Below are 56,316 nucleotides of genomic sequence, written 5' to 3' on the forward strand. Positions count from 1 at the left end.
CAATCCGGGTGAGGGCTCTTGCTATCTCGATAGACCGTCACCCCTCACCCGATTTGCTGCGCAAATCGACCTCTCCCAAGGGAGAGGTGAACTTTCGACGCCGTTCCAGCTCAACCTAATCTCATCAGGCTTTAGGCCGCGAGATCCGCGACGACGGCGTCGAGCACCGGGAATCCCGACTTGGTCACACGCAGCCGTCCGTCGGCATCGACGGCGATTGCGCCTTCCTCCCGCAGCATCGCGATCCGGTGCGGATCGAGCTTTCGGCCGGAGAGTTGCGCATAGCGCTTGGGATCGATGCCCTCGGCGAGCCGCAGCCCCATCAGCAGAAATTCGTCGGCGCGCTCTTCGCTGTTGAGACTGTCATCGGTGACGACGCCGTGGCCGCGCTCCTCGACGTTCAGCAGCCAGGCCTCGGGACGTCGCTCGGTCGCGGTCGCATGCCTGATACCATCGATGTCGAGCCGGCCATGCGCGCCGGGGCCGATGCCGGCATATTCCTCGCCGCGCCAATAGACGAGATTGTGCTTGCACTCCGCCCCAGTGCGGGCGTGGTTGGAGATCTCATACGCCGGCAATCCCTCGCGCGCGCAGACCTCCTGCGTCACGTCGTAGAGCGCGCGCGCGGTCGCTTCATCCGGGGTCTGCAATTTGCCGGCGGCATGCAGCCCGAAGAACGGCGTGCCTTCCTCGATCGTGAGCTGATAGAGCGACAGATGCTCGGCCGCTTCCGAGATCGCCTGCTTCAATTCATCGGCCCACATCCGCGGCGTCTGGTCGGGGCGGGCATAGATCAGATCGAACGAGTAACGGTCGAACGCGGAGCGTGCGATCGCAACCGCGTCGAGCGCCTCGCGCGCGGTGTGCAGACGGCCCAATGCCTTCAGCGACGCATCATCCAGCGCCTGCACCCCGAGCGAGACGCGGTTGACGCCGGCTGTGCGATAGCCGCGAAAGCGCGTCGCCTCGACGCTGGTCGGGTTGGCCTCGAGCGTGACCTCGACATCACGCGAGACCTGCCAGTGCTTGCCGATCGCATCGAGCACGGCGCCGACGGTCTGCGGCTGCATCAGCGACGGCGTGCCGCCGCCGAGGAAGATCGAGGAGACCTCGCGTCCCGGGACGCGCGCCGCCGTGGTCTCGATCTCGCGGGCGAACGCGCGCACAAAGCGGGCCTCATCGACCGGCGCATGCCGCACGTGGCTGTTGAAGTCGCAATACGGGCATTTCGACAGGCAGAACGGCCAGTGCACGTAGACGCCGAAAGCTTCTCGTTCAGCGTGGCTCAAGGCAGGTCTCCGCGAGCTTCACGAAGGCGCGGGCGCGATGCGACAGGCCGAGCCCGAGCGGCGGCAGGCCGTGCTTCTCGATGCTGCTCATCTCGCCAAAGGTCCGCGTGTACCCATCGGGCAGGAAAGCCGGATCATAGCCGAAGCCGGCGGTGCCGCGCGGCGGCCAAACCAGGGTTCCATCGACCCGGGCCTCAACCTCTTCGAGGTGATCGTCGGGCCAGGCCACACACAGCGCGGAGACGAAATGCGCCTTGCGCCGCTCCGGCGCGGTGGCGCCGCGCTCCTGCAGCAGCCGCTCGATCCGCGTCATCGCCGCCATGAAGTCCTTGCCTTCGCCGGCCCAGCGCGCCGAATAGATCCCCGGCGCGCCGTCGAGCGCGTCGACTACGAGGCCGGAATCGTCGGCGAAAGCCGGCAGTCCGGTCGCCTTTGCCGCGGCGATCGCCTTGATCGCCGCATTGGTGCGAAAGCTGTCGCCGGTCTCCTCGGGTTCGGCCAGATCGAGCTCGCCGGCCGACACCGCCTCCACGCCATGCGGCGCCAGCAGTTCCCGCATCTCGGCAAGCTTGCCGGGATTATGGGTGGCGATGACGAGCCTTCCGGTGATTCGGCGATGCATGACCAATCAGACTACGCGACCGCGATCTTTTGCAAGTCGACCAGACGCGCGACACCTTTGCGCGCCAGCGCCATCAGGGCCAAAAATTCGTCCTGCGAGAACGGCGTCTTCTCGGCGGTGCCCTGCACCTCGATGATGCGGCCGTCGCCGGTCATGACGAAATTGGCGTCGGTGTCGGCCTCGGAATCCTCGGCATAGTCGAGATCGAGCACCGGCGTGCCCTGATAGATGCCGCAGGAGATCGCCGCCACATTATCGCGCAACACGTTGGTCTTCAGCATGTTGCGGGTCTTCATCCAGTTGATGCAGTCGGCCAGCGCCACCCAGGCACCGGTGATCGAGGCGGTGCGGGTGCCGCCATCGGCCTGGATCACGTCGCAATCGACCGTGATCTGGCGCTCGCCGAGCGCTTCGAGATCGACGGCGGCGCGCAGCGAGCGGCCGATCAGCCGCTGGATCTCGACCGTGCGGCCGCCCTGCTTGCCGGCGGAGGCCTCGCGGCGGGTGCGTTCCAGGGTGGCGCGCGGCAGCATGCCGTATTCGGCGGTGACCCAGCCGCGGCCCTGGCCCTTCAGCCACGGCGGCAGGCGCTCTTCCAGCGTCGCGGTCACCAGCACATGGGTGTCGCCGAACTTCACCATGCAGGAACCCTCGGCGTATTTGACCACGCCGCGTTCCAGCGACACGGGGCGCAGTTCATCGGGCGCACGGCGGCTTGGCCGCATGAAATCCTCCAAAAATCCGACAGATATGGCTGGGCGTGCTTGTAGGAGGGGCAGGGGGCAGCGGCAAGGGCTTTGGCAAGGGTTTTGGCGAGGGTTTTCGGCCCCGGATTGGTCCGGTACCAGAGGATCGAATGCATGCTTGTCACCGGCCCTCCGGATCGACAAATTAGGCAGTAATTGTGAGGGACTGGAGTGTGACTCACCACGATCCGATCGGCCTGATTGCCCCGCATGCCGGGCTCGCCCAGCTCAACGAGCGCTCACGCGACATCTTTCGTCAAATCGTCGAAAGCTATCTCGCGACCGGCGAGCCAGTCGGCTCGCGCAACATCTCGCGCCTGATCGCATTACCGCTGTCGCCGGCCTCGGTCCGCAATGTGATGTCGGATCTCGAGCAGCTCGGCCTGATCTACGCGCCGCACACCTCGGCCGGCCGGCTGCCGACCGAGCTCGGCCTGCGTTTCTTCGTCGACGCCCTGATGCAGGTCGGCGACCTCACCGAGGCCGAGCGCCAGTCGATCCAGACCCAGCTTGCCGCCGTCGGCCGTGCGCAATCCGTCGAGGCGGCACTTGGCGAAGCGTTGACGCGGCTGTCGGGGCTGACCCGTGCCGCGGCTGTGGTGCTGACGCAGAAATCGAATGCGCGGCTGAAGCACATCGAATTCGTGCGGCTGGAGCCGGAGAAGGCGCTGGTCGTGCTGGTCGGCGAAGACGGCCAGGTTGAAAACCGGGTGCTGGCGCTGCCGCCCGGCGTTCCGTCCTCGGCCCTGACCGAGGCAACCAATTTCCTCAATGCGCGGATCCGCGGCCGGACGCTGGCCGAAGCGCGGCTCGAGCTCGAGACGGCATTGACGCAAAATCGCGCCGAGCTCGACCAGCTCACGCAGAAGGTCGTCGCGGCCGGCATCGCGAGCTGGTCCGGCGGCGAGAACGAGGACCGCCAGCTGATCGTGCGCGGTCATGCCAACCTACTCGAGGATCTGCATGCGCTCGACGATCTCGAGCGGATCAAGTCGCTGTTCGACGATCTCGAGACCAAGCGCGGCGTGATCGACCTGCTCGGCCGCGCCGAGCGCGGCGAGGGCGTGCGGATCTTCATCGGCTCGGAAAACAAGCTGTTTTCGCTGTCGGGTTCCTCGACCATCATCGCGCCCTACGGCGACGCCCAGGGCCGGATCGTCGGCGTGCTCGGCGTGATCGGGCCGACCCGGCTGAATTATGCACGGGTGATCCCGACCGTCGATTATGCAGCGCGTATCGTCAGCAAGATGCTGGGCGGCTGACCGGAGCGGATTTCGCCTTCATTTGACGAGTTTTCTTCACCCGAACCGGAGATCCCTGTTCCCGAAGCCGGTATGTTGCGCTTGATTTTCGCCGCCTAAAGCACGATATCCCGGCAAGCAATCCCCAAGATTTGAACCGACGCGAGTTTTCGAGAAGGCAAGCCATGACCGATCCGAACCGGGCCAATGACAACACCGAGAATTCGGCGCCGACGGGTGAGCCCGTGGTCTCGAAGCCCTACATCATGCCTGACGATCCCGAGGTGGGATCGGTCGAGGCGCTGACCAAGGAGCTCGCGGAGGCGAAGGACCGCACGCTGCGCACGCTGGCCGAGATGGAGAACCTCCGCCAGCGCACCCGCCGCGAGGTTGCCGACGCCAAGACCTACGGCATCACCGGCTTCGCCCGCGACGTGCTCGATATCGCCGACAATCTGCAGCGCGCACTCGACGCCGTGCCGGCCGAGACCAAGGAAGCCGCCGATCCCGGCCTGAAGGCGCTGATCGAAGGTGTCGAGCTGACCGAGCGGTCGCTGCTCAACGCGCTGGAGAAGAACGGCGTCAAGAAGTTCGATCCGATTGGCGAGAAGTTCGACCCGAACTTCCAGCAGGCGATGTTCGAGGTGCCTGACGCCTCGGTGCCGTCGGGCACGGTGGTGCAGGTGGTGCAGGCCGGCTACATGATCGGCGAGCGCATCCTGCGTCCGGCGCTGGTCGGTGTCTCCAAGGGCGGCGCCAAGGCTGCGCCGAGCGCCGACATCACGGTCTGATCCGTCCAATCCGCGAACCTAAGCGCGCTGTCGTGGTTTTCACGGCAGCGGCTTCTCATGCGCCTTCGGCCAATAGGTGCCGAAACTCCAGAGATTTCCTTCCGGGTCCCGGCAGGCGAAATCACGGCTGCCGTATTCGGTGTCGCGCAGTTCCATTTCGATTTTGGCACCCGCAGCCCTCGCCTTCGCATGCAGGGCGTCGGGATCGTCGACGGCGATATAGATCGAATCGGTGCGGCGGCCGCTGAGGCCTCCGACCAGTCTGCCATAGGCATCGTCGCGAGCCTGACCCAGCATCAGCAGCGAGGAACCGTAGGCCAGCTCGGCATGGTGGATCACGCCGCCGTTGCGATAGACGACGTGCTCGGTGAATCCGATCACCGTTTTGAGCCAGGCCATCATCGCCGCGGTGTCCTTGCAGCGCAGGGTTGGGTAGATACGGGGCGGTTCGATCTCGTGCGTCATTGTCGTGGCCTCCTTGGCTGATGGCGCCACTCTGCACGAGACAATCCGGCTTCGGCTTGAATGTTTGTTACCAGTCCTCGGCACGAACCAGCCGGCCGTCGGTCAGCGCCTGGCGACGTGCCCAGGCGGTCGGCGGTTCCCCTGCGAACGCGACGAACTCGCGGGCGAGATGGGCCTGGTCGGCATAGCCGCTTTCCGCTGCGATCCCCGCCCAGCCGAGCCTGGATCCGCTTTGCGCAAGCCGGCTCGCCCGATGAAACCGCATCATGCGCGCCAGCGATTTGGGCGCGAGGCCGAGCTCGGATCGAAACCGGTCGACCAGATGCTTGCGGCTCCAGCCGATCTCGCCGGCGAGTGCCGTGATGCTGATGGCACCGGCCGAGCGCGCCAGTCTTCGATAGGCGAACGTGACTTCGCCAGACGGCGTGTGGCCGGCGCGGCGAAGCACGAAGTCCTCGATCAGGTCGAAGCGGCGCTGCCAGCAGGCCTCGGCGCCGAGGCGCTCGCGCAGCCAATGGCCATCGCGGCCGAGCACGTCCTCGAGTTCGATCATGCGCCCGGTCAGCTCGGTCACGGCGCCGCCGAAGAAGCTGTAGGCGCCAAGCGGGGTGAAATCCACTTGCACGCAGGCGGCGTGGCCATCGGACTCGATGTAGACCGGTCCCGCGTAGAGGCCGGCAGCAAAGCTGTGCTGGCGGTCGATCGCTTGCGGCTCCCGCCCGAGCGCGATCAGGAACGGGGTGCCGAAGCTGATGATCAGCGGAACGATCAGCGGCGCGGTCTGCCGCTGCGCGAACCGGCCGGACGCGGTCTCGCGATAGCCGGTCATCGCGGCAATCAGCCCCGCAGTGCGCAGCGACGGGCCGCGCTGCACGAACTCAAATGCGACGGGTGCCGCGAACTCTGCCATGCAGTCCTCGCAGGAGGCGGAGGCTTACCCGATATCCGAGGACTGGATGCGCTTGACGCCGGCCTTGTCCATGTCGGCCCAGGCCTTGGCGAGGGATCCTTGGGTGTCGATGCCGCGGCACGCGTCTTCCACCACATAGGTCTCGAAGCCGGCCTTGCGCGCATCGAGCGCGGTCCACGCCACGCAGAAATCGGTGGCGAGCCCGGCCACGAAAACCCGCTCGACATTGCGCGCCTTCAGGTAGGCGGCAAGCCCGGTGGTGGTCTTGCCGTCGGCTTCGGTGAAGGCGGAGTAGCTGTCGACGTCCTTGTGAAAACCCTTGCGGATGATCAGCTCGGCCTGCGGGATCGCGAGGTCCTTCGACAGCCCTGCGCCGTCAGTGCCCTGCACACAGTGATCGGGCCACAGCACCTGCTTGCCGTAGGCGAGGTCGATGACCTCGAACGGCTTCTTGCCTGCATGGACCGAGGCAAAGGAGATGTGACCTGGCGAGTGCCAGTCCTGCGTCATCACCACATTGGCGAAGCTCTTGGCGATCTTGTTGATGACAGGCACGACCTGCTCGCCATCCTTCACCGCGAGGCTGCCGCCGGGCAGGAAACAGTTCTGGACGTCGATCACGAGCAGCGCGGAGCCGTCGTCGGGCTTGATGGTGGCGGCCCAGAGACTTCTTGGAACCAGGGTCGCAAGCGCCAGCGTACCAAGGCCTGCAACGATCCGTCGTCGATCCAACATCGCGCCCCTCCTCGCTTTGCGTGATACAGCGCGAGGAGGCTAGTTCCGTTCGGCGAACGACGAAAGTGGGATTTTTCCGACCGGGCTGCGAACGGCTGGTCAGCCGCGCGGCTGGATGCCGTCCCGCACCGCGCGGAAGCGCGGGAAGGCCTTCTCCCAATCGGTGCGCGGCGAGCTGCCGATGACCCGCACCGACGTCTGCGCGCCGAACCGCAGCCACTGCACGATGGTCACCGGGGTATTGTCCTTGCCGCTGACGGCGTCGATCCGGGTCTCGAAGCCGGGCTGGCCGTCGATCCGGATCGGTTCGGACATGGTGATCCGCCCGTCGCGCACGCCGGGGATCGTGGTCGCGATCTGCTGGGCAAAGCGGCCACGGTCGTCGGGCGTGGCGGGGGCCGAGCCGATGACGCCAAGCAGCATGAAGGGCTTGGTCTCGAGGACCTTGTCGTCGCCGTCGGCCATCAGCAGCGCTGCGCCCGGCGCCAGCATGCGGATGTTCTTGAAGCTGCCGAGCTCGGTGACCTTGAACGGCATCATGGCGAGCTGCTCGTCGACCGGCACCTCGTTGCGAATCTGGGCCGAGGCGAACATCTGCCGGACCGCGTCGTCGGTGTAGATCTTGCTCGCGTTCTCCGGCACCTGCACCGCGACATAGCCGGAGAAGGTCGGCCCCGGCAGGATCATGGAATAGCGCCGCACATTGCTGGCGCCGTCGCGCGCGCTCTCTACGGTGTAGTAGGCGAGGCCGGCCGGCGTCTCGAGGCTCTCGGGCTTGATGTTTCCGGTGCCGGCCGGGTTGGCCTTGAAGGCGGTCACGACCTCGTTGTAGGCGTCCGCGGGCAGGTCGGCGATCAGGACCTTGACGCCCTGATCCTCGGTCTCGAAGCCGATGAACGATTTGGCGCGGACGAGGCCCACCAGCGGTTTCATCCCGACATGCGCGCCCGGCGGAAACACCACGTCGGCGGCAAAGCCACGACAGGTGGCGGCAATCAGCAAGGCAACCGCAACGAGAACTCGAAAAGGCGTCATGGGGGATCTACCGGTTTTGCTTGGTGGCCGCGCAACGGGGCCGGTGCAGGGCTGGATGGCCTCTTTCAGTCGGACCGCTTTTAGCGGTTTTGATGACCCTGCAACAGGCCGCCAACTCTCCGCTCCGGGCCCGCAGGCTCGATTCCGTGGGCTTTTCGCCCCGATTGGCTGGCACTTTCCAGTTTCCCGACGTTTCCAACGAACGGCCGCCAGCGGCCAAACAGCGCGCCCACGACCCGTGCGCCGCTCTCGCATACGACGTTTGTGAGCGTTCACTCAACAGCGCTGACGCCGTGCTGTGAACGTTCGCGGTCGGCGGCCGGCCCCATCATTGCCGATTTGTTAACCCGGATCGGGCTTGAACCGGCGCCGCAGTCGGGCTGACACAATCTTTCAAACGTCAGTCTTTTCAGGCTTCAACGTTGCGTCCAGTCCTTGCGGGCAGGACCCTCTGTCCTATATCAGGCTCACCGTCGCAATATCGCGAGTATGTGAACGTCTGGGGGTTCGGTACGGAGCGCCGTCAGGGCCCAACCAACCTGCCGTAGCAAAGAGGATATCAAAATCATGGGTAAGGTCATTGGGATCGACCTCGGCACCACGAATTCGTGCGTCGCCGTAATGGATGGCAAAAACGCCAAGGTGATCGAGAATGCCGAGGGCATGCGGACGACGCCGTCGATCGTTGCCTTCACCGACGACGGCGAGCGCCTCGTCGGACAGCCGGCGAAGCGCCAGGCGGTGACCAATCCCGAGCGTACGTTCTTTGCGGTGAAGCGCCTCATCGGCCGCCGCTATGACGACCCGATGGTCGAGAAGGACAAGAAGCTCGTTCCCTACAAGATCGTCAAAGCATCGAACGGCGACGCCTGGGTCGAAGCCGACGGCAAGACCTATTCGCCCTCGCAGGTCTCGGCCTTCATCCTGCAGAAGATGAAGGAGACCGCTGAGGCGCATCTCGGCCAGAAGGTCGATCAGGCCGTCATCACCGTTCCCGCCTATTTCAACGACGCGCAGCGTCAGGCCACCAAGGACGCCGGCAAGATCGCCGGCCTCGAAGTGCTGCGCATCATCAACGAGCCGACGGCTGCCGCGCTTGCCTACGGTCTCGACAAGTCGAAGTCCGGCACGATCGCCGTGTACGACCTCGGCGGCGGCACCTTCGACGTCTCGATCCTCGAGATCGGCGACGGCGTGTTCGAGGTGAAGTCGACCAACGGCGACACGTTCCTCGGTGGTGAAGACTTCGACATGCGCCTGGTCGGCTATCTCGCCGACGAGTTCCAGAAGGAGCAGGGCATCAACCTGCGCAACGACAAGCTCGCTTTGCAGCGCCTGAAGGAAGCCGCTGAAAAGGCCAAGATCGAGCTGTCGTCGACCACGCAGACCGAAATCAACCTGCCGTTCATCACGGCTGACCAGACCGGTCCGAAGCATCTGACGATGAAGCTGACCCGCGCCAAGTTCGAGGCGCTGGTGGCCGATCTCGTCGAGAAGACCATCGAGCCGTGCCGCAAGGCGCTGAAGGATGCCGGCCTGACTGCCGGCGAGATCGGCGAAGTGGTGCTGGTCGGCGGCATGACCCGCATGCCGAAGATCCAGGAAGTCGTGAAGCAGTTCTTCGGCAAGGAGCCGCACAAGGGCGTCAACCCCGACGAAGTCGTCGCGATCGGCGCTGCGATCCAGGCCGGCGTGCTGCAGGGCGACGTCAAGGACGTGCTGCTGCTCGACGTGACCCCGCTGTCGCTGGGCATCGAGACGCTGGGCGGCGTGTTCACCCGCATCATCGACCGCAACACCACGATCCCGACCAAGAAGAGCCAGGTGTTCTCGACCGCCGAAGACAATCAGGGCGCGGTCACCATCCGGGTCTTCCAGGGCGAGCGTGAAATGGCGGCCGACAACAAGATGCTCGGCCAGTTCGACCTGATGGGCATTCCGCCGGCTCCGCGCGGCATGCCGCAGATCGAGGTGACCTTCGACATCGACGCCAACGGCATCGTCAACGTCTCGGCCAAGGACAAGGCGACCGGCAAGGAACAGCAGATCCGGATCCAGGCATCCGGCGGTCTGTCCGAGGCCGACATCGACAAGATGGTCAAGGACGCCGAGGTCAACGCGGCCGAGGACAAGAAGCGCCGCGAGGCCGTCGACGCCAAGAACCATGCCGATGGCCTGGTTCATTCGACCGAGAAGGCGCTGGCCGAACACGGTTCGAAGATCGCCGACACCGAGCGCCGTGCGATCGAAGACGCCGTCAGTGACCTCAAGGAAGCGCTGAAGGGCGACGACGCCGAGGCGATCAAGGCCAAGACCAATACGCTGGCGCAGGCTTCGATGAAGCTCGGCGAGGCCATGTACAAGCAGCAGGCCGAGGCCGATGCGGCTAAGGACGCTGCGAAGGATGACGTTGTCGACGCGGAGTTCACCGAGGTCGACGACGACAAGAACAGCAAGAAGTCTGCTTAAGCGGATTTGCGATCATGACCCTCACACCAATGAGCACGCCAGGCGTCTCGGAGGAGTGGGGGTCATTTTTCTTTAAGGCGATCGCTGCATCTTCCAGACAGGCGCAATCCTTGACGCGATCCTTAGCGCAGTCTTTGGCGCAACCGTTGGTGATCGCGATGAACTTCGGACGGAATTGAAGGATGTCCACCAAGCGCTGCTATTACGAGACTCTCGAGGTCGATCGGAACGCGGACGAGACCAAGCTGAAATCGGCTTTCCGCAAGCTCGCGATGAAATGGCATCCGGACAAGAATCCGGGCGACGCCACCAGCGAAGTCCGGTTCAAGGAAATCAACGAAGCCTATGAGGTGCTGAAGGACGGCGACAAGCGCGCCGCCTATGACCGCTTCGGCCATGCCGCCTTCGAGCAGGGCATGGGGGGCGGTGGTCCCGGCTTCGGCGCAGGCTTCGCCTCCTCCTTCTCCGATATCTTCGAGGATCTGTTCGGCATGGCCGGACAGCGCCGCGGCGGTGGCGGCCGCGAGCGCGGCGCCGACCTGCGCTACAACATGGAGATCACGCTCGAGGAGGCCTTCCAGGGCAAGACCGCGCAGATCGAGATCCCGGTCTCGGTCACCTGCGAATCCTGCTCCGGCACCGGCGCCAAGGCCGGCACCAAGCCGAAGACCTGCTCGCATTGCGGCGGCGCCGGCCGGATCCGGCAGGCCCAGGGCTTCTTCACGCTGGAGCGGACCTGCCCCGGCTGTCAGGGTCGCGGTCAGATGATCGAGGACGCCTGCACCTCCTGCGCCGGTTCCGGCCGGGTGACGCGCGAGCGCACGCTGTCGGTCAACATTCCTCCGGGGGTCGAAGACGGCACCCGTATCCGGCTCGCCGGCGAAGGCGAGGCCGGCGTCCGCGGCGGACCGCCCGGCGACCTCTACATCTTCCTGTCGCTGACCACGCACCAGTTCTTCCAGCGCGACGGCGCCGACCTGCACTGCCGCGTGCCGATCTCGATGGTGACCGCAGCCCTCGGCGGCGAGTTCGAGGTGCCGACCATCGACAAGGGCAAGACCAAGGTGAAGGTGCCGGCCGGCACCCAGTCCAGCCGCCGATTCCGCATCGCATCAAAGGGTATGCCGGTGCTGCGCTCGCGCCAGACCGGCGACATGTATGTCCAGGTCGTGGTCGAAACGCCGCAGAATCTGACCAAGAAGCAGCAAGAATTGCTGATGGAGTTCGAAAAACTCTCGTCCGGCGCAACCCAGCCGGAGGCGGCGGGTTTCTTCTCTAAGGTCAAGGACTTCTTCGGAAACCGCTCCGTCTAGCCGCAGTCGTTACGCTTGACCGTAACGACTTCGATCTATACGTGTTTATGAACGTTTTCTGACAACCGCTCGATTGTGCGCGGTCCCGCCTGGTAGCGACATGCCTCTGCAATCGTCCGTGCGTGCGTCGAAGAAGCCCCTCCGTCTCGACGACGAGGTTCGTTTCCTCCGTTCATGGATGGAGAAGCCGCTGCATATGGGCGCGGTGATGCCGTCCGGTCGGCTGCTTGCGCGCACCATGGCGCAATATGTCGATCCCGAAGCCGAAGGGCCGGTCATCGAGCTTGGGCCCGGCACCGGGGCGATCACCAACGCGCTGATCGAGCACGGCGTCGATCAGAAGCGTCTCGTCCTGGTTGAGTACAATCCCGGCTTCTGCGCGTTGCTGCGCGAACGCTATCCGCAGGCCAAGGTGGTCCAGGGCGACGCCTACAGGCTTCGCGACACGCTGTGGGACGTCATGAAGTCTCCGGCCTCGGCCGTGGTCTCCGGCCTGCCGCTCGTCACCAAGCCGATGCTGACCCGCCTGAAGCTGATCCGCGACGCCTTCCTCGCGCTCGCGCCCGGCGCGCCCTTCGTCCAGTTCACCTATTCGGTGGCGCCCCCGATTCCGAAGTCGCTGCCGGGCGTGTCCACAGAGGCCTCCGAGCGGATCTGGATGAACCTTCCGCCCGCGCGGGTCTGGGTGTATCGCAAGGGCTGACCGCTCGGCGCAATCGTGCCGGGCACGCGCCCTAACCGCGATTGCAGAATGTCCGCGCTGAAAATCCTCGTGATCCCGGGATCGCTTCGATCAGGCTCGCTCAATGCGAAGCTGGCAGCCGTGCTGGCGCACGAGCTCGCGCTGCTGGGGGCCGACGTCACCCGCATTTCGCTCGGCGATTTTCCGCTGCCGATCTACGACGGCGACCTGCAGGCCAAATCGGGCGTGCCGCAGCACGCCGTCAATCTGAAGCGGATGATCGGCGCCCATCACGGCGTGCTGGTCGTGACGCCGGAATACAATTCCTCGGTGCCGGCGCTGGTGAAGAACACGATCGACTGGGTGAGCCGCGTGCAGGACCCGCACGAGGCCCGTGGCCAGGTGTTCCGCGAGCGCGTGTTCGCGATTTCAGCCGCATCCGGCAACCGGCTTGGCGGCACGCGCGCGCTGGCGGCGCTGCGCCTGATCCTGTCGGCGTGCCACGCCACCGTGATCCCGAACCAGCTCGCGCTGTCATTCGCCGAGCAAGCCTATGACGACATGGATCACCTGAAGCACCAGGCCGACATCGACACGATGCGCGCGCTGGTGCGGCAGCTGATCGACCATTCCCAACGCATGATGTGAGGTGACATGCAGCCAGCCAGGATCGCTCCAAGGATCGCCCCGAGAGACCGGTTGATCGTGGCGCTCGATGTGCCGTCGGTCGCTGTGGCCGAGGCGATGATCGACAGGCTCGGCGACAGCGTCACCTTCTACAAGATCGGCTATCAGCTCGGTTACGCCGGCGGTCTCACGCTGGCGAAGCAGCTTGCAGGGAGCGGCAAGAAGGTTTTCGTCGATCTCAAGCTGCATGACATCGGTAACACCGTTGCGCGCGGCGTCGAAAGCGTCGCCGCTCTCGGCGCGACCTTCCTCACCGTGCATGCCTATCCGCAGACCATGAAGGCAGCGGTCGAGGCCCGCGCCGGCTCCGGCCTGAAGATTCTCGCGGTGACGGTGCTGACATCCTATGACGATGCCGACCTGCACGCTGCGGGCTATCGCCTCAACGTCTCCGACCTCGTCGAGGCGCGCGCCAGGCAGGCGCAGGCGCTCGGTGTCGACGGCCTCGTCAGCTCGCCCGAGGAAGCCGCCGCCCTGCGCAAGATCGTCGGCGATCAGATGAACCTGGTGACCCCCGGCATCCGTCCCGCGGGCTCGGCGACCGGCGACCAGAAGCGCATCATGACGCCGGCCCGCGCCATTGCGGCCGGTGCCGACTATCTGGTGGTTGGACGTCCGGTGATGGAAGCCGCCGATCCGAAGGCCGCCGCCGAAGCCATTCACACCGAGATCGCCCAGGTGCTCGCCTGAACCAACAACAAGGGAGAACACAGATGGCGAAGGGATACTGGATCGGACGCGTCGACGTTCACAACGACGAGGGCTACAAGCCCTACGCGGTCGCCAACCTTGCGATCTTCAAGAAATTCGGCGGCCGCTACGTGGTCCGCGGCGGCCAGCTCAATTGCGTCGAGGGCCAGAGCCGCTCCCGCAACGTCGTGATCGAATTCCCCGACTACGCAACCGCGATGGCCTGCTACAATTCCCCGGAATACCAGGCCAACATCAAGGTGCGGCAGCCGCATTCGATCGCCGACCTCATCATCATCGAGGGCTATGACGGCCCGCAGCCCTGACCGGCGGCCGGCCGGTTCGGTTGCCGGAACTGCCATGGCTCGCTATATCGCGTGGAGAGGTGAGCCATGGCTGACATGCGTTTGATCGTTGCGGGTGCCGGCGGCCGGATGGGCCGTACGCTGACGCGGGTGATTTCCGAAACCCCGGGGGCGGTGCTGGTCGGCGCGCTGGAGGCGCCGGGCTCGGAACTGCTCGGCAAGGACGCCGGCGTGCTCGCCGGCCTTCCCGCCAATGACGTCAAACTGTCGGCCGATCTGTGGTCGATGTCGGCGGGCGCCGACGGCATCCTGGATTTCACCGTACCGGCCGCGACCATCGCCAATGTCGCGATCGCGGCCGAGCGCGGCCTCGTTCACGTCATCGGCACCACCGGCCTGTCGCCGTCCGACGACGCGGTGATCCGCAGCGTCACCGACCGCGCCATCGTGGTGAAGTCGGGCAATATGAGCCTCGGCGTCAATCTGCTCGCGGCGCTGGTCAAGCGCGTCGCGCAATCGCTCGACCAGAGCTTCGACATCGAAATTCTCGAGCTGCATCACAAGCAGAAGATCGATGCGCCGTCGGGCACCGCCTTGATGCTCGGCGAAGCCGCCGCCGCGGGGCGCAAGATCGCGCTCGATCAGCATTCGGCGCGCGGCCGCGATGGCCTCACCGGCGCGCGGCGTGCCGGCGACATCGGCTTTGCCTCGCTGCGCGGCGGCACCGCGGCCGGCGATCACAGCGTGATCTTTGCCGGCCCCTCGGAGCGCATCACGCTGTCGCATCATGCCGAGGACCGCGCGCTGTTCGCGCAGGGCGCGCTGAAGGCGGCGCTGTGGGCGCATGGCAAGAAGCCCGGCATGTATTCGATGACCGACGTTCTCGGGTTGAGTGACTGAGTCCGCTCGACGAGATCAAATCCAGCTCAAGCGAAAACGGAATCTGAAATGAGTGATCGACTTCTTGTGCTCGTTCGTCACGGTCAGAGCGAATGGAATCTGAAGAATCTGTTCACCGGGTGGAAGGACCCTGACCTCACCGAGCAGGGCATCCGTGAGGCCAAGGACGCCGGCCGCAAGCTGAAGGCGCAGGACCTGTCGTTCGACGTTGCCTTCACCTCCGATCTCACGCGCGCGCAGCACACGCTGAAGCTGATGCTGGAAGAGATCGGCCAGACCGGACTGCCGACCACGAAGGATCTCGCGCTCAACGAACGCGACTACGGCGATCTCTCCGGCCTCAACAAGGACGACGCCCGCAAGAAGTGGGGCGAGGATCAGGTGCTGATCTGGCGCCGCTCCTACGACGTTCCGCCGCCCGGCGGCGAAAGCCTGAAGGATACGCTGGCGCGTACGCTGCCCTATTACGTGCAGGAGATCCTGCCCGGCGTGCTGCGCGGCCAGCGCACGCTGATCGCCGCCCACGGCAATTCGCTGCGCGCGCTGATCATGGTGCTGGAGAAGCTTTCGCCGGAGCAGATCCTCAAGCGCGAACTCGCCACCGGCGCGCCGGTGGTCTATCGGCTCAACGCCGATTCCACCGTTGCGTCGAAGGTCGATCTCGCGGGCTAGAAGCGATCGAGATTGTCGTCCCGTCATCCTGAGGTGCGCGAAGCGCGTCTCGAAGGATGCACGGCCACCGGCCGGGCCGTCGACCCTTCGAGGCTCGCTTGCGCGAGCACCTCAGGGTGACGGTGAGGGACTGGAAGTCTGTCTATTGGCAATCAGACCGTAGGATGGGTAGAGCGCAGCGAAACCCATCATCTTCATTTCCGCTGCGTGATTGATGGGTTTCGCTGCGCTCTACCCATCCTACAATCGGATTAGTGCAAGCCCACTTGCCCGGCTTCCCAGCCCAGCATCGCCTGCTTGCGGGTGATGCCCCAGTGATAGCCGGTCAGCGCGCCGCTCTTGCCGAGGGCGCGATGGCAGGGCACCACGAACGACACAGGGTTGCGGCCGACCGCGGCGCCGACGGCGCGTGAGGCCTTCGGGCTGTTGATGTTGCAGGCGATGTCGGAATAGCTCACCGCGCGGCCCATCGGGATCTTGAGCAGCGTTTCCCACACCCGCACCTCGAAGTCGGTGCCGATCAAGACGACGCGCAGCGGCTGGTCTGCCCGCCACAACCTTGTATCGAACACGCGCTGCGCCAATGCGGTGGTGCCGTCGGTGTCCTCGACATAGGTTGCGTTCGGCCAGCGCCGCTTCATGTCGGCGAATGCGGTCTGTTCGTCACCGGGATCGGCGAAGGCAAGCCCCGCGAGCCCGCGGTCGGTTGCGATCACGATCGCGGTGCCGAACGGCGAAGCGTGGAAGCCGTAGCGCAGCGTCATGCCGCCGCCGCCGGTCTTCCATTCGCCCGGCGACATCGCCTCGTGCGCGACGAACAAATCGTGCAGCCGTCCCGGCCCCGAGAGGCCGGAGTCGAGCGCCGCATCGAGCACGCTGGCGGAATCGCGCAACAGGTTCTTGGCGTGGTCCAGCGTCAGCGCCTGCATGAAGGCCTTCGGCGTCAGCCCGGCCCAGCGGCGGAACAGGTGGTGCAGTTCATCCGGCGTGACGGCGGCGGCATCGGCCATCGATTCGATGGTCGGCTGCGTGCGCCAATGCTCCGAGATGAACGCGATGGCGCGCCGCACCGAGTCATAGTCGCGCAACGCGGCGTTCTGGAGGCCCGGCTTGGCCAGGCGCTGGTCATGTATGGCGAGTGTCATCATGGTGTCTGATTTAGGAGCCATGGCGCATCCAAACCACCCGATTTCCGACAACCGCGCTTAGGTGATGGGGTTGTAAGTGGGGCCGCGCTTGGCAGTGTTCAACGCGGCGGTCAAGGCTTTGGAAAAACTGGCCTTTTCGTCCGGGCTCAGGAAACTGCCGACGCTGACCCGGCGGCCACGGGACACCAAATAAAGCCGCTCGATGCCGAACTCCTCATGCGAGATCTGCTCGAACCGCACCCACAGCGGATTGAGCACCCATTCGGCCACGTGGCCGCGGTGGCTGATCCGGCGCACCCGCAGTTCCGACGGCGTGACGGTGATCTCCTCGCTCGCTTTGGCGGTTCGGAAATTGACCTTGAACGCCCAGTAGATCACCAGCACGTCGAGCCCGAAGAAGCCGAAGATCGGCCAGGCGCCCAGCCACCAGAACACCGCGCCGGCGATGAAGCTGATCACGGTGACGAGCGACATCAGCACGATGAAGCCGGTGCGGTTCAGCGAGCGATGCGGCGTCAGCAGCGCCGAGAACAGCTTTGGCTCGGCCTCGGTGCCGGTCGCCTCGGTATCTCTCGCTGGATCAAAATCGTTGCCTGCGGTCATGACGTGTCAGTATATCCCGTTCATGGCCAAAATCATCCGCTCTCAACGCGCCAGCGCGCCAAGCGTTCGGTCCGCGCCGAAGAAGAAGGCCGCGAAAGCGGCAAAGCCGCTGTCCAAACGCGCGGCCAAGAAGCCTGCTAAGCAGGCGCCGGCAAAGGCCGCCAAGAAGGTCGCAAAGCCGAAGCCGTGGACGGCGGAGGAGATCTACGAGGTCTTCGACCGGTTCCGCAAAGCCAATCCCGAGCCGAAGGGCGAGCTCGAGCACCTCAACCCGTACACACTGCTGGTTGCTGTGGTGCTGTCGGCGCAGGCGACCGACGCCGGCGTCAACAAGGCGACGCGGCCGCTGTTTGAGGTCGCCGACACGCCGGAGAAGATGGTTGAGCTCGGCGAAGACAAGGTGCGCGAGTACATCAAGACCATCGGGCTCTATCGCAACAAGGCCAGGAATGTCATCGCGCTCTCGGAGAAGCTGATCGCCGAATTCGGCAGCCAGGTGCCGCGCACTCGCACTGAGATCGAATCGCTGCCCGGCGCCGGCCGCAAGACGGCGAACGTCGTGCTCAACATGGCGTTCGGCGAACACACGATGGCGGTCGACACCCATGTGTTTCGCGTCGGCAATCGCACCGGGCTCGCGCCCGGCAAGACGCCGCTCGAGGTCGAGCTCGGATTGGAGAAGGTGATCCCGACGGAGTTCATGCTGCACGCCCATCACTGGCTGATCCTGCATGGCCGCTATACCTGCCTCGCCCGCGGCCCGCGTTGCGAAGTATGTCTGATCAATGATCTTTGCCGGTGGCCGGAAAAGACCGTCTGAGCCATGGTCGTCGTGGCGTGGTAATAGGCTCGCCCGGCGTTCCGGTGCGTGATCGAGGAGTGTAGCGTGACAGAGCAAGTTCAAGACGGTTCCTCACGCGTCACCCAGCCGGCTCTTGCTCCTGCGACAGCGCCAGGAGCACCGAAATCTGCGACCAAGGGTTTCTGGCGCCGCTTCACGATTCCGCTGTTTGCCGTGCTCGTTGCCCTCGCCTTCGTCGTTGTGGCGACCTCGCGTTGGAATGCGTGGATCGGCAACGCCACGATCCAGACCACCGATGATGCCTATGTGCGCGCCGAGCTCACCCAGCTCAGTAGCCGCGTCTCCGGCGAAGTGCTGACGGTCGCCGTCTCCGATTTCCAGCGCGTCAAGGCCGGCGATCTGCTGGTGCAGATCGATCCGGCCGATTACCAGGCGCAGGTCGCGCAGGCCGAGGCGGGCGTGGTCGGCGCGCAGGCCGCGCTCGACAACCTCAACAACCAGGTCGAGCTGCAATATGCGACCATCGCGCAGGCCGAAGCGTCGCGGCTGTCCGCGGAGTCGCAGGAGACTTTGGCGCGGCAGGAGGAAGAGCGTCAGCACTCGTTGTCGCAAACCGATGCCGGCACGTTGCAGCGCCTCGAACAAGCCACTGCGGCTTACGCCAAGTCGCAGGCCGACGTGCAGGCCAGCCGCGCGGTGATCGCCGCGCAGCGCCATCAGCTCGAGGTCCTGCAAGGCACCAAGAAGCAGCGCGCCGCCGATCTCGACGCCGCCAAGGCGCTGCTGGCATCGGCCAAGCTCAAGCTCGGCTACACCAGGATCGCCGCGCCGTTCGACGGCGTCACCGGCGAGCGCCAGGTGCAGCCGGGCGACTACGTCAACATCGGCACCAACCTGGTCAATGTCGTGCCGCTGCCGAACGTCTATGTGATCGCCAACTACAAGGAGACCCAGCTGACCAACGTCAGACCGGGCCAGCCGGTCGAGGTCACCGTGGATACATTCTCCGGCGAGAGGCTGCGCGGCGTCGTCGAGCGCATCGCGCCGGCGAGCGGATCGCAGTTCGCGTTGCTGCCGCCCGACAACGCCACCGGCAATTTCACCAAGGTGGTGCAGCGCATCCCGGTGCGGATCCAGTTCGACAAGGGCCAGCCGCTGCTCGAGCGCCTGCTGCCGGGCATGTCGGTGGTGACGCGGATCAACACCGGCGAGGCGGTCGCCAATGCCGGAAAATAATGACGACCATCACAGCGGTCCGGTCTCGCGCGGCGACGTCGCGCGCTATCCATTTTTCGCGGTCGTCGCGGTGTTGCTCGGCGCGTTCCTGGCGAATTTCGACAGCCGCCTGACCACGGTCGGGCTGCCCGATCTGCGCGGCGCGTTCTCGCTCACCTTCGACGAGGGCGCGTGGCTCTCGACCGCTGCGATCGGCTCGCAGATCTTCGTCGCGCCGGCGGTGGCTTGGCTTGCCACCGTGTTCGGCCTGCGGCGCGTGCTCGGCATTCCGAGCCTGGTCTACGCCGTGGTCTCGTTGACCATCCCGTTCGTGCGCGACTACACGGCGCTGATTGCGCTCAGCATCGCGCACGGCATGCTGCTCGGCACCTTCGTGCCGGCGACCTTGATGATCATCCTGCGCAATCTGCCGATCCGCTGGTGGATTCCAGGAATCGCGATGTATTCGATCCGGGTCGGCTTCGCGCTGGACTCGTCGAGCTCGCTGGTCGGCTTCTATGTCGAGCATCTCGGCTGGCAGTGGCTGTATTGGCAGGGCGTGGTGATCGCACCGCTGATGGGCCTGATGGTCTATCTCGGCACCCCGAACGAGCCGGTCAATCGCGACCTGCTGCACCACGCCGATTGGGGCGGCATGCTGCTGCTCGGCGCCGGTGTCGCGATGGTCTATGCCGGGCTCGACCAGGGCAACCGGCTGGACTGGCTGTCGTCAGGCACCGTGATGGCGCTGCTGATCGGAGGTGGCGCGCTGATCATCGCCTTCATGATCAACGAGATGGTCGCGCCCCGGCCATGGGCGCATTTCAACGTGCTGTTCTCGCGCAATATTGGGCTCTCGCTGATCGTCATCCTGCTGTACACGCTGACCAGCCTGTCGAATTCGTCGCTGGTGCCGAATTTCCTCGGCACCATCGCTGCGCTGCGGCCGGAGCAGTCCGGCGTGCTGCTGTTCACCTACGGCGCGCTCCCGATGTTCGTGCTGGTGCCGATCTCGATCCTGCTACTCCGCCATTTCGATCCGCGCATCGTCGTGGTGCTCGGCTTCGCGGCCTTCGCGGCCGCCAATCTCTGGGGCACGCAGCTGAGCCACATCTGGGCGCGCGAGGATTTCACAGGCATCGTCCTGCTGACGTCGGTCGGGCAGGCGTTCACGCTGCTGCCGATCATCATCATGGCGCTGTCCAATTCCGATCCGTCGCGGGCGACGGCGTTCGCTGCCTACATCCAGATCATGCGGCTCGGCGGCGCCGAGATCGGCGTGGCCCTGATGGGGACCTGGCTGCGCGTTCGCGAGCAGATCCATTCGAACTATCTCGGACAGCACGTCCAGAACGGCGACATCGACGTCGTGAATCTGCTGAAACGGTTGGCCGGTGAATTTTCCGGCCACGGCATCGGGACGGCGATGGGGCGGGCCGTCGGCACGCTGGCGGCGCTGGTGCAGCGCGAGGCCAACACGCTCGCTTACATTGACGGTTTCTGGCTGTGCTTCTGGCTTGCGATCGCAGCGCTGTTCCTCGTGGCCCTGATCACGCGCGCGCCCCAGGGTCCGCTGTCGCCGGTGCCGCTTGTCTTCGTGAAGAAGATGCTGCGCGGGTCGGGCACCGCCGCTTCCTGATTTGCGAAAGGCGTGGCGGGACACCGCGGACGGGCCGCCGCCTGGGTCAATTAATAGTGACTGCTGCGGTCCAGCTATCTCGTGGGCGCCTGAAATATTTTGCACGTCGCGTGGTTCCACAACCGGGGGAACTGGAGCCACGATGATCGAGACCAAGCAGACGGCCGCGCTTGTTTCCATGGCGACGGCGGTTCCACCGCATCTATTCCATCAGGGGCAAGTCCTGCAGGCCGCGCGCAGCCTTCTTGCCGACCGCTATCCCGAATTCGAGACGCTCTCCAGCCTGTTCGCCAACACCGGCATCCAGCATCGCCATGGCGTGAAGCCGATCGAATGGTATCTCGAACGGCGCGGTTGGCCGGAGCGCACACAGGCGTTCCTGGAAGGCGCCGAGGCGCTGTTCGTCGATGCCGCCGGCAAGGCGATCGCGCGCGCCGACTTGACCGGCAGCGACATCGATACCGTGGTCACGGTGTGCTCGACCGGCATCGCCACGCCGACGCTGGAGGCACGCGTCGCCGGCAAGCTCGGTTTGCGGCCGGATGTGTCGCGTGTGCCGGTGTTTGGCCTCGGCTGCGCCGGCGGCGTGTCGGGCCTATCGATCGCGGCGCGGCTGGCGCAAGCGCGGCCGGGCACGAACGTGCTGCTGGTTGCGCTCGAGCTCTGCACGCTCGCGGTCCGCCACGATGAGCTCACCAAGGCAAATATCGTTGCGGCCAGCCTGTTCGGCGATGGCGCCGCGGCGATCGTGCTGCGCGCCGGCGACGGCGGTGCGACGCGGATCGAGGCGGCCGGCGAAAAGCTTTGGCCGGATACGCTCGGCATCATGGGCTGGACGGTCGATCCGGAAGGATTCGGCGTTGTCTTTCAGCGCACAATTCCGGACTTCGTCCGCGACCATATTGGACCGGCCGTCGCCGAAATTCTCGCGCGGATGCAGCTGACGACCGATGAGATCGACCGCTTCCTCTGCCATCCCGGCGGCTCCAAGGTCATCGCCGCGCTGGAGCGGGCGCTCGCGCTCGACCAGGGCACGCTCGATCACGAACGCGATGTCATTGCGGCGTGCGGCAACATGTCGGCTCCGACGGTGCTGTTCGTCCTCGAACGCGCTTGCGCCAAGGGCTTGCCGCCGCGCGCGCTGCTCACCGCGCTCGGGCCCGGCTTCACGCTGAGCTGCGTTGCGCTGAGGCACGCGGCGTGAGTTTCGCCTCGGTCATCCTTGCGCTGGTCACGCTGCAACGCCTCGGCGAGCTCGCGCTGTCCCGCCGCAACACCGAGCGGCTGCTGGCGCGAGGCGCGATCGAGGTCGGCGCCGGTCACTACCCGCTGATCGTGCTGCTTCACGCGGGCTGGCTGACCGCGCTGTGGATCTGGGGCCGCAACCAGGACGTCAACCTGGCTGCATTGGCGGCTTTCGTGGCACTGCAAGGCTTGCGACTGTGGATCCTCGCCGCGCTCGGACCGCGATGGACCACGCGGATCATCGTGTTGCCGGGTGCACCGCTGATCGCATCCGGGCCGTACCGGTACATTCCGCATCCAAACTATGCCGTGGTCGTCGCTGAAATCGCGCTGCTTCCGCTCGCACTGCACCTGCCGGTGTTGGCATTGATCTTTACCGTGCTCAATTGTGCGGTGCTTGCCGTCCGAATTCGCGCCGAGAGCCGTGCGCTGTCGGTTTCCGACTGGCCACGCATCAGCACGCCATGAGCGAGCGGGCAGATCACGCAGCCGACCGCCCGTCGGCTGCGACCTGGGCAGGGTTCCTGCTGATGTGCCTCGGCATGTTCATGGCAATCCTCGACATCCAGGTCGTCGCGACCTCGCTGCCGACGATCCAGCGCGCGCTAGCGATCTCGCCTTCGGCGATGAGCTGGATCCAGACCGCCTATCTGATCGCCGAGGTGATCGCGATCCCGCTGACCGGACTGTTCACCCATGCACTATCGCTGCGATGGCTGTTCGTCATCGCCGTCAGCCTGTTCACCATCGCGTCGGTCGGCTGCGCCTTCAGCGGCGGCTTTGCCGTGCTGCTGACTTTCCGTGTGCTGCAGGGTTTCTCCGGCGGCGTTCTGATCCCTGCGGTATTCTCTGCCGTGTTCACGCTGTTTCCGGCGCGCCTGCATCCGGTCGCCACCACGATCGGGGGTGCCGTCGCCGTGCTCGCACCGACCGTTGGACCTGTTGTCGGCGGCTGGATCACGCAAACCTGGTCGTGGCCGTGGCTGTTCCTGATCAACCTGGTTCCGGGAACGATTGCGGCGCTGGTCACGCCGCTGCTGCTTCCGAAGGAGGGGATCCATCTTCGCGCGTTCTCCAGGCTGGACAAATCGTCGCTGACCCTGCTCGCAGCGGTCCTCGCAAGCCTGATGATCGGGCTGAAGGAAGCGCCGCAGCGCGGCTGGGCCTCGATGCTCTGCCTCAGCCTGCTGATCGGAAGCATTGCCGGGACGGCGCTGCTGATCCGGCGCACGCTCCGCGCGGCGGATCCGATCGCGCAATTGACCTTGTTCCGGCGGCGTTCGTTCGCGATCGGTTGCGCGCTGAGCTTCTGCCTCGGCATCGGTCTCTACGGATCGACCTATCTGATGCCGGTCTTCCTCGGCTTCGTCCGCCGCCATGACGCCTTCGAGATCGGCACCATCATGCTGGTCACGGGAGCTGCGCAGCTCGTCGCCGCGCCGCTGGCGGCCTTCCTCGAAAGTCGCGTCGGCGCGCTGGTGTTGACCGGCACGGGCTTCGCCTTGTTTGCGCTCGGTCTCGGATTGAGCGCTTTCCAGCCACGTACGGTCGATTTCGGCGAGATGCTCTGGCCGCAGGTCGTGCGCGGCGTCGCCATCATGTTTTGCCTGCTGCCGCCGACGCGGTTTGCGCTGGGCAGCCTGCCGGAGGCCGAGATTGCCGACGCCAGCGGCCTGTTCAACCTGATGCGGAATCTGGGTGGCGCGATCGGCATCGCCCTGATCGACACCATCCTCTACGGGCGCAGCCCGATCTATGGCGAGGATTTTCGTGCACGCCTGCTGGCAGGCGATGTCAACGCGGCGCAGGCGATCGGCCTCGATCCGATGTTGCTGATCAACCGTCCGCCGGGGCCGCCTGACGATGCCACGGTGGCGTTCATCCGGCCGCTGGTCGAACGGGCGTCGCTCGCGCTCACCGTCAACGAGGCATGGGCGATGCTGGCCTGCGCGGCAATCGCCGGTCTGATGCTGGTGACGTTCACGCGCGACCGGGCGCCGGCGTCCGTCCAGGTGCCGCGGGAATGCGAGCTAGAGCGTGATCCGGAAAAGTGGACACCGGTTTTCCGAAAAGATCATGCTCAAGAAAGACATCTAGATTGAGGAGACGTTGCTTCGCCGCGCCGGCTCGATCAGCTCGCGCCGCGGGCCCGACAGCCGCTTGTACATGTGGACCATGAAGGCCATGCCGAACAGCGGCGTCGCCAGATTGACGATCGGAATCGAGACGAAGGCGGCGATGAACAGGCCCGCGGTGAACACGGTCGCCGCATTCTCCTTGCGCATCGCTTTGGCATCATCAGGCGAGCGGAACCGCATCGCCGCGAGCTCGAAATACTCGCGGCCGAGCAGCCAGGCGGTCGCGATGAAGAAGATGATGAAGCCTGCGCCCGCGAACAGCACGAACGGCAGCGCGACCAGGTAAACCAAGATCGTCAGTAGTGCCGTCTTGACGCCCTCGATCGTCGCCAGCGTCACCGGCAGCGCCACGCCGGGATGATCGGCCGGATAATGCTCGCGCTCGACATGGTCGGCGACATCGTCGACGAACAGGCTCGCTACCAGCGAGGTGATCGCGGGCATCAGGAAGATGCCGCCGAGCACGACGCCAAGGCCCGCCGAGATCGAGATGATCCAGGACAGCACGTGCAGCGTGGAATGGAAATTGGGGCCGAGCATGCCTTCGGCCCAGACCTCGCCCGTGTCGGCAAACCAGCTCAGCAACCGTTGCAGTCCGATCGCCAGCACGGTGATCAAAACCAGCGCAAGCCCGATCGAGCGCCACAGGATCGTGCGCATCGGCGGCGACAGGATTTGCGTAAGCGCCTTGATGGCGGCGTCGAACATGACCGGATTACCTCTGCAAATGATCCGCGAGAGGTAGCCACCCAATACGGCTTCGGCAAGTGCCGCTTGTGTCGCGGCTGGAAACCGCACCGAAATGCTTTAGGCGTCGAGCGGCTTGCCGCGGACCAGGGGTCCCCAGACACCGATGGTCACGATCACGATGACCATCGCCGCGGTGATCAGGCCGAACACGCCGCCGACGCCGGCCTCCTTCAACATGAACGCCACGATGAAGCCCGAGAAGGTCGCGCTGAGCCGGCTCATCGAATAGACGAGGCCCGCCGCGCGCGCCCGGATCGCGGTCGGAAACACCTCGGTCTGGTAGGCGTGATAGGCGTAGGACAGCGTCATGTTGGCGCCGGTCACCAGCACGCCGCTCAAGATCAAAAGCGCCGGCGCGGTGAGCTGCGCGAAGGCGAGGCCGAACACCGAGATCGCGGCGGCGGCGCCGCAGATGATCCATTTGCGCTCGAAGCGATCAGCGAAGGTTGCGGCCAGCAGCGGCGCGAGCGGATAAGCGAACGCGATGATGAAGGAATATTGCAGGCTTTTGGTGACGTTGATGCCCTTCTCGACCAGCAGCGCCGGAACCCAGTTGGAGAAGCCGTAGACGCCGAACGCCTGGCACAGGTTGAAGATCATGAACAGCACCACGAGCGAGGCATAGGGCGGCCGGAACAGGTCGGCATAGCCGGTCTCGACCGGCGCACGTGCCGGCGCCACCGCGGGCGCAGGGCGCGGCGTGGCCTCGCCCGAAGCAGCCTCGAGCGTCCGCATGATCGTCTCGGCCTCGGCGGCGCGGCCATTGCGGGCCAGCCAGAGCGGGCTTTCCGGCACGTAGAGCCGTAGCACCCAGATGATCATGCTGGCGGCGGCGCCGATCAGCACCACCCAGCGCCAGCCATCGATGCCGTGGGGCGAGAGTGGCACCAGCCACCACGCAAGGGCTGCGACGATCGGCACTGCCGACAGCATCACCGCCTGGTTGATCGCAAACGCCCGGCCGCGCATCCAGCTCGGCACCAGCTCGGTGATGTAGGCGTCGATGGTGATCACCTCGATGCCGATCCCGATTCCGGCGATGAAGCGCCACAGCAGCACGCCGCCAGGCGTGGTCTGGCACGCCATGATCACAGACGCCGCGCTGTAGAACAGCAGCGAATAGGTGAAGACGGCCTTGCGCCCGTAACGATCGGCGAGGAACCCGAGGAAGAAGGTGCCGATGAATAGGCCGGCGAAGGTCGCCGCGACGAAGGCGCCGATGCCGGAGAAGCCGAAGAAGGCCTGCGTCGTCGTGGTCATCAGCCCGCTACGCGCGAGGCCCGGCGCGATATAGCCGGTGAAGAACAGATCGTAGATTTCGAAGCAGCCGCCGAGCGAGAGCAGGATCACCAGCCGCCAGACATAGCCCGAGGTGGGCAGCGCCTCGAGCCGTCGCGAAATCTGGTCGGCTCCGCTTGTCGTGTTGGCGAGATCGGCAACCGAGCTGAGTTCGACGGCGCTCATCATGGTCCTCCCCGGATGGTGCAGTGGCCGCCTTTCTTGCGAAGGCGTGCGGTTCGTGCATGTTTGGCAGCCGGGAGCCAGAAATCCAGACGAACATATCGAAGCAATCGTTCGATATTTTCGATCTCAGATGAGGAGCGTCGCCTCCCAGGCGCCGCGGCCGACCTGGTCCGCGATCAGGGCGCGGATCAGGCGGCACATTTCCTCCATGACGTAAGTCATCGGGCGGTTGCGCAGGCGGCAGAGATAGAGCGTGCGGGTCAGTTTCGGTTCGACGACTTCGCGCGCGACCAGCAGCCGTGCCTTCAACGGCTCGCTGACGAAGTGGGTCGTCGCGATCGTGCAGCCGAGGCCCGCGGTCAGCGCCCCGATCATGCCGCTGGTCGAGTTGAGGTGCATGATGGCGTTGGCCTCGAGCCGCTTGAGCAGCACCGGGTCATCGAGCAACGCACGCGCCGACAGTCCGTATCGCAACAGGATCAGCGGCAGCCGCGTCACCTCCTCGAAGGCGATCGGCGCCTTCTTGCCGATCATCTTCTCGGTGCCGACGCAGAACATCTGCTCCTCCAGCACCGGCTCGGCGATCAGGTCCTTTTCCGAGGGCGGATTGTAGACCAGCGCGAGGTCGACATCGGAGCCCATTAAGTGCAGCAGCGTCGCGCCGGACAGGCTCTCGGTCAGCGACAGCTTCAGGTTCGGATATTTCGTCAGCACCGTCCGCATCAGCGGCACGCCGATCGCCTTCATCCCGGAATTGGCCATTCCGATCGAGATGTCGCCGGCGATCACGCTGCCGCCTTCCTTGATCTCGCGCTCGGCCGCCGCCATCGCGCGCAGGATGATGCGGGCATGCTCGTAGAGCCGCTCGCCGGCCGCGGTCGGTTCCATGCCGCGCGGCTTGCGCTCGAACAGCGGCGTGGCGAATTCGGCTTCGAGATTCGCGATGTGGTGGCTCAGCGCGGACTGCGCGACATTGGCTTGGTCCGCCGCCCGCGACAGGTTGCGCTGCTCGTAAACCGCGATGAAATAGCGAAGCTGGCGCGAATCCATGGGGGTTCAGCGTTCTAGAACGGCGAATGCACTATTCGACAGATTATATTTTTCAGATAGCGTGCGGAAGCCTAACCTGCGCCAATTACAAAGCGTTTTTCGAGCGAAGTGGGTACCGGTTCGCGTGAAGAAAACGCGTCTGAATCAAGAGCGCAACGAGCACGGAGAAACCGATGACCGGGAGCGGACTGCCGCTGGAGGGCGTAAGGGTCGTCGAGATGACCCACATGGTGATGGGCCCGACCTGCGGGATGATCCTGGCGCAACTTGGCGCCGAGGTGATCAAGGTCGAACCTCCCACAGGCGACAAGACCCGTTCGCTCGGCGGCATGGGTGTCTCGTTCTTCCCGCTGTTCAACCGCGGCAAGCGCAGCGTCGTGCTCGATCTCGCGAGGCCCGAGGACCGCGAGACGATGCACCTTCTGCTCGCCAGCGCCGACGTGTTCCTGGAGAATTTTCGCGACGGCCAGCTCGACAAGCAGGGTCTCGGGCCCGAGGAGCTGCGCGCGAAATATCCGCATCTGATCATCGCCGGCCACAAGGGCTTTCTCTCTGGCCCCTACGATCATCGCCCGGCACTCGACGAGGTCGTGCAGATGATGTCGGGGCTCGCCGCGATGACCGGCACGCGCGACAAGCCGCAGCGCGTCGGCTCGTCCGCCAACGACATCATGGGTGGCATGTTCGGAGTGATCTCGATCCTCGCCGCGCTCTATCAGAAACGCGGTGGCAATCAGAACGGCGCCGACATCCGCATCGGGCTGTTCGAGAACTGCCTGTTCCTGGTCGCCCAGCATATGGTCGAGTACGAGATGACCGGGCGCAAGCCGCGCTCGATGCCGGAGCGTGAGCACGCCTGGCCGATCTACGACATCTTCGATGCCGCCGGCGGCGATCGCATCTTCATCGGCGTCGTCACCGAAGGCACTGGCAGAGTTTTTGCCGCGAATTTGGTCTGACGGAGTTCGCCGACGATCCGACGCTGCGCTCGACCACGGATCGCATCATGGCGCGCGACCGGATCATTCCGCGCGTCGCCGAGGTGATCAAGGGCTGGAATGTGGCGGACCTCTCGGCGAGGCTCGACGCGCTCAACATCTGCTTCTCGCCGATCAACCGTCCGGAGGATCTGCTGCAGGATCCGCACGTGCTGCGGCCGGGCGGGCTCGTTCACAACGTCAATGCCGACGGCAAGCCGTTCCGCGTTCCCGCGCTGCCGCTCGAATGGAACGGCCACAATATCGGCGAGGGCCTGAAGGTGCCGGTGCTTGGCGCCGATACCGACGCGGTTCGCGCCGAGCTCGCACAACAGACAATTTCATCAACCGGAAACGCTGCGTGAGGCTGACATGACCCGCGTCCACGATATCTATCCCAACGACAGAGTGAGCCTCCGCGAAGTCGGTCTGCGCGACGGCCTGCAGCTGGTGAAGACATTCCCGTCGACCGCGGCGAAGCAGCGCTGGGTGCGCGATGAATATGCCGCCGGCGTCCGGCATTTCGAGGTCGGCTCGTTCCTGCCGGCGAAGACCTTCCCGCAATTCGTCGACGTCCGTGACGTCATCGCCACCATCGCCGCGCTCCCCGGCGCGCATGGCGTTGCGCTGGCGCTGAACGAGCGCGGCGTCAACGAGGCGCTGGCTTCCGACGTCGCCGAGATTGCCTCGGTGGTGTCGGCGACCGAGGAGCACAGCCAGGCCAATGCCAACCGCTCGCGCGAATCCGCGATCGAGAACATCAAGCGGCTCTGCGAGCTGCGCGACGCCAGCGCGCACAAGCCGCTGGTCAATGCCGCGATCTCGATGGGGCTGGGCTGTTCGATCGTCGGCGCGGTCGATCCGAAGGAGGTGCTGCGCCTCACCGAGAAGCTCTACGAGGTCGGCGTCGACATGGTCGCGATCGCGGATACCGTCGGCTATGCCGGACCGAAACAGGTCGGCGAGCTGACGCGCGGCGCGGTGAAGATCGCAGGCTCCAAGCCGGTCTGCGTGCATCTGCACGACACCCGCGGCATGGGCATCGCCAATGCCTCCGCCGCGCTCGATGAAGGCGCCCGCGTGCTCGACGGTTCGCTCGGTGGCCTCGGCGGCTGCCCGTTCGCGCCGGGCGCGACCGGCAATGTCGTGTTCGAGGACCTCGTCTTCCTCTGCGAGAGCAAGGGATTTCCGACCGGCATCGATCTCGATCGCCTAGTCGAGGTGCGCGCGATCCTGAAGTCCGAGATGCCCAACGAGCAGCTCTATGGCGGCCTCGCCCGCGCCGGCCTGCCGCGCGGCGCCAAGGCGAAGGCGGCGTAACGTGGCATCGGCAACGTTCTGATCAGTCGCGCATGCGGTGGCTCGAGCTGAAATCCTCGACATCGGGCCGCACCGGGGCCGTTTCGCGGTAGGGCGGCACGATCAGCATCACGACCCGCCGTGTCCGGCCGGGCCTGCCCAGCAGCGTCGCCTGGGCGTCAAACTCGGAGCGAAAGACGTCCGTCGCGCGCAACGTCGTGCGCGCCATCCAGTTCAGGCAATCCCGCTGGTCGGCGAAGCATAATCCCGCCCAGCCGCGATCGAGCGTGGTCTTGCGCGGCAGGCCCCAGGTGTACTGATAGGCAAACGGCCGGGCATAGGACGGATGATCCGGACTATAGAAGGCGGCAGCGAAGGCGAGCGCATCGTCGCCGCTGACGGCCGCCAGCGGCGTCCCGGCTGCGTCGTGCCATCGTGCGGTGAGCTCGGTCGCAACTGCATGATAGAAGCCGCGGCCTTCCTCATAGCCGTAGGCGTAGCGATAGAGTGCGTGGATCGGAGCGCCGGCGGCAACCGCGAGAATGGCGATACCCGCCACCATGACGGTCAGGTTGACCGCATAGAAGCGCTCGATCGGGTAGCTCGTTCCGCACACGATCAGCACGATGAACAGGAAGAGGCCCTGCACCGCCCAGAGCGAGGGCAGGTCGGTGCCGATCGCGAGCGACACGATCACCGGAAACAGGATGGTGCCGATGGCGACCAGCCGCAGCAGGCGGAGCCCCGGGTTCATTGCGCGGAAATCCGCAGGCAGCCGCGCCAGCCGCCGGCCGGCAATGAACACCCAGGTCACCGCCGCGACCGAGAGGGCAGCGATCAAGCCCATGATGAAGTAGGAGACTTCCCACAGCGCGGCGACATGATCGGCACCGGCATGTGCGAGCGCGTAGTCGAACGTCGTTGCCCCCGTCGTGGCGAGCCAATGCAGATGCGGGCCGAGCACGAGCATGCCGGTCAGCGCCGAGATCCAGGGGGAGGCCGACTGCAGATAGCGGCGGCGATCGGGATGCAGCACGGCCGCGAAAACGAAGCTTGCGACCAGGAAGATCGAATAATATTTGCCGAGCATCGCGAGTGCGCAGGCCGCGCCTGCCGCGATCGCCCAGCCGAGTTGCCGCGGCGCTTCGAACGCCCGCAGGAAGCAATAGGTCGCCAGCGGCCAGGATGCCAGCAGCACTGCGTTCGCGTTGAACCGCTGGGCGTGGAATTGATAGGCCGGCAGCAGCATCGCCAGCAGCAGGACGATCGCGCGCTTCTCGCCGCGGACAAAGCGGCGCGAGATCAGGTCGACTGCCCACAGCGCCACGGCCGCGTTGACCATCGCCATCAGCTGCAGCGACCAATCGCTCAGCGGAAACACCGCGGTCCATCCCCGGGTGATCCAGCCCATCAGCGGCGGATGCTTGGGGTATCCCCATGCGAGGTGGCGGCCGAGCGTCCAGGTCTCGAGCACGTCGGGATGCAGGCCGGCGCCGAGATAGGCGACGATGAGATACGCGGTCCAGATCGCGACGAAGAGGACGAGAAGCAGCGGGATCGACCACCCGGTCTCGATTCCCTCGAGCCAGCTGTTGAATGGACGGCGCCAGCGTGCCGGGTCCTTCTCCGACGCGGCGGCCATCGCCGAGAAATCGATCAACCAAAACACCGTAAAACTACCGAATGAAAGCAAGCTTGAAGCGTGCGCACCCTAGTGATGCAGCAGCCAGAACTCAACGACGAAGCCGGACGACGAGACCGATTCCAGATCATGGTTGACGAGGCCGTCCGCGGTGCGCGCGATATCCGGCGTCCGACATCGGCGGCCGTTATCCCGGCGTGGGCTCCGTGCTGATCACTTCCGCAGCCGGAAGCGCCGTCTCTTCGTCAATCGCTTCAGGAACAAGCGGCGGCGACTTGCGCTCTGGAAACACACTGAATTCGCCGGCTACCTCCTGGAGCGGCTTCTGCTTGTCGGCCCAGTGCAGGGCCGTGTAGTCGAAACCGTGCACGATGGTGGGTTTGACGACTTCGAAATAGGGCGAGATGTCGAAGTCGCGCGGCATGTAGAGCGAGGAATCGCGGATATGCAGGATCTCGCGGCGTGCCTTGCGGCTGGCGGCGCGGGTGATCTTGGGCAGGATCGGATAGCGCACGGCGTCGAACGCCTGCGCGATCAGCGCCGAGCAGATGATCTTGGTCGGATCGCCGGAGCCGAATGCGATCATGCGGCGGCGCCAGCGCTGCGGGATCGGCAGGGGAAACAGATAGCGCGCGAGATCGACGATGTTCTTGGTGTCGTAGCCGAAGCCGATGCGGTTGATGGCGTAGCGGCACACCGTGGTGCGATCCTCGAACGACAGTCCGACCGGACGGCAGAGGCGGGTGTGATAGGACAGGTATTTCGACAGCGGCGCGGAGGTCACGCCTTCGCCGATGTTGGCCTCGATCAGCACATGCTGCTCGCCGTCGGGCTCGAACGCGCCGTCGATCGGTCCGACAAACAGCGCGGCATGCGACCAGGTCGATTGCGTGAGGTACTTGATGATGCCGGAAATGCGGTTGTTGCCTTCGACCAGCAGCACATCGCCGGGCTGCATGATGCCCCGCAGATGGTCCGGGTCGCTCGGCGTGAACGGCTCGTAACCGGGGACTTCCTTCGACAGGTACCCCGCGATCCATTTACCGACGGTATCGAGCATTACGCCCATGGATTCCCCCCAGCGGTTCTACGACCGCTTGTGTTCACTTAATCATGGTCGCAAGCCGTTGCAATTTAGTTCATGCCATCAGCGGATCAATCATGATTGATTTACCATGAGTGTTGCTGCGGTCGGTGAGATGCGGCACAGTTCGCGAAGCGTTCCCATTCTCTGCAAGTCCCCGGAAACCATGCCAGAAGCTATGTCATGACAGTGAGCCGCCGCGATTTTCTGTCGGCGTCGGCTGCTCTCGCGCTGGCGCCAGTATTTGGCGGCCGGGCGGTTGCCGCGCCGCCGCCGCGCGAGGCCGACATCGCCGTGATCGGCGCGGGGGCCGCAGGCATTGCCGCGGCGCGACGGATCGCGGCCGCGAACCGCAAGGTGATCGTGGTGGAGGCGTCCGGCCAAATCGGCGGCCGCTGCCAGACCGATGCATCGAGCTTCGACGTGCCGTTCGACCGCGGCGCGCGCTGGATGCACAATCCCGAAACCAATCCGATGATCCGCCTGGCGCGCTCGGCAGGGCTCGACATCGTGACGGCGCCCGCGGGCCAGAAGATCCGCATCGGCCGGCGCTACGCCCGTCCCGGCGAGACCGAGGAATTCCTGGCCGCGCTGGTGCGCGCCAATCGCGCCATCGACGACGCCTCACGCAAGGCCGATATCGCCGGCGCCGCGGCAATGCCGAAGGATCTCGGCGATTGGGCCGGCACCGCGGAATTCCTGCTCGGCGCCAATTTCAGCGGCAAGGATCTGAAGGATCTCTCCGCCGTCGACAAGGTGCGCGCGCAGGATCGCAACACCGCGATCGCGTGCCGGCAAGGGCTCGGCGCGCTGATCGCAAAACTCGGCGAGGGGCTGCCGCTCGTGCTGTCGACGCCGGCGCAACGTATCTCGTGGAGCAATCGCGACGTGATGGTCGAGACGGCATCCGGCAAGATCACCGCGCGCGCCGCCATCGTCACGGTGTCGAGCAACGTGCTCGCGAGTGGCAATATCAAGTTCGCGCCCGAGCTTCCGAAGCGCGCGCTCGATGCCGCCGCCAAGCTGAACCTCGGCAGCTATGATCGCATCGCGCTGCAGATCCCCGGCAATCCGCTCGGGCTGTCGCGCGACGACGTCATCATCGAGCAGAGCAATTCGACCAAGACCGCGCTGCTCTACGGCAATATCGCAGGCTCCTCGCTGTGCACGATCGACGTCGCCGGCTCGTTCGGCCGCGATCTGTCCGCGCAGGGCGAGAAGGCGATGGCTGCGTTTGCGGTGGAATGGCTGACGAAGCTCTATGGCAGCGAGGTCGGCGCCGCCGTCAAGAAGACCAGCGCGACGCGCTGGAACGCGCAGCCCTTCATTCAAGGGGCGATGTCGGCCGCAGCACCCGGCGCGCAATTCTCGCGCCGGATCCTGACCGAGCCGATCGGCGCGATGTACCTCGCCGGCGAGGCCACGCATGAGACGCTGTGGGGCACGGTCGACGGCGCCTGGGAGAGCGGCGAGCGCGCTGCGGACGCCGCGTTGCGCAGGATCGGAGGGGCCAAGGATGCGACGCCGGAGCCCGCCGCGCCCGGCGCAAAACACAAGCGCCGCGCGCCGCGATCGGCCGGGCCGATGAATTGATCGCGCGGTGAGATTTCGGCATCGCAGGCCGCGCTGGAATTGGTTCTCGATTCAATATGTCAAACACGCGGCGTCATCACCCGCGCATGCGGGTGATCCAGTATTCCAGAGACAGTAATGCTTGAGCCGAGAGGCCGCGGCGTACTGGATCGCCCGGTCGAGCCGGGCGATGACAGCTGTGGGTGGTGACGCTACTTCGCATTCCCGCGACATGATTTGTCAGGGCCTTGCCGCGAGTTCCGCGCCGGGGAATGACGCGCCTTCTCACACCGGCAGCTTCAACTCCATCAGATCCTTCGCCACCACGATCCGGCCCTTGAAATTCGTCTTCACATCCCGGGTCCAGTCGTCGTCGGTGACTTGAGGATCATCGCCCGGGACGAAGTGGCTGAGCACCAGCGTCTTGACGCCGGCGGCGGCGGCGATGCGGCCGACGTCTTCGGTCGAGGTGTGGCTGTCGAGCAGATGCTTCTTCAGCGTCGCGCCGTTCTTGGTCTTCGCCACCAGGCGATCGACCGCGGGAATGTAGAGGCATTCGTGCACCAGCACGTCGGCGCCCCTGGCGAACTCGGCGAGCTTCGGATTGTAGGCGGTGTCGCTGGAGAACACGATGACACCGTCCGGCGTCTCGAACTTGTACGCGAAGTTGTCGACGATGGGCGGGTGCGGCGTGCGGAACGCGGTGACGGTGACATCTGATGTCTTCAGCACCACGCCGTCGTCGGTGATGTCTTTCGCGATCAAGAGCTTTCGCGGATCGGGCCGGCCTTCATCCTCGATCCGGGTCTCGACGTCGAACTTGTTCAGCTCCCAATACTCCTTCGTCATCGCCTCGATGCCCTTGGGGCCGAACGAATGGATCGGCGTCGAGAGGCCCGCCGCCCAGGCGTTGTAGAACAGATTGCCGTACTCCAGATTGTGATCGGAATGGTGATGGCTGATGAAGATGTACTTCACCGACGGAATCGGCACGCCGGCGCTGACCAGCTGGCGGCTGACGCCCATGCCGCAATCAATGACAAAGGGCGTGTCGTTGACGACGAGAAGATTAGCGGGGTTGGAGGCGCCGATGCCGACGCGCGGGCCGCCCTTGGTGCCGAGGAGCACGATCCGGGTGCGCGGTTTTGCATTTTGCGCGCGCACGCCGGGCGCCGCGAGCATGGCGGCGCTGCCGAGCGCCAGTTTCAATGTGGTGCGGCGACCGATCATGGTGTTCCTCCCGCGGTCTTCTTCTGAGCTCTGCCGAGCCTACCCGCCGCGCAAAATGCCATCAAGCGCCGGCAGGCCGACGATGACGGCCGCCGCAATCAGCGCGTAGCAGATCGCGCGAAACACCTGCTCGCTGGCCTTCCCGAACAGCGAGGCGCCGAACCAGACGCCGATGCCGTAGATCGGACCTACGATCAGCGAGAACTTGGCCGATTCGATCGTGATCAGTCCGGTGAACCAGTAGCTGACCAGCGAGAAAAAATCCGAGGCGCCGAAGAACAGCACGATGTTGGCGCGTGAGATCACCGACGAGATCGGGCGTCCGAGCCAATAGGCGACGATCGGCGGGCCGCCGGTCTGCGCGAGGCCGCTGCAGAAGCCGGAGAGGCCGCCGACGCCGATCGAGAGCGCGGCGTGATCCTTGCCGTGGTAGCGCCAGCCCGACAGCAGCAATGCAAGCAGCGCTGCGACGAAGCAGGAGATGATCCAGCGCGTGGTCACGGGCTCGAGCACGGTGAGGAAATAGGTGCCGATGGGAACGCCGACCAGCGCGCCGGCCACCATCACGGCGGTGGCCTTGCGGTCGGCATGCGTCCAGGCATTCGGCAGCAGCGGCGTCGCGGCAATGAAGTCGATGATGAGCAGCAGCGCGGCCACCAGCCGCGGCGCCGCGACGCTGCTCGCCAGCGGCATGAAGATCAGCGCCGAGCCGAAGCCCGAAAAGCCGCGCGCCGTGCCCGACACGAACGCAATCGCGCAGATCGCCAGCGCGATGCTGGTCGAGATGTCGGACGGGATGAGGCTGAGGGAGGTCATGGGAGGGAAACGCAGTTCAACCAGCTGGCCGGCAAGTGGGCTCATGCCTTGAGACAAAGTGCCCGCAACTCAGACCCGTCATCCTGAGGTGCGAGCGGAGCGAGCCTCGAAGGATGAATCGGCCACAGTCGGGCCGTCGACCCTTCGAGACGGCCGCTACGCGGCCTCCTCAGGGTGACGGTGACGGGTTCTCCTCCCCCGCGTGCGGGAGAGAGCTGCGTATCACTCGCGTCCCCATCGCGCCCGCGCCAACATCACGCCCGCAGCGTGCCGCCGGTCTTCTTGGTCACCTCGGCAACGACCTTGGCGGCAACCGCGTCGATCTCCTGGTCGGTCATCGTCTTCTCGCGGGGCTGGATCGTCACCGCGATCGCGATCGACTTCTTGTCGGGATCGATGCCCTTGCCTTCATAGACGTCGAACACTGTGACGTCAGTGATCAGCTTCTTGTCGACACCCTGCGCCGCGCGGACGATGTCGCCGGCCTTGACGTTGCGATCGACGATGAAGGCGAAGTCGCGCGACACCGGCTGGAACGCGGAGAGCTCCAGCACCGGCTTGGCGCGCGTCGCCCGCTGCTTGCCTTGCGGGATGCGCTCGAGGATTACCTCGAACACGATCATCGGACCGTCGGCGCCGAGCGCCTCGGCGGCGCGCGGATGCAGTTCGCCGAAATAGCCGAGCACGTTCTGCGGACCGATCTGGATGGTGCCGGAGCGCCCCGGATGCAGCCACGCCGGGCCGCCCGGCACGATCTGCAGCGCCTGCATCGGCGCGCCGGCAGCCGCCAGCACGGCGAAGGCGTCGGCCTTGGCATCCATCGCATCGGCCGCAACCGAGCCGGTCCAGTGCCGTCCGATCCCGTTCGACGAGGCGTACCCATGGCGCACGCCCGAAGCAGCGACGAGCTGGTCCTCGGGCTTGTCGCCGCGGAACACCTGGCCGACCTCGAACAGCGCGACATCGGGAGTGCCGCGGTTGATGTTGGCCTGAGCGGCCGCGACGAGGCCGGGCAGCAGGCTCGGCCGCATGTCGGAGAGATCGGCCGCGATCGGATTGGCGAGCACGAGCTCGCTCTGGCCGCCGCCGAACAGTTTTGCCGCGTCATTGGTGATGAACGACCAGGTGACGGCTTCCACCATGCCGCGGACGCCCAGCGCGCGCTTGGCGCGGCGGGTGCGCTGCTGCATCGGCGTCAGCACCGGCTTGCGCGGCTCCTCGCCGCGGTCGAACGGCGTCATCGGCACCTTGTCGACGCCGACGATGCGCACGATCTCCTCGACGATGTCGGCCTTGCCCTGCACGTCGGTGCGCCAGGACGGGATCGCGATCTTCACGACGGGGCCGGTGCCGGCCAGCATGAAGCCGAGCCGGGTCAGGATCAGCTTCACCTCGACCAGCGGCACCTCGATGCCGGCAAGGCGCTTGACCTCGGTGAGCGGAAAATCGATGACGCGATCTTCGCCGAACTGCTTGCCGACCACGACGTTCTCGGACGGCGTGCCTCCGCAGAGATCCAGCACCAGCCTGGTCGCGAGCTCGAGCCCGGGCACCATGAACGCCGGATCGACACCGCGCTCGAAGCGATAGCGCGCATCCGAATTGATGCCGAGCTTGCGGCCGGTCTGCGCGATGTTGATCTCGTTCCACAGCGCCGATTCGATCAGCACGTCGGTCGTGCTGTCGTCGCAGCCCGAAGCCTCGCCGCCCATGATGCCGGCAAGCGATTCGACGCCGTGCTCATCCGCGATCACGCAGACATTGCTGTCGAGCGTGTAGGTGCGGCCGTCGAGCGCGAGCAGCGTCTCCCCGTCCTTGGCGCGGCGGACCGTGAGGTTGCCCTCCACCTTCTTGGCGTCGAACACGTGCAGCGGGCGCGCGCGGTCGTAGGTCATGAAGTTGGTGATGTCGACCAGCGCATTGATCGGGCGCAGGCCGATCGAGGTCAGCCGCTTCTGCAGCCACTCCGGCGAGGGGCCGTTCTTCACGCCGCGCACCAGACGCAGCGCGAAGCCCGGGCAGAGCGTGGCGTCGTCCACCTTGACCTGGACCGGGCAGGGGAACTCGCCCTTGACCGGCTTGATGCCGGGGTCCTTGAACTTGCCCATGTCGGCGGCGGACAGGTCGCGCGCGATGCCGTGCACGCCGGTGCAGTCCTGCCGGTTCGGCGTCAAATTGATCTCGATGGTGGGATCGCCGAGCCCGGCCCAGTCGGCATAGCCCTTGCCGAGCGGCGCGTCGGCCGGCAGCTCCATGATGCCGTCGTGATCCTCGGAGAGCTGCAGTTCGGCCGCAGAGCACAGCATGCCGCGGCTCTCGACGCCGCGGATGGTGCCGATGCCGAGCGTGATGTCCTTGCCGGGGATGTAGGTGCCGGGCGGCGAGAACACGCTGATCAGCCCCGCACGCGCGTTCGGCGCGCCGCACACCACCTGCACCGGCGCACCGCCGTCGCCGGTGTCGACCATGCAGACCCGCAGCCGGTCGGCATTCGGATGCTGCTCAGCCGAGATCACGCGCGCGATGGTGAACGGCGCAAGCTGCTTCGCCTTGTCCTCGATGTTCTCGACCTCGAGCCCGATCATGGTGAGCTTGTCGGCGAGCTTGTCGAGCGGCTCGTCGGTCTCGAGATGTTCCTTCAGCCAGGAGAGGGTGAACTTCACGGCTGCATGCCTCGGTTCTTGTTGGTGTTGACTAGGATACTTGCGCCGGCGGTAGGGCTCCCTCCCCCTTGCGGGGGAGGGTGGGGAGAGGGGTACGCCGCTCGCGCGGGAGGTCGTTGTGTCGTGGGCTGCGTCAGCAACATCGAAGCAAGAAGGACTCGCGGAGATGTCCTGGCTAGCGACTGCGTTCAGCGTTCGCGGCCACCCCTCTCCCTGACCCTCCCCCGCAAGGGGGAGGGAACGGAGAGAGCGCGCCGTGGGTGAAGGAAACCCAGACTCACGAACTCAATCCCCCCGCGATGGTCGGGATGTCGAGCGGCTTGAAGCCGTAGTGGTTGAGCCAGCGGATGTCGTTCTCGAACAGCTGGCGGAGATCGGCGATGCCGTATTTCAGCATCGTGATGCGGTCGAGGCCCATGCCCCAGGCGAAGCCCTGGTAGACGTCGGGATCGATGCCGCAGGCTCGCAGCACGTTCGGGTGCACCATGCCGCAGCCGAGGATCTCCATCCAGTCCTCGCCTTCGCCGAAGCGGATCTCGCCCTTGTCGCGGCGGCACTGGATGTCGACCTCGAGCGAGGGCTCGGTGAACGGGAAGAACGACGGCCGGAAACGCATGTTGATGTGGTCGACCTCGAAGAACGCCTTGCAGAACTCGTGCAGGATCCATTTGAGGTGTCCGAGATGCGAACCCTTGTCGATCACGAGGCCTTCGACCTGGTGGAATTGCGGCGTATGCGTCGCATCGGAGTCGATGCGATAGGTGCGGCCCGGGCAGATGATGCGGATCGGCGGCTTCTGGGTCAGCATCGTGCGCACCTGCACCGGCGAGGTGTGGGTGCGCAACAGCATGCGCGAGCCGTCCTGCTTCGGGTTGAAGAAGAAGGTGTCGTGCATCTCCCGCGCCGGATGGCCTTCGGGGAAGTTCAGCTTGGTGAAGTTGTAATCGTCGGTCTCGATGTCGGGACCTTCGGCGATTGCAAACCCCATGTCGGCGAAGATGGTGTTGACCTCGTCGAACACCTGGCTCAGCGGATGGATGCGGCCGGTCTCCGCCGGCGCATCGCGCAGTGGCAGCGTGACGTCGATGGTCTCGGCGGCGAGACGGGCATCGAGCGCGGCCGCCTTCAGCACGTCGCGCCTGGCCGCGAGCGCCTGCGTCACCGCATCCTTGGCGAGGTTGATCTTGGCGCCCTCGGTCTTGCGCTCGTCCGGCGACATCTTGCCGAGGGTGGCGAGCAAGGCCGAGATCGAGCCCTTCTTGCCGAGGGCCGAGACGCGCACCGCCTCGAGGGCGGCTTCGTCAGCGGCTGAGGTGATCTGGTCGAGGATGGATTGTTCGAGCGTTGCGAGGTCGGACACGGTCAATTCCTGCGCTGAGCATGATCCGGCGGGAAGAGCCGGCTTCCGAACCATGCGCCAAAATTCGGCTGGGTTGTCGCCGCCCGAAGGCCGTAACGTCAAGCAAAAAGCCGGTCATTTCGGGCTTGTGGCCGGCGCATTGAACCCGATGCGGAGGCCGGGCTACCCAAGGGGAGTTCAAGGAGGCCCACGCGATGTTGCTGCGATCTTGCCTTGCCGTGCCAGCGGTCCTGTTGATGCTCGGAACGGCGCATGCCGCGACCGACGAATGTCCCGCCAAATCGACCCAGATGGACGACATCATCGCAGAGCTCGAGAAGGCGCCGAGCTGCAACCGCGCGATGAAGGTCTTCGAGGCGTGCGAATACGGCGCCAGCGGAGACGTCCAGTTCGGCGAAGTGGTCGAGAAGAAATGCGAGGCGGACTTCCTGTCCGGCCTCGGCGTGTCGCAGAAGAAGGCCTATGCCGGCCAGCTCAAGCGCTGTGACCACAAATACGACAACGAAAGCGGCACCATGTACCGCTCGTTCACGGCGTTCTGCCGGGCAATCGTCGCCCAGCGCTTTTCGCAGAAGGCGCTGAAAGCGGGCCCCAAAGCCCGCTGACAAGGCCCGCTAGGGTCAGGCGGCGAGCGCCGCCTTGGCCTTCTCGGCGATCGCCTGGAACGCCACCGGCTCGTGGATCGCGAGATCCGACAGCACCTTGCGGTCGACCACGACGCCCGACTTGGACAGGCCGTTGATGAACACGCTGTAGGTCATGCCGAACGGACGGACCGCGGCGTTGATGCGCTGGATCCAGAGCGCGCGGAAGGTGCGCTTCTTGCGCTTGCGGTCGCGGAAAGCGTACTGACCGGCCTTTTCGACCGCCTGCTTGGCGACGCGGATGGTGTTCTTGCGGCGGCCGTAATAGCCCTTGGCGGCCTTGTAGACTTTCTTGTGCTTGGCGTGAGCGGTCACACCGCGTTTGACGCGAGACATGACGGAAATCCTTGAGATCTAGAAGAGACGGGGCGCCGCGCTAGGAGCGGCAGGGTTCAAGCGAGTGAGCGCGATCAGGCGTTCGGCAAGAAGTACTTCTTGACGTTGTCGCCGTCGGTCTTGAACAGCACGCGGGTGCCGCGGAGCTGACGGATCTGCTTCTTCGTCCGCTTGATCATGCCGTGGCGCTTGCCGCGCTGGGCGTGCATGACTTTGCCAGTGGCAGTCACCTTGAAGCGCTTTTTAGCGCCCGACTTGGTCTTCAACTTGGGCATTTAGCTCTCCTGTGGCACAGCACGAAAATCGCCCCGAGAGGCGTCCGGCCGGCTAAAATGCTCGTTAGAGCGTTGAAAGTGCTAAGGTTTTTTCCGAATTGAAAGAACCTGCACTAGACGTCGCCACGGCAGCCCTTGATCAGCCGGGCGGCGAAGGCCCGGCTTATGACAGAGGATCGGCGGTTTTGCAACGTTTGAAGCGGGAAATCGGGCCGGAACTGGCTCGTAGCCGGGTCCTGTAGCCCGGATGGAGCGAAGCGCAATCCGGGGCAGGTCGACCCGTGGATATGCCGTCCCGGATTTCGCGGAGCCTGTCATCTGGCGCGCATTCGCGCGACCCGTTGGCTCCATCCGGGCTACGGACGACTCCATCCCGGCTACGAAAAACGAAACAGCCCGCCAGATCGCCTGACGGGCCGTTCCATTCAACAAAGCGACAAATTCGAATTAGCGCGGCGCCAGCACCATCACGACCTGGCGGCCTTCGAACTTCGCGTCCTGCTCGACCTTGGCGAATTCGGCAACGTCGGCCTTCACCTTGTCCAGCAGCTTGGTCCCGATCTCTTGGTGCGCCATTTCACGACCGCGGTAGCGCAAGGTGATCTTGACCTTGTCGCCTTCCTCGAAGAAGCGCTGCATGGCGCGCATCTTCACATCATAGTCGTGATCGTCGATCATCGGGCGGAGCTTGATCTCCTTGATCTCGACAACCTTCTGCTTCTTGCGGGCTTCGGCGGCTTTTTTCTGCGCGGAATATTTGTACTTGCCGTAGTCCATGATCTTGCAGACCGGGGGACTGACGTTCGGCGAAATCTCGACGAGGTCCATGCCGGCTTCCATGGCCATCTTGATGGCCACCATGGTCTCGACGGTGCCCTTGTTGACACCATCGGCATCGATCAGCTGGATCTGCGCGTTGCGAATCTCATCATTGGTGCGCGGCCCGTCTTTGGCGACTGTGGGCGGGGCTCTATTGGGACGGCGAATGGGTAACTCTCCAAAGTTGTGAAAGGGAGGCGGATATTTTGAAGCAAGACGCTGCGGCGGGCAAGCGAACTCGCTTCTTTAAGCGGCAAAACCGTCAATTGCGAGGCATTTTAGCCACGCTCGGCAGATATGGCCGGCACATCTGCTCCGCAAGGCGGGCCAGCTGCCGTTGACCGCTGCCGCGCGACGATTGAAAACCAGATGTCTGACACGCGAGTGACCGAACCATGAGCCAAACCGCCACATCCGGACAGGAACCCGCCTTCATCGAGGTCGGCGAGGGCCGTGAGGCGCGCCGGATCGCGGTGCGCGCCCGTGCCGGCGCCAATCCCGGCCTTTTCTGGCTCGGCGGCTTCAAGTCCGACATGACCGGCACCAAGGCGGTCGCGCTCGATGCGTGGGCCGCCGAGCATGGCCGCAGCTCGGTCCGGTTCGACTATTCCGGCCACGGCGAATCCGGCGGCGAGTTCGCCGACGGCACGATCGGCCGCTGGCTCGAGGAGAGCGTTGCTGTGTTCTTGCAGTTCTGCAGCGGGCCGCAGGTCGTGATCGGCTCCTCGATGGGCGGCTGGATGGCGCTGCTGCTTGCGCGCGAGATCGCGCGGCGCGGGAGCGGGAAAGCGAAACTCGCCGGCCTCGTGCTGATCGCGCCGGCGCCCGACTTCACCGAGGAACTGATGTGGAAGGGTTTCTCACCGGAGATCCGCGCCGAGATCGAGACCAAGGGCGTGTGGCTGCGTCCGTCCGAATATGGCGACGGCTCGCCCTATCCGATCACCCGCAATCTGATCGAGGAGGGCCGTAACCACCTTCTGCTCGGCAGCAAGATCGATGTCGGCTGCCCGGTGCGCATCCTGCAGGGCGCGCAGGATCCCGACGTGCCGTGGAAGCACGCCTTCGCGCTGGTGCACCGGCTGCCGGCCGAGGACGTGGTGCTGACCATGATCCAGGACGGCGACCACCGCCTGTCACGGCCACAGGACATCGCGCGCATCATCGCCGCGGTGGCGGAGATATAGGCACGCCGCCGCCCTTCGTGGGCCGCTGAAGAAGCGGCCACCTCCAGCGACAACGGCTTCGCCGTTGCGCGGGGGTGACGGCTACGGAAAAGGCGTCATCCCCGCGCAAAGGCTTTGCCTTTGTCGCTGGAGGCGCGAGCGAAGCGAGCCTCGAAGGATGGGCCACATGCACCGGGAGAAACGCCAATGGACACAACGAGCATGCTGCGCGCGTTCTGCGACGCGGTCGAACAGCGCAACGGCAAGGCCTTCGCAAGCCTCTTCACCGAGGATGGCGTCTACCACGACGTGTTCTACGGCGCCTTCGAGGGCCGCGCCAAAATCGCCGAGATGATCGACGACTGGTTCTACCGGACCGCGACCGATTTCCGCTGGGTGATGCACGATCCCGTCAGCGACAGCAAAACGCTCTACGCGCGCTACACGTTCAGCTACCGCTCGACCCTGCCGGAAGCCAAGGGCGCGCGTGCGATGTTCGAGGGCGTTGCGATCATGCGGCTGCGCGACGGCAAGATCGCCGAGTACCGTGAAGTCGCCAACACCGCGCCGGCCTTCGTCGACCTGAATTTTGCGCCGGAGCGGATCGCCAAGATCGTCGGCAAGCAGGGCACAGCGCTCAGGGCGCGGGACGAGATGAAGCGGCATTTGGCCGACTAATTCTCCGTCATTGCGAGGAGCGTAGCGACGAAGCAATCCATAGGTCCGCATTCGCGGGAGCATGGATTGCTTCGCTTCGCTCGCAATGACGGCGGTGAGGTCCTACGGCGGCGGCGGGTTGGTCATCGGCTTGCGCTGGGCGAGCGCCGCGACGGTCGACGTGCCGATCGGACCCTTCTCGTCATAGAGCCAGCACTCGCCGATCGCGACGCCGTCGGTGGCGTGATGGTTGACGACCTCGAAGCCGATCCAGTTGGTCACCGGCAAACGGTGCAGATAGATCGTGACGTCGCTGTTGATGTAGCCGAGGCCCTGGTCGCCGGCATTGGCGAACGGACTGGCGAAATCCGCGCCGGTCGCGACATGGACGAACGGCGTCATCTTCACGCCTTCGACGAGCTCGCGCACTTCGCTCATCCAGAGCCGGCGCTCGCCGAGCGAGCCCATATGGCCTGTGATCGGCCGCGTCTCCCATTTGCCGTTCATGCCGAGCCGGGGATCGGTCGGCTTCGGAATGTCTGCCGGCGCCGGCACCTGCCAGTTCGGCGGTGACCATACGTTGCCCGGTGCATTTTCCGTCCTGCGCAACAGCTGGCAAGAGGCGCGCGCCATGCTGGTGCCGCCGGAGACAAACTCGGCCTCGATCATCTTGATGCGGAGCCCATCGCGCACCAGCTTGGTCGTCACCTCGATCGGCGTCGTGATGTTGGGCAGCCGGAACATGTCGACCGTCAGCCGCGCCGGGACGAAATCGTCGGAGCCGTGGCGCTCCTCGATGACGAAGGCGAGCAGTCCGATCACGACGCGGCCGTGCAGGGATTCCGGACTCCACGGTCCGTTGGCAACTGATGTCGGCATGAAGCCGTCGCCGTGCCTGGTGAAGAAGGGCTGGTTTGTCATGGCGGGCGACCATGACGGGAATGGCGCGATGAAATCAAGGGCTTCTCTCGTCATTGCGAGGAGCGACAGCGACGAAGCAATCCATCCTTCCGCGTAGCTGCGCGATGGATTGCTTCGCTTCGCTCGCAATGACGGGGATGGAGACTTCATACATTCCCGATCTTCGCGGCGAAGCTAGACAGCGATAGCTTCCTGCCACTCCCGCTGCACCGTGAGATCGGGCTCGCCGCCGGCCCGTGATGCCAGCGCCGCGAACGCGTCGGGCGCGATCAGTTGCGACAGCGCCCACACCGCCGCGCCGCGCACCAGCGGGCTCGCATCGTCGAGCAAGCGCCGCGCCTCGGCTGCGAGGTTTGCATCGCCGGAATTGCCGATCGCGATCAGCACATTGCGGATGAAGCGGTCGCGGCCGATGCGCTTGACCGGCGATTTCGTGAACAGCGCGCGAAACGCCGCATCGTCGAGCCGCGCCAGCTCGCCGAGATCAGGCGCGCGCAATGCATCGCGCGCCGCAAGCTTCTGCTCGCGGCCGGCTTGCGCGAATTTGTTCCACGGGCACACCGCGAGGCAATCGTCGCAGCCATAGATGCGGTTGCCGATGCTTTTGCGGAATTCGTGCGGGATCGGCCCCTTGTTCTCGATCGTCAGATAGGAGATGCAGCGCCGCGCATCGAGCTTGTACGGCGCGGGGAACGCCGCGGTCGGGCAGATGTCCTGGCAGGCGTTGCAGCTGCCGCAATGATCCGTGTCGCTTTCGTCGCGCGGCAATTCGGTCGCGGAATAGATCGCGCCGAGAAACAGCCACGAGCCGAACTCGCGCGACACCAGATTGGTGTGCTTGCCCTGCCAGCCGATGCCTGAGGCTTGGGCGAGCGGCTTCTCCATCACGGCGGCGGTGTCGACGAACACCTTCACCTCGTCGCTGGTCATAGTGGCGAGCCAGCGCGCCAGGATCTTCAGCCGCTTCTTGATTACGTCGTGATAGTCGTCGCCCTGCGCATAGACCGAGATCGCGCCATGCGACCGGCGCGCGAGGAGCTTCAGCGGATCGTCGTCAGGTCCGTAATTGACGCCCAGCATGATGATCGAGCGCACGCCGCGCCACAGCACGCGCGGGTCGGCGCGCCGCTCCGGATTGGCCGCGAGCCAGTCCATGTCGCCATGGCCGCCGGAGCCGAGGAACTCGAGGAAATATTTTCCGGCTTCGCTGGTCGCGTCGGGATCGGTGAAGCCGATCGCATCGAAGCCGAGCGCGCGCGCCTCGCGCTGAAGCGCGGCCTTGAGATCGGACGGGGAGAGCCTGACCGCCGGGTTCAGAAGTCGAGGTCCACATAGGTGCGCGACGCCGGCACCCCCGCCAGCCATTCGCTGAGCAGCGGGCGGAACGACGGGCGGGATTTTACCCGCGCGTACCACGACTTTGCCGCGTCGTCCTCGCTCCATGGCACGTCGCCCAGATAGTCGATCGCCGAGAGATGCGCCGCGGCGGCGAGATCCGCGTAGGTCAGGCGGTCGCCGGCGAGATAGTTCCGCGTCTTCGCCAGCCAGCCGATATAGCTCAGATGATAGCGCACATTGACCTTGGCGGCGCGCATGATGTCGGGCGCCGGCGGGCCGCCGCCATTGTCCTCGCTCATGAAGCGCTTGTAGATCCGCTCGGTCACCAGCGGGTTGGAGGCTTCCTCGAAGAATTTTTCGTTGAACCACGCCATCAGCCGGCGCACCTCGACGCGCTCGGCCGACGACGTCGGCAGCAGCCGCCGCTCGCCCGCATCGAGGCCATGCGTCTCGTCGATATATTCGGCGATGATGGGCGCGCCCGGAATCGGCGGAAAGCCCTCGGCGATCAGCACCGGCGTGGTTGCCGCCGGATTGAGCGCCAGGAATGCCTCACGACGCTCCCAGACCCGTTCCTCCACCAGGCGCAGATCGAGGCCATACTCGCCGAGCACGAGGCGAATGAAGCGCGAATGCGGACAGAACGGATGGTGATACAGCGTATACATGAAGCCCTTGGTAGTTTCGCGGCGCTTAAGAAACCATCAACCTGTGCGGCCCGGCCGTGCGATTTGCCCCGGCCAGTTCCGTTCGTCTCTATGTCGCGTCAGCACGCAAACCGGTAGCCACCCCCGCAGATGGTGCGGGTCACAAAAACGCTATAGCCCAGCAAATCGGCCGGGTAACCCATTGTTTGACGATTTTTTGCGATTGCGGCCAATGTGCGAATAAGCGAGAAGAATCCCGTTTTCCACACAGGGCAGGCCACAACATGATGACGGATATGCTGCGGGCGGTGATTCTCGGCATCGTCGAGGGCGTCACCGAGTTCCTGCCGGTCTCTTCGACGGGGCACCTGCTGCTCGCGGAGCGCTTCTTCAATCTCGGCGAAGGCAATTTCTGGAAGAGCTTTGCGATCCTGATCCAGCTCGGCGCGATCCTCGCGATCCTCGTGCTCTACTTCTCCAGATTGTGGCGCGTCGCGCTCGGCATGTTCTCCAATCCCGACGACCGCCGCTTCGTGATCGGCGTGCTGGTGGCGTTCCTGCCCGCCGTCGTGATCGGCCTGATCGCCGGCAAATACATCAAGGAATTCCTGTTCAATCCGTGGGTGGTCTGCTTCACGCTGATCGTCGGCGGCGCCGTGCTGCTCTGGGTCGATCAGCTCGATCTCAAAGTGTACGAGGACGATGCGACCCGGTTTCCGCTGTTGATGTATTTCTGGATCGGCGTCGCGCAGTGCCTTGCGATGATCCCCGGCGTGTCGCGCTCCGGCGCCAGCATCGTGGCGGCGATGCTGCTCGGCGCCGACAAGCGCTCGGCGGCGGAGTTCTCGTTCTTCCTCGCGATCCCGACCATGGTCGCGCGTTCGTCTATGATTTCTACAAGAACCGCGCCGACTTCAGCTCGGACAATCTCAGCGTGATCGCGGTCGGCTTCGTAGTGTCGTTCATTACCGCGATGATCGTGGTGCGCGCGTTCCTCAACTTCGTCACCCGCCGCGGCTTCACCTTCTTTGCCTGGTGGCGCGTGATCGTCGGCACCCTCGGCCTGATCGCGCTGGCGATGGGGCGGTAAGGCAAACTCTCTCCGTCGTCCCGGCGAAGGCCGGGACCCATTACCACAGTTCTTTCAGTGGCGCAGGGCTGTGGCCCCAGCGTCCTACATCTCGAGCATTCGTGGTTATGGGTCCCGGCTCGCGCTGCGCTTGGCCGGGACGGGCTGAGAGATTTGCGCTTACGCGCTCTTCTTCTGGAACTGCCCCGTGGCGCGGAAGCGCCAGAGATATTGCGGGGCGACCGCTTCCATCGAATCCGGCGTGATGCCGAGGCCCGCAAACGTCAGCCCGGCGGCCTTGGCGGCCTCCGACACCACATTGTCCACGCGCAGCATCGCGACCTGGTCCGGGGTCAGGGTGAACGGGCCCGGCGCGAACTGCAGGACATACGACTGCAACTTGGCGAGGCCGAACGGCAGCGGCGCCAGCATGCGATCGCGCTGGGTGATCTTGAGGATGATCTGCATCACCTCGCGCATGGTCAGCACCTCAGGCCCCCCGAGCTCGTAGGTCGCGCCTGCCTTGGCCTTGCCATCCACCGCATCCGCCACCGCGTCCGCGACGTCGGCGACATAGGCCGGCTCCACCGTGTTGACGCCGCCGCCGACCAGCGGCAGCACAGGCGAGATCCGCGCCAGCGCCGCGAAGCGGTTGGTGAACTGATCCTCCGGCCCGAACAGCAGCGACGGCCGCATGATGGTGGCCGACGGCAGCGCCGCCTGCACCGCCTTCTCGCCTTCCGCCTTGGCGCGGAAATAGCCCGACAGGGAGTTTTCGTCAGCCCCGATCGCCGAGACATGGACCATTCGGGCGCCGTTCGCGGCGGCCGCCTTGGCGATGGTCTCGGCGCCCTTCACCTGCACGGCATCAAAAGTCTGCCCGCCGCCCTCAGCCAGGATGCCGACCAGATTGATGGCGACCTGCGAATCACGCATCGCCGCCTCGACCGAGGCCGGGTAGCGCACATTGGCCTGGACGGCATGAATCTGCCCGACCCGGCCGAGCGGCTGCAGATGGCCGGCCAGTTCAGGCCGCCGCACCGCGACGCGGACCCGGTAATCGCGCTTGCAGAGCGCCCGGACCACGTTCCGGCCCAGAAAACCCGATCCGCCGAAGACCGTGACTGTGGTGTCCAGGTTCGATGCCATCGGGTGGTTCCTGTCGGATTCGGGAGTTATTGACGTGGGTTAGCCATCTGGCGATACGCCATCGACCCCACCATGTACAGGGTATTCGATTTTTCGTTTCGTGAATTTGACAAGCGCGTAACCGAACCTTACTAACGCGCCCACGCCCAGGTGGTGGAATTGGTAGACGCGCTGGCTTCAGGTGCCAGTGGCTTAACGGCCGTGAAGGTTCGAGTCCTTTCCTGGGCACCATCCCTTTCATAAGCGATTGAAATCGCTCTGCATCCGCGGGGTGGGTGCGGCAACGCCGTCACCCGCTACCGCTTCCGGCCGTTCCGGCCCCATGCTCGCGAAGTAGCGCGGCCCTCACACGATCCGCCGCCCCGCGCGGCGCGCGATCGGCCGCTGCACGAAGTACATCGCGACCAGCGAAATCAGGGTCGTTGCCACGACGACGTAGCCGATCCGGTCGAAATGCAGCAGCGAGCCGTCGGGATTCTCGGCGACGATCGCGGCGGCAACCACCGAGCCCAGGCCGCCCGAGAGCTGCTGCACGGAGGCCGAGACCGCGCTGAACGATCCGCGCTGGCTCGCATCTGGGATCGCTGACATCAGTGCCTGCGACGGGATCATGCGCGAGAAGATGCCGACGAACATCACGACATTGACCAGGATCGCGGTCAGCAGCGAGACGTGGCCGAGATTGGTGTAGATCGACACCATGATGACGGACACCACGCAGCCGAACGCGAAGATCGGGTACTTGCCGAACGCGTCGCTGGCGCGGCCGACCAGCGGCCCCATCACGATGCTGAACAGGCCGGAGACCAGATAGATCGTCGGCAGATGCACGATATCGATGCCGAGATTGTGCACGGTGAAGGCGCTGCCGAACGGCATCAGCATGAAGCCGCCGGTTGCCAGCAGCGTCGTCACCAGGAAGGCCAGCGTGTAGCGCGGCTGGCCGACGGTCGCGATCAGATGGCGGAACGGATTGCTGTCGTGCTGCAGCTTGAGGTGCCCGTCGACGGGCTCCATGAACAGCGCGATGGTCGCGATCGCCGCGATCGACAGGCCGACGATGGCCACGAAGCAGATGTGCCAGTTCCAGTGATTGGCCAGGAAAAGTCCGGCCGGCACGCCAAGCACCTGGCTCGCTGCGAATGCCGTTTGCAGCACGCCCATCGCGCGGCCGCGCTGTTGCAGCGGAAACAGGTCAGTGACGATGGCAAGCACGACGGAGCCGATCACGCCGCCGAACAGGCCGGTGACGATGCGGCCAAGCAGTAGTACGTGGAAATTCTGCGCCAGCGCGCAGAGCACGGTGCCGAGCATGAAGCCGACATAGAAGAACAGCAGCAGCCGCTTGCGGTCGAAGCGATCGGCAAAGCCGGCGGCGAGGATGCCGGAAATGCCGGCGGCGAAGGCATATGCGGAGACCGCGACGCCGAACTGTCCCGCCGTGATGTTGAGCGAGGGCATCAGGATGGCGCCGAGCGGCGACATGATGATGAAGTCGAGGATCAGGGTGAATTGCGTGAAGGCAAGCAGGGCGATCAGGAACGATTGATAGCGCGTAAAGCCGCGTACCTGCGGCTCGTCGTCGATCGGCGCGGCGATGGTCTGTTCCGACATGGGACTCATTCGTGATGATGCAAAGGGGCGCAAGCGGCTGCGCAGAGATAGGGTCACCGCACGCGGATTTCATCGGCGCCGAAACGCAAAAAAATGCGCGGAAGTGTGATCGGAAACCGCGGAGTCTCCCGGTCATTCATATGAGGATTGCGCGGCATCCGATCATCCCATCTCTGATCGTTTGAATTGTAGCGTGATCCAAATGCAACAGAGTTCGCGCGATGCCAGGCCGCCGTGTCGGGATATGGCAGGAGCCGGGCGGAAAACCCGCGCCTGAGCGGCCGGAGACGGCCTATCCGCTCGCATCCCCGGCGTTTGGGGGCTAGTGTCGCCTGTCGAATCGATCCGAGACCCGAGGCCTTCATTCATGACCATCCGCCTGCATCGCGGCGACCTGCCCGATCTCACCCGCTACACCGATTCCGTTGCGATCGACACCGAGACCATGGGGCTGCATCCGCATCGCGACCGGCTCTGCGTGGTGCAGATGTCGAACGGCGACGGCACCGCCGACGTGATCCAGATTCCGAAGGGGCACACCGATGCGCCGAACCTGAAGGCGCTGCTCGCCAATCCCAAGATCACCAAGATCTTCCATTTCGCGCGGTTCGACGTCGCGGTGCTCTACAACACCTTCGGCGTGATGCCGGCGCCGGTCTATTGCACCAAGATCGCCTCGCGCCTGTCGCGCACCTACACCGACCGCCACGGCCTGAAGGATCTGGTGCGCGAAGTGCTGAACGTCGAGCTGTCGAAGCAGCAGCAGTCGAGCGATTGGGGCGCGCAAAGCCTCAGCGAGGCCCAGCTTGCCTATGCCGCCTCCGACGTACTGCACCTGCATGCGCTGCGCGACAAGTTGAACATGATGCTGGCGCGCGAGGGGCGCACCGATCTCGCGCAGGCGTGCTTCGATTTCCTCCCCACCCGCGCCAGGCTCGATCTCGACGGCTGGGAGGCCGAGGACATCTTTGCCCATTCATGATTCCGCCCGTTCATGATGGGCGCGAATTCGTCGCAGCGGGGCCATTTCCGCCCCGTTTCGGCCAAACTGTTCACGCGTGGTCTCCCTGCGGGGGCGCGACGCGAGGTCCGGGCTGCATATTTGGGCGGCTCCGGCTAGAATAGGGGCAATTTCGCGCCTCTGGAGCTCAGGTGAATTCGGTTCAGAATCCAGCCTATGTCACTGGCCTCGAGGCGCGCTTTGCCGCTGCCGCGCGGCACAGCCGCATGGTGCGGATCCTGCGCGTCGCGGTGCCCGCGGTGGTTGGCCTCGCGATGGCCTCGATCATCTTCGTCTCGGTCTACAATCCATTCCGCGAAATGATCCCCAAGCTCCCGGTCGAGATGGACAACCTCGTGGTGTCGGGCACCAAGATCACGATGGAATCGCCGCATATCGCCGGCTTCTCGGCCGAAGGGCGGCCCTATGAAATGTGGGCCAAGGCGGCGATCCAGGACGTCACCGATCCCGACCATGTCGAGCTGAAGACGATCCGCGCCAAGGTGGCGCAGCAGGATCAGTCGACGGTGACGATGGATGCGCGCACCGGCTTCTTCGACAACAAGAAGCAGCTGCTCGACCTGCGCCAGGATATCTTCCTGCAGTCCTCCACCGGCTATGAGGCCAAGCTGACGCAGGCGTTCGTCGACATCAACAAGGGCAACGTCTCGTCGGACGAGCATGTCGACGTCAAGCTGCTCGAGGGCACGCTGACATCAGATCGCCTCAGGATCTACAACAGCGGCGAGCTGGTGCGGTTCGAAGGCAATGTCGTGATGTATCTCGACAAGCTCGGCGACAACAATCCGAGCCCGCCTGCCGAGGCTGCGCCACCGCCACCTCCGCCGCCACCGAAGGCGCGCAAATCCGCCAACACGAAATGAATTTGATGATGAGACGTTTTCCGCACGGCTTTGCAATCGCGGCCTTTCTGCTTACGCTGTTTGCAGCCGGCGCTGCGTCCGCGCAGGGCTCGATGTCGGGCGTTCCCAACGCCATGCAGGGCTTCTCGCAGAACCGCGACCAGCCGATCCAGATTGAGGCTGCCGCGCTCGAGATGCGCGACAAGAAAAAGGAGGCGACCTTCTCCGGCAATGTGAAGGTCGTGCAGGGCGACACCACCATGACCTCGAAGGTGCTGGTGGTGTTCTACGAGGATAAATCGACCCAGACGCCGGCGCCTGCGCCGGCCGCCACCAAGGGTGCCGCAGCCAAGGGCGCCGCGCCGATGCAGTCGGCAACGCCGGGCCCCGGCGGCGCGTCCTCGATCAAGCGGCTGGAGGCGAAGGGCAATGTCGTCGTCACCCAGAAGGATCAGGTGGTGACTGGCGAGACCGCGATCTTCGACACTAAGACCAATTTGATCACCATGCTCGGCGGCGGTGGCGGCCAGGTGGTGCTGACCCAGTGCCAGAACGTGCTGCGCGGCGACCGCCTGCTGGTCGACATGACCACCGGCGTCTCGCGGGTGGAATCCGAAAGCGGCAAGGTGCAGGGCCTGTTCATCCAGTCGCAGGGCGGACAAAGCGGCAAGGGTGGCTGCGGAACGCCGGCTGCCCCCGGCACGGCGCCAGCGGCCCCGTCACCGCTTCAACTGCTGCCGGGTAGCAAGTCGAAATAAGCGCCGCCGGCGCGAGGATTATCCTGCCGATGCTGGTTTCGCGCGCCGCAATCGTTGCTCTCCTCGCGCTGATGGCGTTCGACACCGCGCGCGGACAGGGCACTGCGTCCGCGCCCAACGCCATGCAGGGTTTCGCGCAGAACCGCAACCAGCCGGTCAAGATCGAGGCGGCCGTGCTCGAAATGCGTGACAAGAAGAAGGAGGCGACTTTCTCCGGCAATGTGAAAGTCACGCAGGGCGACACCACCATGACCTCGAAGGTCCTGGTCGTGTTCTACGAGGACAAGTCGACCCAGCCGCCGGCGACTGCGCCGAACTCCACCGCACCCAAGAGCCCGCCGCCGCAGTCGGCAACGCCCGGCCCCGCCGGCGCATCCTCGATCAACCGGCTGGAAGCGAAGGGCGATGTCGTCGTGACCCAGAAGGATCAGGTCGTCACCGGCACCACTGCGATCTTCGACACCAAGACCAATCTGATCACCATGCTCGGCGGCAGTGGCAGCCAGGTGGTGCTGACCCAGTGCCAGAACGTGGTGCGCGGCGATCGTCTGCTGGTGGACATGACGACCGGCGTCTCGCGTGTGGAATCCGACAGTGGCAGGGTGCAAGCCATGGTCGTCCAGGGACAAGACTGCGGCGGCGCGCCGGCCGCGACCAGCCCCGTAAGCCTCCCGTCAGCTTCCGCCAAGCCATCAAAATCAAGATGAATCAATGCATTAGATAATATTTTGCGGCCGCGAGGTTGAAGCGCGCGGGGCGAGACTGTATCTACTCGAGCGGCCCGGCCGAACGATATGCCTTTGAGGGGGAGTTGTTGGCCGGGACAGGGGCATCCATTCAATCAAGGCGCGGGTGATCGCGCTTTGCCGTGTTGTTTGAGCATGATCTCCGCGCAAAGGCGTCCGCTTTTGTCGCGAGGGAAGGCCGGTATCCAGGTTTCCGGCGCATGCTTGCGGGTACGCGTGCGAATCGATTGGTCCGCAGGCAAAGTCGCGGGATCACCGTGAAAGGCTGAAGCGAAGCGGGGATGGTGGATTTTCTCGGCATGTTCCGGCGGCGCTCTGCGAAACGCAGCTCCGGATTTGCGCGCTCGCATGACGACATCACGGCGCTCGGCGACCAGTTCGGCGAGATGCTGACGTCGTCGGTGCGCGACGCGCCGCCGATGGCGCGCGCCGCTTCGGTTCCTGCCGCCGAGCTGCCGCGATCCCAGCCCGCAGCAGCGCCCGCTCCGGCGCGGGCAAGGCCAGCCAGGAACAGCGCCCCGGCGGCGCCGCAGCTCATCAAGCGGCCGGGCTACCTGGCTGTGCATAGCGTGGAAAAGAGCTTCGGCAGCCGCCAGGTGGTGCGCGGCGTCAGCATCTATGTGCGCCGCGGCGAGGCGGTCGGCCTGCTCGGGCCGAACGGCGCCGGCAAGACCACGGTGTTCTACATGATCACCGGCCTGATCAAGGCCGATCGCGGCGCGATCGAGCTCGACGGCCACGACGTCACCAAGCTGCCGATGTATCAGCGTGCGCGCCTCGGCATCGGCTATCTGCCGCAGGAAGCCTCGATCTTCCGCGGCCTGTCGGTCGAGCAGAACATCCGTGCCGTGCTCGAGGTCGTCGAGCCCTCGAAGAAGAAGCGCGAGCACGAGCTGGATTCGCTGCTCGACGAATTCAACATCACGCGGCTGCGCAAGAGCCCGTCGATCGCGCTGTCCGGCGGCGAGCGCCGCCGCGTCGAAATCGCGCGCGCGCTGGCGACGCGGCCCAATTACATGCTGCTCGACGAGCCGTTCGCCGGCATCGACCCGATCGCGGTCGGCGACATCCAGGACCTCGTCCGCCATCTCACCAACCGCGGCATCGGCGTGCTCATCACCGACCACAACGTTCGCGAGACGCTCGGCCTGACCGACCGTGCCTATATCGTCTATGCCGGTGAGATCTTGACTGAGGGAAGCCCGGAGGAGATCGTTAATGATCCCGATGTACGTCGGCTTTACCTTGGCGAGGAATTCCGCCTTTAGCCTGAAAATTGCATCCGTCAAGCCGTGTACAAGCTTCACGGACTAAGATAAGCAAGAATCGAGCCAACTTTTAAGGTCGATCTTGCCTGCATGGCGCTGACGCAAAGACTAGAGTTCCGCCAGTCGCAGTCGCTGGTGATGACGCCGCAGCTGATGCAGGCGATCAAGCTGCTGCAACTGTCGAACCTGGATCTGTCGACCTTTGTCGAGGAAGAGCTGGAACGCAACCCGCTGCTGGAGCGGGCAGCCGACGGGCCGGAACCGCCGGTGGCGGGCGAGCCGGTCATGGAGCGGGCCGACTACGGCGATTCCGACGGTTCCAACAGCTACGGCGATGACGGCGACTCGTCCGACATGGCCTCAGGCTCGGGCGGCGAGGCCGCTTTCGAGCCCGGCCAGGAGGAGTGGCTGAACCGCGACCTCGGCACCCGTGCCGAGATCGAGCAGACGCTCGATACCGGTCTCGACAACGTGTTCTCCGAGGAGCCGGCGGAGGCGGCCGCGCGCGCCGCGCAGGACGCGCCGCCCTCGGTCTATACCGAATGGGGCGGCGGCGCCTCCAGCGACGACGAATACAATCTCGAAGCCTTCGTGGCCGCCGAACTGACGCTCGCCGACCATCTCGCCGAACAGCTCGCGGTCGCGTTCTCGGCGCCGGCGCAGCGCATGATCGGGCAGTACCTGATCGACCTCGTCGATGACGCCGGCTACCTGCCGGCCGATCTCGGCCAGGCCGCCGAGCGGCTCGGTGCGTCGCAGCAAGCGGTCGACGAGGTCGTCGCCGTGCTGCAGAAATT

The 56,316-nt window shown here is 65.1% G+C and carries 53 protein-coding genes, 1 tRNA gene and 2 pseudogenes (1 of these 56 only partly in view); 30 read left to right on the plus strand and 26 right to left on the minus strand.

Annotated features, from left to right (window positions below; translation table 11 throughout):
• Positions 1–131: 131 nt before the first annotated feature.
• Genes hemW through rph form a run of 3 tightly spaced genes read right to left on the minus strand, consistent with a single transcriptional unit; the run spans position 132 to position 2,636 of the window.
• Positions 132–1,289 (minus strand): radical SAM family heme chaperone HemW, encoded by a 1,158-nt coding sequence (gene hemW, locus AKN84_RS29620; RefSeq protein WP_050424059.1) that lies wholly within the window; start codon positions 1,287–1,289, stop codon positions 132–134.
• Entirely contained in the window at positions 1,276–1,911 is a 636-nt protein-coding gene (gene rdgB, locus AKN84_RS29625) for an RdgB/HAM1 family non-canonical purine NTP pyrophosphatase (protein WP_050424060.1), read from the minus strand. The genes hemW and rdgB overlap by 14 nt, the downstream gene beginning before the upstream one ends.
• A gap of 11 nt (positions 1,912–1,922) precedes the next feature.
• On the minus strand, positions 1,923–2,636 hold the full coding sequence (gene rph, locus AKN84_RS29630; RefSeq protein ID WP_021078183.1) for a ribonuclease PH: 714 nt from the start codon (positions 2,634–2,636) through the stop codon (positions 1,923–1,925).
• A 194-nt stretch (positions 2,637–2,830) separates the two neighbouring features.
• Between rph and hrcA the strand changes: the two genes are divergently transcribed.
• Positions 2,831–3,919 carry a heat-inducible transcriptional repressor HrcA gene (hrcA, locus tag AKN84_RS29635; RefSeq protein WP_016841498.1) on the plus strand — a complete coding sequence of 363 codons (1,089 nt, stop codon included), beginning with the start codon at positions 2,831–2,833 and terminating at the stop codon, positions 3,917–3,919.
• Between the two features lie 164 nt (positions 3,920–4,083).
• Positions 4,084–4,689, plus strand: a complete 606-nt coding sequence (gene grpE, locus AKN84_RS29640; RefSeq protein ID WP_050424061.1) for a nucleotide exchange factor GrpE — start codon at positions 4,084–4,086, stop codon at positions 4,687–4,689.
• A gap of 39 nt (positions 4,690–4,728) precedes the next feature.
• Here the strand turns inward: grpE and AKN84_RS29645 are convergent, their stop codons facing one another.
• The 4 genes from AKN84_RS29645 to AKN84_RS29660 form a co-directional block, all read right to left on the minus strand.
• A complete protein-coding gene (locus AKN84_RS29645; protein WP_050424062.1) occupies positions 4,729–5,154 on the minus strand; it encodes a VOC family protein in 426 nt (141 codons plus the stop codon).
• 67 nt (positions 5,155–5,221) lie between these two features.
• Positions 5,222–6,064 (minus strand): helix-turn-helix domain-containing protein, encoded by an 843-nt coding sequence (locus tag AKN84_RS29650; protein WP_050424063.1) that lies wholly within the window; start codon positions 6,062–6,064, stop codon positions 5,222–5,224.
• Between the two features lie 24 nt (positions 6,065–6,088).
• On the minus strand, positions 6,089–6,799 hold the full coding sequence (gene pncA / locus AKN84_RS29655) for a bifunctional nicotinamidase/pyrazinamidase (RefSeq protein ID WP_050424064.1): 711 nt from the start codon (positions 6,797–6,799) through the stop codon (positions 6,089–6,091).
• A gap of 99 nt (positions 6,800–6,898) precedes the next feature.
• Positions 6,899–7,834, minus strand: coding sequence for a hypothetical protein (locus AKN84_RS29660; RefSeq protein WP_050424065.1), 936 nt, complete (start codon positions 7,832–7,834; stop codon positions 6,899–6,901).
• A 567-nt stretch (positions 7,835–8,401) separates the two neighbouring features.
• Here AKN84_RS29660 and dnaK point away from each other — a divergent pair.
• The 8 genes from dnaK (at position 8,402) to AKN84_RS29700 (ending at position 15,552) form a co-directional block, all read left to right on the plus strand.
• Positions 8,402–10,303, plus strand: a complete 1,902-nt coding sequence (gene dnaK, locus AKN84_RS29665; protein WP_050424066.1) for a molecular chaperone DnaK — start codon at positions 8,402–8,404, stop codon at positions 10,301–10,303.
• 182 nt (positions 10,304–10,485) lie between these two features.
• Positions 10,486–11,616: a molecular chaperone DnaJ gene (gene dnaJ, locus AKN84_RS29670; RefSeq protein WP_050424067.1), complete on the plus strand. Its 1,131-nt coding sequence runs from the start codon at positions 10,486–10,488 to the stop codon at positions 11,614–11,616.
• 100 nt (positions 11,617–11,716) lie between these two features.
• Positions 11,717–12,319: a class I SAM-dependent methyltransferase gene (locus AKN84_RS29675; RefSeq protein WP_050424068.1), complete on the plus strand. Its 603-nt coding sequence runs from the start codon at positions 11,717–11,719 to the stop codon at positions 12,317–12,319.
• Positions 12,320–12,367: 48 nt separating this feature from the next.
• On the plus strand, positions 12,368–12,946 hold the full coding sequence (locus AKN84_RS29680) for an NADPH-dependent FMN reductase (protein ID WP_050424069.1): 579 nt from the start codon (positions 12,368–12,370) through the stop codon (positions 12,944–12,946).
• Between the two features lie 6 nt (positions 12,947–12,952).
• Entirely contained in the window at positions 12,953–13,675 is a 723-nt protein-coding gene (gene pyrF / locus AKN84_RS29685) for an orotidine-5'-phosphate decarboxylase (RefSeq protein WP_050424070.1), read from the plus strand.
• A gap of 23 nt (positions 13,676–13,698) precedes the next feature.
• Positions 13,699–14,001, plus strand: coding sequence for a DUF1330 domain-containing protein (locus AKN84_RS29690; RefSeq protein ID WP_050424071.1), 303 nt, complete (start codon positions 13,699–13,701; stop codon positions 13,999–14,001).
• A gap of 66 nt (positions 14,002–14,067) precedes the next feature.
• On the plus strand, positions 14,068–14,880 hold the full coding sequence (gene dapB, locus AKN84_RS29695) for a 4-hydroxy-tetrahydrodipicolinate reductase (RefSeq protein WP_050424072.1): 813 nt from the start codon (positions 14,068–14,070) through the stop codon (positions 14,878–14,880).
• 48 nt (positions 14,881–14,928) lie between these two features.
• Positions 14,929–15,552: a 2,3-bisphosphoglycerate-dependent phosphoglycerate mutase gene (locus AKN84_RS29700; protein ID WP_050424073.1), complete on the plus strand. Its 624-nt coding sequence runs from the start codon at positions 14,929–14,931 to the stop codon at positions 15,550–15,552.
• Positions 15,553–15,803: 251 nt separating this feature from the next.
• Here AKN84_RS29700 and AKN84_RS29705 read toward each other — a convergent pair whose 3' ends face one another.
• Entirely contained in the window at positions 15,804–16,700 is an 897-nt protein-coding gene (locus AKN84_RS29705; protein ID WP_050424074.1) for a methylated-DNA--[protein]-cysteine S-methyltransferase, read from the minus strand.
• Positions 16,701–16,757: 57 nt separating this feature from the next.
• Complete coding sequence (locus AKN84_RS29710) at positions 16,758–17,303, minus strand: DUF2244 domain-containing protein (RefSeq protein WP_050424075.1); 546 nt, start codon at positions 17,301–17,303, stop codon at positions 16,758–16,760.
• Between the two features lie 22 nt (positions 17,304–17,325).
• On the opposite strand from AKN84_RS29710, the gene nth reads away from it, so the two are divergent.
• The 6 genes from nth (at position 17,326) to AKN84_RS29740 (ending at position 24,306) form a co-directional block, all read left to right on the plus strand.
• On the plus strand, positions 17,326–18,123 hold the full coding sequence (gene nth / locus AKN84_RS29715) for an endonuclease III (RefSeq protein ID WP_050424110.1): 798 nt from the start codon (positions 17,326–17,328) through the stop codon (positions 18,121–18,123).
• Positions 18,124–18,189: 66 nt separating this feature from the next.
• The gene (locus tag AKN84_RS29720) at positions 18,190–19,341 is read left to right on the plus strand and encodes an HlyD family secretion protein (RefSeq protein ID WP_430649943.1); all 1,152 of its coding nucleotides are present in this window, start codon (positions 18,190–18,192) and stop codon (positions 19,339–19,341) included.
• A complete protein-coding gene (locus AKN84_RS29725) occupies positions 19,328–20,959 on the plus strand; it encodes an MFS transporter (RefSeq protein WP_050424077.1) in 1,632 nt (543 codons plus the stop codon). Before AKN84_RS29720 ends, AKN84_RS29725 begins: the two co-directional genes overlap by 14 nt.
• A gap of 142 nt (positions 20,960–21,101) precedes the next feature.
• Entirely contained in the window at positions 21,102–22,163 is a 1,062-nt protein-coding gene (locus tag AKN84_RS29730; protein WP_050424078.1) for a type III polyketide synthase, read from the plus strand.
• Entirely contained in the window at positions 22,160–22,672 is a 513-nt protein-coding gene (locus AKN84_RS29735) for an isoprenylcysteine carboxyl methyltransferase family protein (RefSeq protein ID WP_128971269.1), read from the plus strand. Before AKN84_RS29730 ends, AKN84_RS29735 begins: the two co-directional genes overlap by 4 nt.
• The gene (locus AKN84_RS29740) at positions 22,669–24,306 is read left to right on the plus strand and encodes a DHA2 family efflux MFS transporter permease subunit (protein ID WP_193399698.1); all 1,638 of its coding nucleotides are present in this window, start codon (positions 22,669–22,671) and stop codon (positions 24,304–24,306) included. Before AKN84_RS29735 ends, AKN84_RS29740 begins: the two co-directional genes overlap by 4 nt.
• Here the strand turns inward: AKN84_RS29740 and AKN84_RS29745 are convergent.
• The 3 genes from AKN84_RS29745 to AKN84_RS29755 form a co-directional block, all read right to left on the minus strand.
• On the minus strand, positions 24,298–25,050 hold the full coding sequence (locus AKN84_RS29745) for a sulfate transporter family protein (protein WP_050424079.1): 753 nt from the start codon (positions 25,048–25,050) through the stop codon (positions 24,298–24,300). The two genes, AKN84_RS29740 and AKN84_RS29745, sit on opposite strands and share 9 nt — an antisense overlap.
• 99 nt (positions 25,051–25,149) lie before the next feature.
• The gene (locus tag AKN84_RS29750) at positions 25,150–26,556 is read right to left on the minus strand and encodes an MFS transporter (protein ID WP_050424112.1); all 1,407 of its coding nucleotides are present in this window, start codon (positions 26,554–26,556) and stop codon (positions 25,150–25,152) included.
• Between the two features lie 126 nt (positions 26,557–26,682).
• Positions 26,683–27,606 (minus strand): LysR family transcriptional regulator, encoded by a 924-nt coding sequence (locus AKN84_RS29755; protein ID WP_050424080.1) that lies wholly within the window; start codon positions 27,604–27,606, stop codon positions 26,683–26,685.
• Between the two features lie 173 nt (positions 27,607–27,779).
• Here AKN84_RS29755 and AKN84_RS29760 point away from each other — a divergent pair.
• Both AKN84_RS29760 and AKN84_RS29765 read left to right on the plus strand, forming a co-directional pair.
• Positions 27,780–28,948, plus strand: a pseudogene (locus tag AKN84_RS29760) (CaiB/BaiF CoA transferase family protein).
• 7 nt (positions 28,949–28,955) lie between these two features.
• Positions 28,956–29,903 carry a beta/alpha barrel domain-containing protein gene (locus tag AKN84_RS29765; protein WP_050424081.1) on the plus strand — a complete coding sequence of 316 codons (948 nt, stop codon included), beginning with the start codon at positions 28,956–28,958 and terminating at the stop codon, positions 29,901–29,903.
• Positions 29,904–29,925: 22 nt separating this feature from the next.
• Here AKN84_RS29765 and AKN84_RS29770 read toward each other — a convergent pair whose 3' ends face one another.
• Positions 29,926–31,524, minus strand: coding sequence for a glycosyltransferase family 39 protein (locus AKN84_RS29770; RefSeq protein ID WP_050424113.1), 1,599 nt, complete (start codon positions 31,522–31,524; stop codon positions 29,926–29,928).
• A gap of 187 nt (positions 31,525–31,711) precedes the next feature.
• Positions 31,712–32,593: a YiiX/YebB-like N1pC/P60 family cysteine hydrolase gene (locus AKN84_RS29775; protein WP_244485582.1), complete on the minus strand. Its 882-nt coding sequence runs from the start codon at positions 32,591–32,593 to the stop codon at positions 31,712–31,714.
• A 198-nt stretch (positions 32,594–32,791) separates the two neighbouring features.
• Between AKN84_RS29775 and AKN84_RS29780 the strand changes: the two genes are divergently transcribed.
• The gene (locus AKN84_RS29780; RefSeq protein ID WP_050424083.1) at positions 32,792–34,201 is read left to right on the plus strand and encodes a flavin monoamine oxidase family protein; all 1,410 of its coding nucleotides are present in this window, start codon (positions 32,792–32,794) and stop codon (positions 34,199–34,201) included.
• A 264-nt stretch (positions 34,202–34,465) separates the two neighbouring features.
• Here AKN84_RS29780 and AKN84_RS29785 read toward each other — a convergent pair whose 3' ends face one another.
• From AKN84_RS29785 to pheS, 4 genes are all read right to left on the minus strand, one after another.
• Complete coding sequence (locus tag AKN84_RS29785) at positions 34,466–35,410, minus strand: MBL fold metallo-hydrolase (protein WP_050424084.1); 945 nt, start codon at positions 35,408–35,410, stop codon at positions 34,466–34,468.
• Between the two features lie 39 nt (positions 35,411–35,449).
• On the minus strand, positions 35,450–36,226 hold the full coding sequence (locus AKN84_RS29790) for a sulfite exporter TauE/SafE family protein (protein ID WP_050424085.1): 777 nt from the start codon (positions 36,224–36,226) through the stop codon (positions 35,450–35,452).
• Positions 36,227–36,480: 254 nt separating this feature from the next.
• Positions 36,481–38,889: a phenylalanine--tRNA ligase subunit beta gene (pheT, locus tag AKN84_RS29795; RefSeq protein WP_050424086.1), complete on the minus strand. Its 2,409-nt coding sequence runs from the start codon at positions 38,887–38,889 to the stop codon at positions 36,481–36,483.
• A 277-nt stretch (positions 38,890–39,166) separates the two neighbouring features.
• Positions 39,167–40,249: a phenylalanine--tRNA ligase subunit alpha gene (pheS, locus tag AKN84_RS29800; RefSeq protein ID WP_050424114.1), complete on the minus strand. Its 1,083-nt coding sequence runs from the start codon at positions 40,247–40,249 to the stop codon at positions 39,167–39,169.
• Between the two features lie 194 nt (positions 40,250–40,443).
• Here pheS and AKN84_RS29805 point away from each other — a divergent pair, with 194 nt between their 5' ends.
• Complete coding sequence (locus AKN84_RS29805) at positions 40,444–40,854, plus strand: hypothetical protein (protein WP_050424087.1); 411 nt, start codon at positions 40,444–40,446, stop codon at positions 40,852–40,854.
• Positions 40,855–40,869: 15 nt separating this feature from the next.
• Here the strand turns inward: AKN84_RS29805 and rplT are convergent, their stop codons facing one another.
• From rplT to infC, 3 genes are all read right to left on the minus strand, one after another.
• Complete coding sequence (gene rplT / locus AKN84_RS29810) at positions 40,870–41,229, minus strand: 50S ribosomal protein L20 (protein WP_018269297.1); 360 nt, start codon at positions 41,227–41,229, stop codon at positions 40,870–40,872.
• 74 nt (positions 41,230–41,303) lie between these two features.
• A complete protein-coding gene (rpmI, locus tag AKN84_RS29815; RefSeq protein WP_008539890.1) occupies positions 41,304–41,504 on the minus strand; it encodes a 50S ribosomal protein L35 in 201 nt (66 codons plus the stop codon).
• A 447-nt stretch (positions 41,505–41,951) separates the two neighbouring features.
• Complete coding sequence (gene infC / locus AKN84_RS29820) at positions 41,952–42,491, minus strand: translation initiation factor IF-3 (RefSeq protein ID WP_024584293.1); 540 nt, start codon at positions 42,489–42,491, stop codon at positions 41,952–41,954.
• Between the two features lie 227 nt (positions 42,492–42,718).
• On the opposite strand from infC, the gene AKN84_RS29825 reads away from it, so the two are divergent.
• Positions 42,719–43,510, plus strand: a complete 792-nt coding sequence (locus AKN84_RS29825; protein ID WP_050424088.1) for an alpha/beta hydrolase — start codon at positions 42,719–42,721, stop codon at positions 43,508–43,510.
• A gap of 186 nt (positions 43,511–43,696) precedes the next feature.
• Complete coding sequence (locus AKN84_RS29830) at positions 43,697–44,167, plus strand: nuclear transport factor 2 family protein (RefSeq protein ID WP_050424089.1); 471 nt, start codon at positions 43,697–43,699, stop codon at positions 44,165–44,167.
• Between the two features lie 102 nt (positions 44,168–44,269).
• Here the strand turns inward: AKN84_RS29830 and AKN84_RS29835 are convergent, their stop codons facing one another.
• The 3 genes from AKN84_RS29835 to AKN84_RS29845 all read right to left on the minus strand — a co-directional run bounded on the left by AKN84_RS29835 (position 44,270) and on the right by AKN84_RS29845 (position 47,073).
• Entirely contained in the window at positions 44,270–45,067 is a 798-nt protein-coding gene (locus AKN84_RS29835; protein ID WP_050424090.1) for an acyl-CoA thioesterase domain-containing protein, read from the minus strand.
• Between the two features lie 174 nt (positions 45,068–45,241).
• Positions 45,242–46,432, minus strand: a complete 1,191-nt coding sequence (gene queG / locus AKN84_RS29840; RefSeq protein ID WP_050424091.1) for a tRNA epoxyqueuosine(34) reductase QueG — start codon at positions 46,430–46,432, stop codon at positions 45,242–45,244.
• The gene (locus AKN84_RS29845) at positions 46,381–47,073 is read right to left on the minus strand and encodes a glutathione S-transferase family protein (RefSeq protein ID WP_050424092.1); all 693 of its coding nucleotides are present in this window, start codon (positions 47,071–47,073) and stop codon (positions 46,381–46,383) included. The genes queG and AKN84_RS29845 overlap by 52 nt, the downstream gene beginning before the upstream one ends.
• A gap of 263 nt (positions 47,074–47,336) precedes the next feature.
• On the opposite strand from AKN84_RS29845, the pseudogene AKN84_RS29850 reads away from it, so the two are divergent.
• A pseudogene (locus AKN84_RS29850) lies at positions 47,337–48,142 on the plus strand (undecaprenyl-diphosphate phosphatase).
• Positions 48,143–48,301: 159 nt separating this feature from the next.
• Here the strand turns inward: AKN84_RS29850 and AKN84_RS29855 are convergent.
• The gene (locus AKN84_RS29855; protein WP_050424093.1) at positions 48,302–49,270 is read right to left on the minus strand and encodes a complex I NDUFA9 subunit family protein; all 969 of its coding nucleotides are present in this window, start codon (positions 49,268–49,270) and stop codon (positions 48,302–48,304) included.
• 144 nt (positions 49,271–49,414) lie between these two features.
• On the opposite strand from AKN84_RS29855, the gene AKN84_RS29860 reads away from it, so the two are divergent.
• Positions 49,415–49,501 (plus strand) — tRNA-Leu (locus AKN84_RS29860).
• Positions 49,502–49,615: 114 nt separating this feature from the next.
• Here AKN84_RS29860 and AKN84_RS29865 read toward each other — a convergent pair.
• Positions 49,616–50,884 carry an MFS transporter gene (locus AKN84_RS29865; RefSeq protein ID WP_050424094.1) on the minus strand — a complete coding sequence of 423 codons (1,269 nt, stop codon included), beginning with the start codon at positions 50,882–50,884 and terminating at the stop codon, positions 49,616–49,618.
• A 367-nt stretch (positions 50,885–51,251) separates the two neighbouring features.
• Between AKN84_RS29865 and AKN84_RS29870 the strand changes: the two genes are divergently transcribed.
• The 6 genes from AKN84_RS29870 to rpoN all read left to right on the plus strand — a co-directional run.
• A complete protein-coding gene (locus AKN84_RS29870) occupies positions 51,252–51,866 on the plus strand; it encodes a ribonuclease H-like domain-containing protein (RefSeq protein WP_050424095.1) in 615 nt (204 codons plus the stop codon).
• 170 nt (positions 51,867–52,036) lie between these two features.
• Complete coding sequence (gene lptC / locus AKN84_RS29875) at positions 52,037–52,768, plus strand: LPS export ABC transporter periplasmic protein LptC (protein ID WP_050424096.1); 732 nt, start codon at positions 52,037–52,039, stop codon at positions 52,766–52,768.
• Positions 52,769–52,773: 5 nt separating this feature from the next.
• Positions 52,774–53,505 carry an LptA/OstA family protein gene (locus AKN84_RS29880; RefSeq protein ID WP_050424115.1) on the plus strand — a complete coding sequence of 244 codons (732 nt, stop codon included), beginning with the start codon at positions 52,774–52,776 and terminating at the stop codon, positions 53,503–53,505.
• Positions 53,506–53,534: 29 nt separating this feature from the next.
• Positions 53,535–54,212, plus strand: coding sequence for an LptA/OstA family protein (locus AKN84_RS29885; RefSeq protein ID WP_050424097.1), 678 nt, complete (start codon positions 53,535–53,537; stop codon positions 54,210–54,212).
• A gap of 320 nt (positions 54,213–54,532) precedes the next feature.
• A complete protein-coding gene (gene lptB / locus AKN84_RS29890) occupies positions 54,533–55,519 on the plus strand; it encodes an LPS export ABC transporter ATP-binding protein (protein WP_050424098.1) in 987 nt (328 codons plus the stop codon).
• A gap of 90 nt (positions 55,520–55,609) precedes the next feature.
• Positions 55,610–56,316, plus strand: partial view of an RNA polymerase factor sigma-54 gene (gene rpoN, locus AKN84_RS29895; RefSeq protein WP_050424099.1) — the 5' end (the start) only. The gene runs 949 nt beyond the window's last position; the window shows 707 of its 1,656 coding nt (coding positions 1–707); the start codon lies at positions 55,610–55,612; its stop codon lies beyond the right edge, outside the window.

Origin of the sequence: Bradyrhizobium tropiciagri, assembly GCF_001189845.1 — a bacterium.
In the GTDB taxonomy this organism is placed as follows: domain Bacteria; phylum Pseudomonadota; class Alphaproteobacteria; order Rhizobiales; family Xanthobacteraceae; genus Bradyrhizobium; species Bradyrhizobium tropiciagri.

Coding starts and splice junctions, on each gene's coding strand:
- rdgB (WP_050424060.1), bottom strand. CDS start 1,911: ATGCATCGCCGAATCACCGGAAGGCTCGTCATCGCCACCCATAATCCC.
- rph (WP_021078183.1), bottom strand. CDS start 2,636: ATGCGGCCAAGCCGCCGTGCGCCCGATGAACTGCGCCCCGTGTCGCTG.
- grpE (WP_050424061.1), top strand. CDS start 4,084: ATGACCGATCCGAACCGGGCCAATGACAACACCGAGAATTCGGCGCCG.
- AKN84_RS29645 (WP_050424062.1), bottom strand. CDS start 5,154: ATGACGCACGAGATCGAACCGCCCCGTATCTACCCAACCCTGCGCTGC.
- AKN84_RS29650 (WP_050424063.1), bottom strand. CDS start 6,064: ATGGCAGAGTTCGCGGCACCCGTCGCATTTGAGTTCGTGCAGCGCGGC.
- pncA (WP_050424064.1), bottom strand. CDS start 6,799: ATGTTGGATCGACGACGGATCGTTGCAGGCCTTGGTACGCTGGCGCTT.
- AKN84_RS29660 (WP_050424065.1), bottom strand. CDS start 7,834: ATGACGCCTTTTCGAGTTCTCGTTGCGGTTGCCTTGCTGATTGCCGCC.
- dnaK (WP_050424066.1), top strand. CDS start 8,402: ATGGGTAAGGTCATTGGGATCGACCTCGGCACCACGAATTCGTGCGTC.
- dnaJ (WP_050424067.1), top strand. CDS start 10,486: ATGTCCACCAAGCGCTGCTATTACGAGACTCTCGAGGTCGATCGGAAC.
- AKN84_RS29675 (WP_050424068.1), top strand. CDS start 11,717: ATGCCTCTGCAATCGTCCGTGCGTGCGTCGAAGAAGCCCCTCCGTCTC.
- AKN84_RS29680 (WP_050424069.1), top strand. CDS start 12,368: ATGTCCGCGCTGAAAATCCTCGTGATCCCGGGATCGCTTCGATCAGGC.
- pyrF (WP_050424070.1), top strand. CDS start 12,953: ATGCAGCCAGCCAGGATCGCTCCAAGGATCGCCCCGAGAGACCGGTTG.
- AKN84_RS29690 (WP_050424071.1), top strand. CDS start 13,699: ATGGCGAAGGGATACTGGATCGGACGCGTCGACGTTCACAACGACGAG.
- dapB (WP_050424072.1), top strand. CDS start 14,068: ATGGCTGACATGCGTTTGATCGTTGCGGGTGCCGGCGGCCGGATGGGC.
- AKN84_RS29700 (WP_050424073.1), top strand. CDS start 14,929: ATGAGTGATCGACTTCTTGTGCTCGTTCGTCACGGTCAGAGCGAATGG.
- AKN84_RS29705 (WP_050424074.1), bottom strand. CDS start 16,700: ATGATGACACTCGCCATACATGACCAGCGCCTGGCCAAGCCGGGCCTC.
- AKN84_RS29710 (WP_050424075.1), bottom strand. CDS start 17,303: ATGACCGCAGGCAACGATTTTGATCCAGCGAGAGATACCGAGGCGACC.
- nth (WP_050424110.1), top strand. CDS start 17,326: ATGGCCAAAATCATCCGCTCTCAACGCGCCAGCGCGCCAAGCGTTCGG.
- AKN84_RS29725 (WP_050424077.1), top strand. CDS start 19,328: ATGCCGGAAAATAATGACGACCATCACAGCGGTCCGGTCTCGCGCGGC.
- AKN84_RS29730 (WP_050424078.1), top strand. CDS start 21,102: ATGATCGAGACCAAGCAGACGGCCGCGCTTGTTTCCATGGCGACGGCG.
- AKN84_RS29740 (WP_193399698.1), top strand. CDS start 22,669: ATGAGCGAGCGGGCAGATCACGCAGCCGACCGCCCGTCGGCTGCGACC.
- AKN84_RS29745 (WP_050424079.1), bottom strand. CDS start 25,050: ATGTTCGACGCCGCCATCAAGGCGCTTACGCAAATCCTGTCGCCGCCG.
- AKN84_RS29750 (WP_050424112.1), bottom strand. CDS start 26,556: ATGAGCGCCGTCGAACTCAGCTCGGTTGCCGATCTCGCCAACACGACA.
- AKN84_RS29755 (WP_050424080.1), bottom strand. CDS start 27,606: ATGGATTCGCGCCAGCTTCGCTATTTCATCGCGGTTTACGAGCAGCGC.
- AKN84_RS29765 (WP_050424081.1), top strand. CDS start 28,956: ATGACCCGCGTCCACGATATCTATCCCAACGACAGAGTGAGCCTCCGC.
- AKN84_RS29770 (WP_050424113.1), bottom strand. CDS start 31,524: ATGGCCGCCGCGTCGGAGAAGGACCCGGCACGCTGGCGCCGTCCATTC.
- AKN84_RS29775 (WP_244485582.1), bottom strand. CDS start 32,593: ATGGGCGTAATGCTCGATACCGTCGGTAAATGGATCGCGGGGTACCTG.
- AKN84_RS29780 (WP_050424083.1), top strand. CDS start 32,792: ATGACAGTGAGCCGCCGCGATTTTCTGTCGGCGTCGGCTGCTCTCGCG.
- AKN84_RS29785 (WP_050424084.1), bottom strand. CDS start 35,410: ATGATCGGTCGCCGCACCACATTGAAACTGGCGCTCGGCAGCGCCGCC.
- AKN84_RS29790 (WP_050424085.1), bottom strand. CDS start 36,226: ATGACCTCCCTCAGCCTCATCCCGTCCGACATCTCGACCAGCATCGCG.
- AKN84_RS29805 (WP_050424087.1), top strand. CDS start 40,444: ATGTTGCTGCGATCTTGCCTTGCCGTGCCAGCGGTCCTGTTGATGCTC.
- rplT (WP_018269297.1), bottom strand. CDS start 41,229: ATGTCTCGCGTCAAACGCGGTGTGACCGCTCACGCCAAGCACAAGAAA.
- rpmI (WP_008539890.1), bottom strand. CDS start 41,504: ATGCCCAAGTTGAAGACCAAGTCGGGCGCTAAAAAGCGCTTCAAGGTG.
- AKN84_RS29825 (WP_050424088.1), top strand. CDS start 42,719: ATGAGCCAAACCGCCACATCCGGACAGGAACCCGCCTTCATCGAGGTC.
- AKN84_RS29830 (WP_050424089.1), top strand. CDS start 43,697: ATGGACACAACGAGCATGCTGCGCGCGTTCTGCGACGCGGTCGAACAG.
- AKN84_RS29835 (WP_050424090.1), bottom strand. CDS start 45,067: ATGACAAACCAGCCCTTCTTCACCAGGCACGGCGACGGCTTCATGCCG.
- queG (WP_050424091.1), bottom strand. CDS start 46,432: ATGGCTGGCGGGGGTGCCGGCGTCGCGCACCTATGTGGACCTCGACTT.
- AKN84_RS29845 (WP_050424092.1), bottom strand. CDS start 47,073: ATGTATACGCTGTATCACCATCCGTTCTGTCCGCATTCGCGCTTCATT.
- AKN84_RS29855 (WP_050424093.1), bottom strand. CDS start 49,270: ATGGCATCGAACCTGGACACCACAGTCACGGTCTTCGGCGGATCGGGT.
- AKN84_RS29865 (WP_050424094.1), bottom strand. CDS start 50,884: ATGTCGGAACAGACCATCGCCGCGCCGATCGACGACGAGCCGCAGGTA.
- AKN84_RS29870 (WP_050424095.1), top strand. CDS start 51,252: ATGACCATCCGCCTGCATCGCGGCGACCTGCCCGATCTCACCCGCTAC.
- AKN84_RS29880 (WP_050424115.1), top strand. CDS start 52,774: ATGATGAGACGTTTTCCGCACGGCTTTGCAATCGCGGCCTTTCTGCTT.
- AKN84_RS29885 (WP_050424097.1), top strand. CDS start 53,535: ATGCTGGTTTCGCGCGCCGCAATCGTTGCTCTCCTCGCGCTGATGGCG.
- lptB (WP_050424098.1), top strand. CDS start 54,533: ATGGTGGATTTTCTCGGCATGTTCCGGCGGCGCTCTGCGAAACGCAGC.